This is a genomic window from Chitinophaga caseinilytica (genome assembly GCF_038396765.1).
GTDB lineage: Bacteria > Bacteroidota > Bacteroidia > Chitinophagales > Chitinophagaceae > Chitinophaga > Chitinophaga caseinilytica.
In genome coordinates, this window is the sequence record NZ_CP150096.1 from 398,187 (window position 1) to 455,857 (window position 57,671).

Genomic DNA, 57,671 nt, shown 5'->3' on the forward strand with positions numbered 1-57,671 from the left:
GGAATTCTATATGCCGTTCGACGTAGTGGCGGCCGGCAACGGGATCGTGTACGTTTCCGACCCCGCGGCATGGACGATCCGGAAAGTGACCGCCAACGGCACCACCTCCCTCGTAGGCTGGTTCGAAGCCTGGGGAATGGGCATCGACCGGCGCAACGGGACGCTCTATTACACCGATGCGCGTGGAGACGGCAGCGTGTATAAAGTAGACCCCGCAACCGGCGCTTCCGAGAAAATCATCGGCAGCCTCAGCTACCCTTCAGATGTGGCGGTAGACAGTAAAGGCAACCTGTACGTGGTCGTGAACGGCAGCCACATCATCCGCCAATACAAAGCCGGCAGCTGGGAACCCGGCGTTACCATCGGCATCCCCGGCCAGGCAGGTCTCGTGAACGGCCCCGCCGCTTCCGCGAAATTCGATCTGCCCTGGAGCGTGGCCGTAGACGCGAACGACAACCTCTTCATCGCCGGCAACGGCACCTGGGACGGCAGTTCCACCAACACCAACCAGTGCATCCGCTTCGTGAATACCACTTCGTGGGAAGTGAGCACCTTCACCGGCGGCAGCACGGCAGGTTTCGCGGACGGCACCGGCTCCGCAGCTCTCTTCAGCGCGCCCACCGGCGTTACCGTTGGGGCAGACGGTGCGGTGTACGTGGTAGACAGGAAAAACGACAGGATCAGAAAAGTGATAGCCGAATAATCAATTATGCAAAAAATCATGAAAAATCTGCTGGCGGTATGCATCCTCGCAACCGCCAGCTTTACCGCCGCCGCACAATCGGCCGCGTACAAATGGAACGAATTGCCCGTGAGGGGCCTGCTGATGAGCGCTCCGGCGAAGCAGGACGTAGCCGTGTTCTGTGATTTCGTCCGGAAAGCGTTGCCGAAGGAAGGCGTCAACACGCTGGCCATCCGCATCGAATACGGATACCAGTACAAATCGCACCCGGAAGTGGCGGAAAAGAACGCCCTGTCCGAAAGCGATGTGAAGCAGATCGTGAAAGCCGCCAGGGAAGCGAAGATCAGGCTCATCCCCATCATGAACCTCATGGCCCACCAGTCGGAAGCCACGGAAATGGGGCCGCTCCTGAAAGCCTATCCCCAGTTCGACGAATCGCCCGACTACAACCCGCCCGTTCCCTGGAAAAGCGGCGGCATGTTCGATTTCTACAGCAAAAGCATCTGTCCGCGCCACCCCGATCTGCTGAAAGTGTTCTTCCCGATGATGGACGAGCTCGTGGAAGCATTCGAGGCAGACGCGCTGCACGTGGGGCTCGACGAAGTTTGGATCATCGGCTACGATAAATGTCCGCGTTGCGGCGGGGGCGATAAATCCGAGATTTTCGCCGAATACGTCAACAAGCTGCACGCACATCTGAAAGAGAAAAACGTGGAAATGTGGATGTGGAGCGACCGCCTCATCGACGGTAAAACCACCAACCTGCTCGCCTGGCAGGCCAGCATGAACGATACCCACCGCGCCATCGACCGCATTTCCAAAGACATCGTGATCACCGACTGGAAATATGAAAGCGCCCCTCCCACACCGGGCTACTTCGCGCTGAAAGGGTTCAACGTGCTCGCCAGCCCCTGTTCCAACACGGAAGTTGCGCTCGACCAGCTGAAGCAGGTGCTCCAGATCCGGAAAGACGCCACCCGTGCAGAATGGGCCCTGCCGCTGGGCCAGCGCATGCAGGGCGTTTTCGAGACGATGTGGTTCAATTCCAAAGAGTTCATCGACGCATATTACGAGCGCGGCGAGTACCGTCCGCTGGCGAAAGAGAACGTAAAAGCCTTCAAGGCGCTCTTCAAAGCCGTACGCGAAGCGCAAAAGCAATAACTGTTACCATCCCTGAAAAATCCCTATACCACAAAGCCGCCCATCCGGGCGGCTTTCCTTTTATCCAGCCGTTAAAACCGCACATAACCAGCACCGCAACAACTAGGTAGCACTACCTATAGGCGGGCGTTTCACGCGAACTATATTTGCGGCTGAAAAGAAATTAACCCCAAATGAAAAAGTTGTTATGCGTATTCCTGCCGGCCCTGGTGCTGCTGGCAGCCTGTAAAAAAGATCCGAAGCCGGTGGAGCCGGGAACGGAATTACCGGGAAAAATCCCCTCAGATCCGAAAGCCCGTCCAATTGGCGAACCCATTGGCCCAGGCATAGTCGCCATGGTAACGCCGGCCGGTGCCACCATCACTTCGGCCGACGGTTCGTTCAAACTGCGTATACCCGTTGGCGCGGTGAATGCCAATACCGACATCCTGGTCCAGGAAGTGAAGAACACCGCTCCGGGCGCCGTGGGCAGAAGTTTCGAGCTGCAGCCGCACGGGACTGTTTTTCAGAAACCCGTGACCCTCGAATTTTCGTGGGAAGGCCACGAAAGCTGGGTGAACATTCCCGAAGCGTTGGGCGTTGCGTGGCAGGACGAGAAAAATTTCTGGCGGCTCACCAAAGCGCCGGTCATCGATAAAGTGAAAAAAACCGTTTCCGTGCAGACGACCCATTTCTCCAACTGGGCCCTGCTGCAATGGCTGCAACTGGAGCCGGTGGCCACTACCGTGAAGGCGGGCGGCCAGGCGCAGCTTACGGTGAAATCGTACATCCCGCTTTCCGGCGACGATCTGCTCACGCCGCTGGTGCCTGCCGACGGTCAGGATATTGCATTGGGAGAAGGGAAGCCTTTGCCCGGGAGCTTCATCCGGTCGTGGGCCGTGGGCGGCGTGGGAAAGGTGCAGGGTAACGGCGGACAGGGGACTTATTCCGCACCCGCCACGGTGCAGAAGCCCGAGATCGCAAATGTGACGGCGACGTTGAAAGACCGGAAGCAGCAGCTGATGGTAGTGAGCACGTTGACGGTTATACCGGAAGGCATTTCGTTCAAGGTAGACGGCGGGCCGTGGATCCACTTTCCGGCGCATTCGGGGCCGGACGATGAAGGGTTTGAGATGTCGGGTTTTGGAGACGATGGTTACTTTGCGATCGCCTGGCCGGGAGGCACCGGCAGTAGATCCTGGAACAAGGACAATACGATCGCGCTGGTATATTCGAACACGAAAACCGGGAGGAATTATGAAAGCGTTTTCTATGAAGAAGCCCTCGGGCGCTTCGTTCCCGCCGGCGGATCACTGAACGTTGTGGAACTCGGCGCGAAAGGCGAGTACATCAGCGGCAATTTTACCATGAGCGGCGGCGGTGTGTTTACCGACAACGACCGCGAACCCATCAGCAAGAGTACCATCCAGGGATATTTTTATGTAAGGCATGATCTTTGATTTTATCGGAACATACATTTCATCCGCAACCCCGACGCATCCATTCCCCCCAAAAAATCATCCATACCCCGCACATCCATGCTGTGACCTCAAAACCGCTGCGTTCATCCATCCACCCCGAAAACAGCATCCATTTCAGGCCATGAAAATGGCGGTTCAGCCCCGAAATTCTCCGGTTCGCCCTGCCAAATGCGGCAGGGCGGCCGATTAGCGGTGAAATGAAGTAACAAATCCGCGTTACTGCCCGTTTTACCTGCAATCATCCAGCCCCATCATCCAACTGTTGCCTCAAAATTATTCAACAGCTATCATCCAGCTAACCCCAATAATCCATCTAACCCCAAACGTCCATTCAGACCGCAACCCGGTCTTGCAGCCCCAAACTATTCCGGTCTGCCCTGCCCGCGTGGCAGGGCGGCCGCATTTTTACCCCTATTTCCACCGAAAGAGTAACAAAAAGACGGTGACCGCCGTTTTACCCGAAAACACTGCGATGAGAATTTTCTACATATTCCTATCCGCCATCCTGGTAATGACGGCCTGCAAGAAAGACGGGAACAAGCCCCCGGAAGCCTTCCGCGGGAAATACGCCGGCAGGTTTTATGTGGAAAAAGGCGGCGTCAATTATAACATTTCCAACGTCAGCATCCGGTTCGACGGGTGGGAGTACGAATTCGGGGTTTCGGACGTGGCGAATTACCCCAGCTACAACCAGGGCGGAAAGGGATTTTTCCTCACACCGCCGGATAAAATCACCCTCAACATGTTGCTGCCCACGGCCACCCAGCTCAAACGGGAATACATTTATACCATTAAAGGAGATTCCCTGATTTTCATGAATCCGATCAGCGATACCGAGCGGGAATATTTCCGGCTGAAACGCGTCCCCTGATCCCGCAACTCCTTCAAAACATTGTCAAAAGCTCCGCCCGGCGGGGCTTTGTCTTTTTTTCCCTATTTTTACCGTTAGCCAACTTGTTACAACAATGAGCATATCTAATTTTACCCGAAACCTGATAATTGCAGTGAGTATGACGACAGGACCATCCGCTATGGCACAGGCCCCGGCAGCTACCAACCCGTTTCTGCTGGAATTCAACACGACTTTTAAAGTACCGCCCTTCGCCGAGATCAGGGCAGAACATTTCATGCCCGCGTTCGAAGAAGGCATCCGGCAGCAGCAGCAGCGCATCGGCGCCATCACCATGCAGCGCAGCGTGCCCACTTTCGAAAATACCGTGGCCGCACTGGAAAAAAGCGGGGATCTCCTCCGCAATGTGAGCACCGTATTCTTCAACCTGACCTCCGCCAATACGAATCCCGACCTGGAAGGCATTTCCCGCCAGATCGCCCCGAAAATGGCCCAGAACAGCGACGACATCTATCTCAACCCTGCACTTTTCAACCGCGTGAAAACCGTGTACGAAAAACGCAACGCCCTAAAACTCACACCCGAGCAACATCGCCTGCTCGAAAAAACCTATAAAGCCTTCGTGCGCAGCGGCGCCAATCTCGATGCCGCCAAACAGGCCCGGATGCGCGAGATCAACAAGGAAACCTCGCTGTTGACCGTGAAATTCGGCCAGCACCTGCTCGCGGAAACCAACCAGTTCGAACTGATCGTCGACAACGAAGCCGACCTCGCCGGGCTCCCCACTTCCCTGAAAACCGCCGCCGCCATCAGCGCCAAAGAAGCCGGCAAGGAAGGGAAATGGCGCTTCACCCTCCACAACGCCAGCGTGATGCCGTTCCTGCAATATTCCGCCAACCGCCCCCTCCGCGAAAAAATGTACAAAGCGTACATCAACCGCTGCAACAATAACGACGAGCGCGACAACAAAGAAATCGTTGGTCAGCTGGCCGCACTCCGTGCCGAAAAAGCCGGTATGCTCGGCTACGCATCCCACGCCGATTTCGTGCTCGAAGAAAACATGGCCAAAACGCCCGCCCAGGCTAATGATCTCCTCAACCGCCTCTGGGAAGCCGCCCTGCCCGTAGCCAAAAACGAAGCCGCGGAAATGCAGCAGGTAATGGACCGCGAAGGCAAAGGCGAAAAGCTTGAAGCGTGGGACTGGTCTTACTACGCCGATAAAGTACGCAAGGAAAAATACAACTACGACGCCGAAGAACTGCGCCCGTATTTCCAGCTGGAGAATGTGCGGGAAGGGATTTTCTCCGTGGCCAAAAAGCTCTACGGCATTACGTTCACCCCATTGAAAGACATTCCCGTTTACCAGGAAGACGTAGTGGCGTATGAAGTGAAAGAAGCCAACGGCGACCATATCGGCGTGATCTATATGGACTTCTTCCCCCGCGGCTCCAAGCGCGGCGGCGCCTGGATGACCTCCTACCGCAAACAGGCCACCGAAAACGGGAAGCGCGTGGCACCTGTGGTTTCCATCGTCTGCAACTTCACCAAACCCACCGGCGACCAACCCGCATTGCTCACGCCCGACGAAGTGGAAACCTTCTTCCACGAGTTCGGCCACGCGCTGCACGGATTGTTGTCCAACGTGAAGTACGAAACCCTCAGTGGTACTTCCGTTCCCCGCGATTTCGTAGAGCTGCCTTCGCAGATCATGGAGCACTGGGCGTTTGAGCCGGAAGTGCTGAAGATGTACGCCAAACATTACAAAACCGGCGAACAACTGCCCGCATCCCTCGTGAAGAAAATGGACGACGCTTCCAAATTCAACCAGGGCTTCGTGACGGTAGAATACCTCGCCGCCTCGCTCCTCGACATGCAATACCATACCCTCGCCCCCGGCGCAAAGGTAGACCCCTTGCAATTCGAAAAGCAGCAGATGGACAAGCTGGGTCTCATCCCCCAGATCGCGCCGCGGTACCGCAGCACCTATTTCCAGCATATTTTCGCCGGCGGATATTCTGCAGGATATTACAGCTACATCTGGTCTGAAGTGCTCGACAGCGATGCGTTCGCAGCGTTCAAGGAAACAGGCAACATCTTCGACCCCGCCACCGCCAACTCGTTCCGGAAAAACGTGCTGGAAAAAGGGGGAACGGCCGAACCGATGGACCTTTACAAAGCGTTCAGGATGCGCGCGCCGGAGGTGAAATTCCTCCTCAAAAACCGTGGATTAGAGAAATAATACATACACCTTAAAGGCCGGAGCGGATCTCCAGCCTTTTTTCATGTTGTAACTTATAGTGGCCAAACGTTTACGCATATTGGATTTAACCGCCTTTTCGTTACATTTGCTGATACTAAAAGACAAAAACCCGTCCTGACGATGAAGCAAAAAATTAGCTGCCTTTTGATTGATGATGACAGGGACGATCAGGAAATTTTTAAAATCGCCTTGCAGGATGTGAACGACGAAGTGCATTTCGTGGCTGCAGATGATGGCGTGGAAGGCCTTCAGCTCCTCCAGTCGGGCGAACACGGAACACCATCCTTCATTTTCCTCGACCTGAACATGCCGCGGATGACCGGCAAGGATTGCCTCGCCGCGATCCGCAGCCAGCCGCATTTATCGGGCATCCCGGTCGTGATCTACTCCACTTCTTCCGACCCGAAAGACATCCAGGATACCAAAGCCCTCGGCGCCACGGACTACGTGGTGAAACAATACAGCATCACTTCGCTGAAGGAAATCCTCCGCAGATTTTTCAACTGATTTTATGCCATATCCGCAGCCGTTGCGGTAATTGCCTGTACCTCGGTGCTATCGGGGAATAGCGCAGGCTTTCCTTGGTGCCCAGCGCCAGGAACCCGCCCGCTTCCAGGCTGTCGTCGAACAACTGGAGCGCCTTGTTCTGGAGGTCTTTGTCGAAATAAATAAGCACATTCCTGCAAAGGATCAGCTGGAATTCGTTGAAAGACCGGTCTGTAGCGAGGTTGTGGGGGAAATGACCATCCGGCGGATGAGGTCTTCGCCGAATTTGGCCAGGTCGTATTTAGCGGTATAATATTGACTGAAATCCTGCGTACCGCCCGACTGGATGTAGTTTTCCGAATATTGTTTCATGGACCTGAGCGGGAAGATCCCCTTCCGCAGGTTTTCCAGCACCGCCGGGTTGATATCTGTAGCATATAACAGCGACCGGTGCAGCAATCCCGCTTCGCGCAGCAGGATCGCCATGCTGAACACTTCCTCCCCCGTAGAGCAGCCGGCGTGCCAGATGCGGATCAGCGGCGCATGGGCGATGGCCGGCAATACTTCCTTCCGCAGCAACCGGTAAAACGCCGGATCGCGGAACATCTCCGTCACGTTCACCGTCACTTCCTCCACGAAATGCCGGAAATACGCTTCATCGTCCAGCACGCGGCGGCGGAAATCATCGAGATTCCCGAAGCGGTCGAGCGCAATGAGCCTGCCGAGGCGCCGCCGCAGCGAGGGGCGCGCATAATTGACGAAATTATACCCGTGCGTTTCCAACACATCGTGCAGAAACCCGTCCAGCCATGCATCCTTCATTTCCATCTGCTGCATTCGCTTATTTTATTTTCCGGCATCGTATAGCCATACCCGTAATAAAGACAGCAATTGGTCGATATCGACCGGCTTGCTGATGTAGTCAGACGCGCCCGCCGCGATGCACTTTTCTCGGTCGCCCTTCATGGCCTTGGCCGTAACGGCGATCACGGGCAGGTGGCGCGTAGCGGGATCGGCCTTGATGCGGCGGGTGGATTCGTATCCGTCCATTTCGGGCATCATCATATCCATCAATACGATGTCGACGTCCTTGTTTTTCGACAAAAGTTGCAGGGCCTCGCTGCCGTCTGTCGCGGAAATGACTTTCATGCCGAAGCTTTCCAGCGCGCGGGTGAGCGAAAAGATGTTGCGCACATCATCGTCTGCCAGCAGGATATTTTTTCCGCGGAGCACTTCCGCCAGCCTGCCGAGCCCGTTGCCCGGGCGTTCCGCGTCTTTCTTCTCCCCTTCCACCAGGTGCAGGAAAAGCGACACCTCGTCCATGATCCGCTGGTACGAATTGGCGACTTTCACCACCACCGAATCGGCGTAACTGCGGATTTTCGATTCTTCGTCGCGGCTGAGGTTTTTGCCGGTGAACACGATGATGGGAATATTTTCCAGCCCCGGCTCGCGCTTCACCTGCTCCAGCGTTTCGTACGAACGGGCGTGGGAAACCCCCATATCCAGGATCACGCAGTTCACTTCCTGCTTCTGCAGCGATTCCAGGCTGCCACCAATATCGTTCCGGATTTCGGTGTTGACTTTATAGTTTTCGAGGAAATACGCCAGCGCCTTCGCATGCTGCAGATTTTCTTCCACGATAAGCACTTTGCGCGGGTTTTCGTGGAGCATGAATTCGATCTTCCGGAAGATATCGTCCATCTTGTCGAAGGTCAGCGGTTTATCGATGAAGTCTACCGCGCCTTTCGACAAACTTTTAAACCGCGCCTGGAAGGCAGACATGATGTGGACGGGAATGTGGCGGGTGGCGGAATGGCTCTTCAGTTCCTCCATCACTTCCCAACCGTCTTTGACGGGCAGTTGAATATCGAGGAGGATGCCGGCGGGGAGGAATTGTTCGGCGAGGGATTGCGCCTCGTCGCCGCGGACCGTCACGATGCCCTTGTACCCCTTGCTCCGGGTGAATTCGAGCAGCGACCGCGCAAAATTCAGGTCGTCTTCCACGATGAGGATACATTTTTCTCCGGGCTTGATCGCAGCCCGGTCGTCTTCCACCGTTCCCACGGGAATGGCGTCGCTCACGAACCGCTGGCGGTATACGCTTTTCTCTTTGGCGGGCATCAGTTCGGAGGCAGACAGTTTTTCCACTTTCCCGACGCCGGAAGAAACGGGCAGCAGTACGGTGAACTGGCTGCCATGGCCCGGTTCGCTCACCAGCCTGATCTCGCCGCCCATGAGCCGCGCCAGTTCCCGGCTGATGGAAAGCCCCAGGCCCGTTCCGCCGAAACGCCGGCGCGTGGAGCCGTCTTCCTGCTGGAATGCCTCAAACACCACGTCCTGCTTATCTGCGGCGATGCCGATGCCGGTATCCGCCACGGTGAACGCGATGGTATTGGTATAGTCTGCCGGGCGCCAGGCGCGCAGCGTCACCGTGCCTTCGTCGGTGAATTTGATGGCGTTGCTGAGGAGGTTGCGGAGGATCTGGTCGAGCCGCTGACGGTCTGTCTCGAAAACGCCCTGTACATCATCCGCGATCTCCGTTCCGAAATCCACGCCTTTTTCCCGCGCCAGCGGTTCGAACAGCGCGCGCATGTCTTTCACCACTTCATCCACACCGGCTTCGGTATACACCAAATCCATTTTCCCCGCTTCGATTTTGGACAGGTCGAGGATTTCGTCGATGAGCATGAGCAGGCCTTTCCCGGAGTTCTGGATCACGCGGGCGTATTCGATCTGTTCCGGAGATAGGTTGCGCTCGTTGTTTTCTACCATCAGGCGCGACAGCAGCAAGATGGAATTGAGCGGTGTCCGCAGTTCGTGCGACATATTCGCCAGGAATTCCGATTTATATTTCGTGCTTTGGGCGAGCTCTTCGGCTTTGCGCTGGATTTCGCGGTTGGAGTCTTTCACGAGGCGGTTGGTTTCTTCCAGTAGCCGCGCCCTTTCTTCCAGTTCGGAATTGGCGTCTACCAGTTCTTCCTGCTGCGTGCGAAGCTCTTCTTCCGAGGCCTGCAGTTTTTCCGTCTGCGCTTCCAGTTCGCTGTTGGCGTTTTCCAGTTCGTTGTGCTGCGCCTGCAGTTCTTCGGCCTGGCTCTGCGTTTCTTCCAGCAGTTCCTGGAGGCGCTTGCGGTTGTCGAGGATGTGGATGACGGTGCCGATATTGAGCACGGCCGATTCGAGGAACGATTTTTCCTGGTTACTGAAACTGCGCAGGGACGCCACTTCCAGCACGCCCATTACTTTCCGTTCGTGATACAGCGGCAGGGCGATGACGGATTTGGGCTGGATGGCGCCACAGCTGACCTGCATGCGCAGCAAGCCTTCGGGAACGTCTTCCAGCACGATGGGCTTCCGGCTGAGGGCGCTTTGTCCCGCGAGCCCTTCGCCGAAGCGCAATACTTCTTCCAGGCCTTCGCTTTCCGCGGCATGCCGGCCATAAAGCCGCAGCCGGCCGCCTTCTTCGGCCACGTATACCGCGCCGGTGCTGCCGTTGGTGTAAGGCACCACATAATCCAGCACGCGTTGGGCCAGCTCGTCGAGCTCATATTCTCCGATCATCTGATCGTTAAGCGCCGCCACGCCCGATTGCAGCCATTCGCGGTCTGCCAGGTCGGTAAAGGATTTTTCGAGGGATGCGGCCATGCGGTTCAGGGAAACCGACAACTGGCCGAGGCCGTCGTCTATATCGTCCCTCACGCGGGCCGCATAATCGCCGGCCGATATTTTGGCGGCCACTTCCTGCGTCATGCGGATGCGGCGGGTGATGTCTTCGTCCTTTTTCTCCAGTTCCTTTTGTAAAGCGGTGCGTTGTTTATAGTCGCTGTTGACCTTCAGGAAGGAAACGATGGTGATGATAATGGCCACGATGGAAGCGATCAGCACAAAAACCGGCGTAGTGCCGGCAAATGCGTTCATCCGGCTGGTACGTTGGGACAGGAGGTGCTGTTCGGAAGTTTTCATTTCCGTGACGAGCATCCGCGCCCGGTCCATATGCTCCTTTCCCCGCTCCATGTCGTCTATCGTGATGTCCGTGCCGCGTTTCTTTTTGTCGATATTATTATTGAGCACGGCCAGCCGCTGCCGGATGGCGAGGGTGAGCTCTTCTGCGGAGGCTTGCTGCCTGACGTTGTCGGCCGTCATTTCCTTCGTGAGGCGAATATGCCGCATGATACTGTCTTCCGCGCCCTGGTAGGGCTGCAGGAATTCGCGGTCGCCGGTAATGAGGAAGCCGCGCTGACTGGTTTCCGCGTCTTTCAGATGAGACAGCACATCGTCGAGATGGCGGATCACCTGGTTGGTATGTTCCACCCATTCCGCGCTGGAAATGAGATTGCGGATGCTGATGATGGACGCCGCCGATCCCGTAATGAGGAGGAACAGCGAGAACCCGAACCCGATGATGAGGTTGCGCTGGAAATTGGACTTCATGTATCGCTTGCTTGAGTATGGTTTTCGTGTTGATGTTGATGAACGGGCAGTACCATCGTAAATACCGAGCCTTCGCCTTCGCGGCTGCTGGCCGTTACCAGGCCGCCGTGGGTATCGATGATCTTTTTGACGATGGCCAGCCCGATGCCCGTGCCTTCGAATTCGTTGCGCCCGTGCAACCGCTGGAAGATGACGAATATTTTGTCGAGATACCGCTCGTCGAACCCGATGCCGTTATCCCTGACGGTGATGCGGCAAAACGCCCCTTCGGCGGAAGATGCTCCGTTGACGGACAGCTCCTCCGTCCTTTCGGCGACCACGCTGATGTCCGGCGGAACGCCCTGGCGGGAGAATTTCAGGGCGTTGCTGAGGATGTTCTGGAACACCTGGCGCATCTGCGAAGGGATGGCGAGGAGCAACGGTACGTTTTCCATCCGGATCACGGCGCCTTTTTCGCGGACGAGCAGTTCCATATCGTCGAGGATATCGCGGAGGATAGCGTTGACGTCGGTAGCGCGGAACTGGCCGCCGATGGAGATCTTCGAATATTCCAGCACGTCGGTGATGAGGCTGTTCATGCGCGCGGCGGAGGAAACGATCTTGCTGAGGTAATGTTCGGCTTCGGGCGCTTCCGTCCCGAATTTGCCGCTGATGAGGTTGCTGAACACCTGGATTTTCCGGAGGGGCTCCTTCAGGTCGTGCGAGGCTACGTATGCGAATTGCTGGAGCTCGTGGTTGCTGTATTCCAGGTCGCGATTGGCCTGTTGCAGCGCGCGGGTGCGTTCGTCTACCCGGTTTTCCAGCAGCTGGTTGATCATTTTCTGTTCGTGGATATCGGTGAAGATGCAGACCCACTTCCCGATGGCGCCCTCTTTCCACACCGGCGTCAAACTGAAAAGATGATACCTGAAATCCGTTTCCCCGATGGGCCGGATGCGCACTTCGCAAACCTCCTGCTGGCCAGACGCCATGGCTTTGGCGATGCATTCCGGCAGCGAGGTTTCCCCGTCCGGCGTAGCCGGCAAGGTTTCCAGCGAATCCGCGTACCGGTACCAATACCGGTTGGCGAACTCGATCTGGCCCGAAGGCCCGAGCGTGAAAGCGATCTGCTGGATGGATTCGAGGATGGAACGGAGCTCGTCCAGGCTGTGCGATAACGCCTCCTGCGCTGCTTTCCTTTCCATGACTTCCTGCCGCAACGCTTCCTGGGCTTCGTGCAGTTCACGGGTTTGCTGGTGAAGGCGGTAAAAGGTACTCACTTTGAGGAGGAGGATTTCCGGGTCTACGGGCTTGGTAATATAATCCAGCCCGCCCGACGAATAGCCGCGGGTAATGAACCGCTTTTCCACGCTCACGGCGGAAAGGAAGATAATGGGAATGTCTTTCGACTTGCTGTAGCCCGTGATTGCTTCCGCAACTTCGAACCCGTCCATTTCCGGCATCTGCACATCGAGGATGATGAGAAAATAGGTATTGCGCAGTATTTTCCGCAAGGCTTCCTCGCCCGAGGAGGCCGTATCCACTTTGAAATGATTCAGTTCCAGAAGTTTCTGCAGGGAATAGAGATTCTCAGGCCTGTCGTCTACGATTAATATCATATTTGGCTGAATAAAGCGGCTGAAAAGTATTCAATTTTCAAACAACGGGACTGTGGATTCTTCTCCACACTCAATACATTGATTCACAGCATGATAAATCGAATTTTCCATGGCATGGTTTTTAATGCCGGCATAAAAAAAGGAACAGCGCCTATCACTGCGCTGTTCCTTGTCAACTTGGCCACTCATTGATTCGTATCACTTCTTGATCGTCACGGCAGATCCGTTCCTGATTTCGTCGTTGGCCTTTTCCACAAGCATATCTCCATCGCGGAGGTCTCCGAATATTTCTGTTTTGCCTTCTGCTTCGCGGCCTTTCTTCACGTCCACCCATTCCGATTTATTGCCGTTCACGCGGATGACGAATATTTTTTCGGTGGAGCTGACTACGGCGGTGGTGGGTACTACGAACACACTGTCTGCCGTAGCCAGCGGGATGTGCACTTCGGCTACCATACCGGGCAGGAGGAGTTTATCGTTGTTCTGGACGTCCATTTCCACGCGTTGCGAGCGCAGCCGGGCATCGAGCGCGCCGGCCATGCGGTTGATGATGGCTTCGAATTCGCGGTTGCCGAGGGATTTGATCACGAATTTCACGGCGCTCTTTGTCTTTCAGGTACGGTGTATATGCTTCGGGAACAGATACCACGAGGCGCAGTTTCTTCTGTTCCTGCAGCGTGAACAGCGGCATTTCCGAACCTTTGCCCGAAGGCCCCACATATGCGCCGGCGCTCACGTTACGCGAGCTGATCACGCCGGAAAAGGGCGCCCTGATCTCCAGGTAATTCCGCTGGTCGGCGATTTCGCGATAGGCGGCACGGGCGGCTTCCTTCTGCGCAAAGTCGCTCTGCTGCTTGGCGAAGGCCATGTCCAGGTCGTTCTGCGATACGGTTCCGGGCGTGAGGCTGGTTTGATATAATCTGTCGTAATTGGCTTTGCTGGCGAGGTACACGGCTTCCTGCGAGCGCAGGCGCGATTCGGCGCCAGACAGGGCGCTCCCCAGCTCGGGGGCTTCCATGGTGGCCAGCACCTGGCCCGCCTGTACGGTGGAGCCCACGTCTACATTGAGTTTGCGGACGAAGCTGTTCACCTTCGCGTAGAGGTCTACCTGCTGGAAAGCCTGCAGCTCTCCCGGCGTTCTCAGGGATGCGGAGAAGATCGCTTTCCCGAGCGGAAATGCGGTGACGGCGGTGGCCGTTTCCACTTTCGTGTTTTCCGGTTTGCTCTGCGAAACGCCGCAACCGGCAAGCCAGATGGCCGCTGCGAGGGCAAGGCCCGGCGTTTTATTGATTGTGATCATACAGGGAAGGTATATAGTGTTTACTTTCTTTGTTTTCTGGATTGAGGGAAACGCTTTGCGTGGATGCGGATTTCATCACCCATCCAAACACCAGCGGGAGCATCACGAGCGCCGCCACCGTAGAAGCTACCAGTCCGCCGATCACCGCGCGGCCCAGCGGGCTCACCTGGTCGCCGCCTTCGCCGTGCCCGATGGCCATGGGGATCATGCCCACCACCATCGCGAGGCTCGTCATGAGGATCGGGCGGAGCCGCAGCGCCGCGGCTTCCCTGGCCGATGCCAGCGCGTCGCCGTTATGCTTGCGCAAATGCTCCGCGTTCGTGATCAGCAGCACCGCGTTGGAAATCGATACGCCGACAGACATGATGATGCCCATGTACGATTGCAGGTTCAGCGTACTGCCCGTTATGCGCAGCAGCAGCAGGGAACCCAGGATCACTGCGGGCACCGTGGTCAGCACCACAAAAGATACGCGGAACGACTGGAAATTGGCGGTCAGCATGAGGAAAATCACCACGATCGCCACGAGCAGGCCGCCTTGCAGGCTGCTCAGCGTTTCGGTGAGCGTATTGCTCAGGCCCACGGGCTCCATCGTTAAACCGCGGGGCAGCTCGCCCAGTGAGGCGATGGCGGCTTTTACGTCTTCACTGGCGGTACCGAGGTCGGTATCGTTGAGGTTCGCGGTCACGGAGATCATGGGCATAGCGCCGAGGTTGTCGTTCTCACCGTAAGTGGTTCCCGGGGTGAGGGTGGCCACGTCTCCCAGCACGGGGCGCGATGCGTTTTTCATGAGCGGGATCTCAGCGATCTCGTCGATACTGTTCATTTTGTTTTCCGGCACTACCACCTGCACGCTGTAACTGAGGTTCGTTTTCTCATCCACCCAAACATTCTTTTCCGTTAACCGGCTGGACGACGTGGAAGCGATGAGCGAACGGGTAACGTCTGTCATATCCGCGCCCAGCTGCGCCAGCCGCGTACGGTCTACCTCGATGTTGATAGACGGGTATTTGGTGGATTGCTGCAACTGCACGTCGCGCATGTAATGGATCGCTTTCAGCTTATCGATGATCTTGTTGGCGTATTCTTCGTTCAGCTTTTTATTCCTTCCGGAAATGCGCACCTCCACCGGCGTGGGGGAACCCTGGCTGAGGATTTTATCGGTCAGTTCGATCGGTTCGAAAGACAATGTCATGTCGGGCACTTTTTCCTTCAGCGCGGCACGCAGCTGTTCTTTCAACTCTTCCAGCTCGAAATGCTTGTCCTTGTTCAGGCTCACCTGCAAAACGGCTTCATGCGGCCCGGCCATGAAAAGGTAGATCGGGCTTACGGAGAACAGCGAGGGGTGCTGGCCAATATAAGACGAAGTGATGCTGATATTTTCCTTGCCGATGACGTTTTCGATGGTGTGGATGGCGCGGAGCGTTTTTTCTTCCGTCCTTTCCATCCGCGTCCCCTCTTCCGCGCGCAGCCTGACCTGGAACTGGCCGCCGTTGGTGCGCGGGAGCACGTCGCGCCCGATGCCGCTCAGCAGCCAGAACGCGATACCGCTGATGATGACGAGGTACGCGATCACCACGGGTTTGCGGACGGGCATGAGCCGGTCTATCAGTTTCATAAAACGATTCCGGAATTTCTCGAATCCGCTCACTTTCCCATCGTTATTGAAATCGGCACGTTCCACGAGCACTTTCTTCTGGTCCCAGGTATCGTTTTCGTTGGCGGGAACATGTCCTTTCTTATGCGCTTTCATGATCCAGTTGGCCATTACCGGCACAAAAGTCTGGGAAAGGAAGTAGGAAGTGATCATGGAGAAACCGATCGCGAGCGCCAGCGGGAGGAACAGCGAACCGGGGATGCCTTTCATGGTGAAGGCGGGCGCAAACACGGCGAGGATACAGAACAGGATCAGCAGTTTCGGGAACGCGATTTCCTTACAGGCGTCCCAAATGGCGAGGGCCTTGGGCTTGCCCATGTCGAAGTGCTGGTGGATGTTCTCGATCGTGACCGTGCTTTCATCCACCAATATCCCGATCGCGAGGGCGAGGCCGCTCAGCGTCATGATGTTGATGGTCTGGCCGAAGAGGCTCAAAAACAGTACGCCCGAAATGATCGACACGGGAATGGTGAGGATCACGATGAGCGCGCCGCGAAGGTCTCCCAGGAACAGGACCACCATCAAACCCGTGAGGATCGCACCGATGATGCCTTCCGTCACGAGGCTTTTCACGGCGTTCATCACGTAGGTGCTCTGGTCGAATTCATAACTGAGCGTCACGTCTTCCGGCAACTGCGCCTGCAGCCGCGGAATAGCTTTCTTCAGATTCTGCACCACTTCCCAGGTGGAGGCGTCGGCCGATTTGGCGACGTTCAGGTATACGGACCGGCGGCCGTTCACGAGAGCGTACCCCGCGGCAATGTCTGCCCCGTCCTCTACCGTGGCCACATCGCGGAGGAAGAGCGTCTGCACACCGCCTTTGAACAGCGGCAGGTTCTCGAAATCCTTGATGTTTTTGACGGTCGTATTCGTAGGTGTGATGTAGTTTTTGTCGCCGATGCGCACGTTGCCCGAGGGCGCCACCTGGTTGTTCAACCGGAGCGCTTCCACGAGCTGGTCGGGCGTGAGGTGATGGATGCGCAGCAGCTCGGGGTCGGCCTTGATCACCACGGTTCGGATGTTGCCCCCGAAAGGCGGCGGCGCCACCAGGCCGGGAATGGAGGTGAACGATGCGCGAACGTACACGTTGGCCATATCCATCAGTTCGTTGTTGGTCCGCTTGTCGGAACTGAGCACGAGCTCACCTACCGGCAGCGTAGACGCATCGAACCGGATGATGAACGGCGGCTGCGAGCCGGGCGGGAAAATGGCCTGGGCGCGGTTGGAGAATGCCGACACTTCCGCCGCGGCCTGGCTCATGTTGGTACCTTCGTAGAAGTTGAGCTTCATGAGCGTGAGGCCCTGCACGTTTTTCGTTTCGATGGATTTTACGCCGTTCACGAACAGCAGGATATTCACGTATTGCTTGGCGAAGAAGGCTTCCATCTGGTTGGGCGTGTATCCGCCGAAGGGGTGCGCGATGTAGAGCACCGGCATGTCGAGCTTGGGGAAGATGTCGACTTTCACTTCCCGCACCGCTTTCACGCCGAAGAAAAACAACCCCGCCACCAGTACGAGAATGGTGATCGGTTTGTCTAGCGCGCTTTTGATGAGTCCCATTATCTGCTATGATTAAAATTCGTTGATAAATAATCCGAAATCCCCTGCGGCCGCCGATTTCAGCAGCAGCGCCTGCCAGACGTTGCTGTACGCCACGTCGCGGTCGGTCTCCGCACGGTTGAGGGTATACAGCGCCTGGGTGACGTCTACCAGCGTGCTCAGCCCGTTTTTGTACATCACGGTTTTCTGGAGATAGGCGTCAGACGCGGATTTGATCTGCACGAGGGCCTCGCGGTAAGTATCCAGCGCGTTTTTCATTTTGGTATCCGCGAGCGACAATTGCGCTTTCAGTTGCTGGTCTACCACTTCCATTTCATTTTGCAATGCTTTGGACGTGTACGCCTGTGCGCCGAGTTGCTTGTTCACCCGCAAAATATTGGTCAGGTTCCAGGTGACGCCCAGGCCCAGCAGGTAGTTGGTGCGGGTGGGCTTCACGCCGTCCCAGTAATTATGCGTGAAAGCAGTGTGGTCGGTGATGTATTCCGCCTGGAACCCGGAGCCGCGGGTCTGGATAATGCTGAAAACGCTGAACGCGGGATATTGCAGGGTACGGATGTACTTTTCCTGCTCCTGGCTCAGCTGGATGCGGCTTTGGTAAAATTGAAGGATGGGATGCGCGTCTGTCCGCATGGCCACGGTGTCTGTCACCACCACCGGCAAGCGGGTGAGGATGAAAGAATCGAGGACGAACGGCTGGGGCGCGAGGCCCATGAGCTGCGCGAGCAGGTTGGCCTGTTCCTGCTCCACGTCGCGCGAGCGGGTGAGGGAAATGCGGGCGCTGGCCACTTCGGCATTGGCGAGAGAAGAATCCACCCCGGCTATGAGGCCGTTCTTGGCGCGGCGCGTTACCACGGAGCGGAAAGTATCCGCCCGCTCGAGGTTGCGCTCCCAGGCGGCGCTGAGGCGCTGGGCGGCCAACAGGTTAAGATAGGCGCCGGCCACTTTCACTTCGTGACGGAACTGCTCCTGCTGCCAGTCGCGCTCGTCGCGGTGCGCGAGCTGCTGTGCGGCTTTGATCTTTTCCTTCATCCTGCCGAAAGCGAAAAATTCCCAGTTCATGTTGGCCAGGTAGAGCGCCCCGAAAGCGGCGTTCCAGTTTTGCTCCGGCATGGCCATACCGGAAGAAGCTACGCCCAGACCGCCGAAACCGTACAGCGGACCGTTCTGTCCGTTGATGGTACCATAGTCTTGCTGGGCAGACACGCTGAAGTTGGGCAGATAATCCCGGCGCGCCTGTTCTGCAGAGGCTTTGGAGGCGTTGACGTAGTTGGCTTTCGCCTTGATGGAACCGTAGTTGTTCAGTGCCGTTTGTACAGCATCTTTCAGGGTAAGCACCTGCGCGCGGGCGCTGGTGAAACCGGTGAGAAGGATAACAGACAACAGCAGATGAACAGGATAGCGTGAAGTCATCTGTTTCAAAAATGAGCGATTTTAAAGCATGGCAGCCTTACAGCTGAGTTTTCTCATGCAAAGAGCGCGCATCATTCTGAAGCAATTTTGAAGAAGTGAAAGTGGCAGGAAAATCGATCGAAATTATGTGATGACCGGTTTCAAACCGGTATTCAATGGTAAAGCTGTTCATGTCGCATATTTGCTTGACGATAGACAGGCCGATGCCCACAGAGCTCTGGCACCGCATCCCCTTCCTGAACCGCTGGAACATCTCTTCCGGCGGCCCCTGGGGCTCCAGGCCGGTATTGGCGATCACGAGCCTTTTGGCCGTCAGCTCCACGGAAATATGCCCGCCGGGGTAATTGTGGCGGATGGCGTTGCCAAGGAGGTTGTTCAGCAAAATATCCACCAGGGCCGTATGGAGCTTCACCTCCACTTTTTCCTCGATGCGGTAGTCCATCGTCAGCCCCTTGATGGTCACCAGGTCGCAGAAGGTGTTGACGGTTTCCCGGGCGTACCGGGAAATATCGAGCACCCCGGTGGAGGCGAACTCGTTGTTTTCCAGGCGCGCCAGCAGCACGAGGCTCTTGTTGATCTTCGTGAGCCGGTCTACCGCGTTCTGCATGTCGGAAATGAGAATGGCCTGTTCACCTTCGATGTTGTATTCGGACATGAGCTCCAGCTTGCTGCGGATGATCGCCAGCGGGGTTTGCAGTTCGTGGGAGGCGTTCTCGGAAAATTCTTTCAGGGAAATATAGTCGTCCACCGCCTTGTCGGTCATTTTGCCGACGAACTTGTTCAGTTCGTTGAACTCCTTGGTGCGGGTGGGCTTGAATTCCAGCTTGGTGCGCGATCGCAGGTTGAAATGCTGCAATTTCTTGAGGGTATTGTAAAAGGGCGCCAGCACCAATCTTGAAGCCAGGCGCGCCGTGAGCACGATCAATCCGATCAATATAACCAGCTTCCACAGGATACTGGTCCGCAATCCGGCCAGGATCTGTTCGGAACGCGTCACGTAATCCCCCGAAATGATTTCATAACTCGTGCCGTTGATCATATGCCACGACGCCACGGTGATCTTCCGGTCGTAATCCTCCATATTGGGATCGTGTTTGACGTCTCGGTCGGAAATGAGGAAGAAATCCGCCGGCATGGTGGAATCCGACGGCGCCGCCTTGATCCGGCAGCCCTGCATGAACTCGCCGATGGCCTCTCCCCGCCCCAGCTGCTCCGCCGCACGGATGTTGACATGCTTCAGCCGCTCCACCGCTGCCCGGTCGATCTCCCCCTTGATGCTCTGGTAAGTGATGAAACTGTTGATGGGGATGATCAGCATCGTAACGCCCAGGAACCACAACGTAAATCTGTCTACGATCTTCATGCGCTGTTATTGTCGGGATGTATTGAATTTATACCCCAGCCCGTACACCGTGCCGATGTAATCCGTCCCGTTGGCGGAACTGATCTTCTTGCGGATGTTTTTCACATGCTGGTACACGAAATCGAAGTTGTTCAGGTTGTCGGTATAATCGCCCCAAAGGTGCGCGGCGATCGACTGGCGCGATAGCACCCTGTTCTTGTTGACCATGAAATACATGAGGAGGTCGAATTCCTTGCGGGTCATGTCCAGCAACATACCGTTCACCCAGGCTTCGAACGTATCGATGTTGAGGGTGATCTCGTTGAAGGCGATAATATTGCTGCCGCCCAGTGTTTTCCGCCGGTAAATAGCCCGGAGGCGGGCGTTCAGCTCCGGCATGTGGAAGGGCTTGGTCAGGTAATCGTCTGCCCCTTCTTCCAGCCCGATGATCTTGTCGTCCAGCGAATTTTTGGCGGAAAGGATGAGGATACTGCTTTGCAGCCGCTCCTGGCGCATGAACCGGAGAATTTCCAGGCCGTTGCCGTCGGGCAGCATAATGTCGAGCAATACGCAGTCGTACTGAAAGGAAATGAGCTTGTCCTGCGCATCGCGGATATTGTAGCTCACTTCACAGATATACCCTTCCCGCGCCAGGAAGGCCGAGATGCTGCTTGCCAGCTCCACATTATCTTCTATCAGCAACACTTTCATGATCCGGCAAAATTACGCACAAATTTGAAGCAATTCTGAAGCAGCGAACCCTTTGGGCATTCCGGGTGTTATCACTAAGCTACTAACTGACTGAATTTCAATAGATCACAAAACTGGCACGCGATTCGCAACGTACAGCCCGTTTTAAAATCCTTTCTTATGAAGCCATATGTTTTATTGTTCCCTGCGCTGGCCGGGCTGGCCGCCTGCGCCGGCGGCGGCAGCGAAAAAGCCGAAGCCGAAGCTGCGGACGCGGCCCGGTTGACCGCCATCAGCGAATATGTGTCCAGCATCGACGAAAAAGCCGCATCCAACAAGATGATGGCCGCGCATAACTTCGTGAACGGCGATAATTCCGCCGGCGTCATCGGTTTATATTCCATCAAAGACACGCCCATCCGGCTCTATATCTTCCCGGAAGGCCCTCCGGGCGATTCCAGCATCGAAACCTGGTTTTACCTTGATACCGTTTCGGTAGACGTGAAAATGCTCCGCGAAGTGATCACCACCAAAACGGGCGTCATCGAAAACACGTTCTATTTCGACGTGGACACGCTCGTAGGCTCGGAAAGCCGCAAGGCCAAAGACCTCCCCTCCCTGGAAACCGCCGCCATCACGCCGTACGAATCGCCCTTCGGCAAAACCGATTACCGGTTCAGCCCCGTCGAAGTGAACACCCTGGCGGAAAAAGCCAACGCGGCGCTGCTGATCGACCGGAAAGACCTCAGCCCCAAGGCCAACGAAATGCGCCGCCTCGGCGCTTCGCACTGGGCCGTGGGCAACGAGCCGGGCTGGTTTCTGGCCATCATTCCCAATAAAAAGATCATTTATACCGGCAATTACGGCGAAAACGTCATCGAATTCCCCGCAGCATCCGCCCAGAAAGGCGATAAAGACGCTTCCATCTTCACATCTTCCGCCAACGGCCACACGCTGACCGCCAAATTCGACAACCAGGTGTGCACGGACGATGGCGATAAAAAATCCCCCTTCACCGTAACCCTCACGGTAGACGGGAAAACTTTCCGCGGTTGCGGCCAGTCGCTCTTTTGACATCGTATCACAACTATAAAACAAAAAAAGGACGCCCCATTGCGGAGGCGTCCTTTCTATTTTATTCCGGGTCCGGATTATTTCTGCGCGGTGTTGCTCACCTTCTTCCAGCCTTCCAGACCGGCTTTCAGCCAGTTGGAGTATTCCTGAATGTCGGGCGTGTAGGCCACGGGGAGCGTCAACAGCCTTTCGTCGGGCGTGATGAGCACGTACAGGGGCTGCGACTGGTTAATGAAATTCACCCGTTGGAAGGTGGCGTATTTATCGCCGATAGTCACGATCTTTTTGGACCAGCCTTCGTCGGATTTGAAGAGGAACTGATCGTTTTCGCCGAGTTTCTTGCGATCGTCGGTGTAGAGCGAAATGAGGATGTAGTTGTCTTTGATGAGGGAATGTACCTCGGGATCGGTCCACACGTTTTCCTCCATGTTACGGCAGTTCACGCAGGCCCAGCCGGTGAAATCGAGCAGCACGGGCTTGTTCTTTTCTTTGGCGAGCGCGAGCCCTTTTTCGTATTCATTGATGATATCGGGTTCCACGGCGCCTTTTTCAGTAGCGGTGCTATGGCCGTACCAGCTGTAAGACATCGGGGGCGCAAAGCCGCTCATGAGGCGGATGCGGGCGTATTTCGTGTTGGTGATGCCGGGGATCAGGTAGAGCGTGAACGCACCGAAAAGGATACCGAAGAAGATGCGCACTTTGCCCAGTTTTTTAACGGGACTGTCGTGCGGGAACTTGATCAGACCGAACAGGTAAGCCGTGGTGAGACCGAAGATGATGATCCAGATGAGGAAGAACGTTTCGCGGTGGAGGATGCCCCAGTGCGTAACGAGGTCTGCGTTAGACAGGAACTTGATGGCGAGGGCTACTTCCACGAAGCCGAGCACTACTTTCACCGAGGTGAGCCAGCCGCCGGATTTGGGCAGCGAGTTCAGCCAGTTGGGGAAGAGGGCGAACAGGGCGAAGGGTAACGCCAGGGCGATGCCGAAACCGGCCATGCCCGCGGTGAGCATCCATGCGCCGTTAGCGCCACCGGCTGCGGAGCCGGCGCCTGCGAGCAGGGAGCCCATGATGGGGCCGGTGCAGGAGAAGGAAACCACCACCAGGGTGAGGGCCATGAAGAAGATACCCACGAGGCTGTTCTTGTTGGCTTTGGAATCCGCTTTGGAAGCGAGGCCGCTGGGCAGGGTGATCTCGAACAATCCGAAGAAGGAAAGCGCGAATACCACGAATACCACGAAGAAGGCCAGGTTGAGCCACACGTTGGTGGAAATATTGTTGAAGATGGCGGAGTCGGCTTTGCCGGCGATGTGGAAGGGCAGGCTGAACAGTACGTAGATCAGGAAGATGAAGAACCCGTACATGGTAGCGTTGAAGATGCCCGACTTGCGGTCTTGCGCCGATTTGGTGAAGAACGAAACCGTGAGCGGGATCATGGGGAACACGCAGGGTGTTACCAGGGCCACGAGGCCGCCGAGGAAGCCGAGCACGAAAATGAGCCAAACGCTGGATTCGCCTTCGTTACCGATGCCGCCCACTTTCATGATGGGGTTGGCGAGGTCGATGGTGGGGCGTTTGAGGCCGGCGGCGGCTTCTTCGTTCACTTTGAGGCCGCCTGCTCCGCCGGCCAGGTTGCCGGAGGCGTCTGCGGTGAAGGTGAACGGTACCTCTTCCGGGAGGATTTCTTCTCCTTTGAGGATGAAGTAGTTCACGGTGCCGCGGAGGTCTTTCACGGAGTCGGTGTTATACTTGACGGTGGCGGTGATTTCCGCTGCGTTCTCGAAGTATTTGATCTCCATGTTATCGAGCATGGGCTCCTTGGCCTTGAGGGGCGCGGAAGCGTCTGCCAGGGCCTGGATTTTGACGCGCGTGTCGCTCAGGCTGTCGAAAACGATGCGGGAGTTGGGCTCGTCGTCGCCCATGGAGGCGGCCATGAGTTTCCAACCCGGTTCTATTAAGGCTTTGAATTTCAGGATATATTCTCCGGGCGCCTTTTTTTCGGCGGTGAATTCCCAGGCGGATGTATGAACTGGAGCGTTTTCCGTTTCCTGTGCTTTGGTGGAGAAGCCGATAAGCAGCAGGAGCGCGGAGATCATCGAAATGATATACTTCATATGTACGATAGACTTAACAGGTTGTATGAAAGCAAAATGCAAAAACGAGTTCCTTCGAATGAAAGAACTCGTTGTTATGATCAATGAGATGAGACAGGATTATTTGCCTCCCACGTTCACGGCGAATTCCACTTCTGTAGGGGGAAGGCACTGGTGATCGTCGCATACCATGAATTCAACGGAGCCTTTCACTTTGGTGACAGCTTTACCTTTTACGGTAACTTTCTGTACGAAGGTCACGGTGTTTTCGTAGTATTTCAGCTCGGAGTTGAAGTTCTTGTCGAATGCTTTGTGCATTTTACCCACTTCGGTCAGTTTGCCCTGCGCGGTGGCGAGGGGGTTCTTCGCGAATTTGAAGCTGGTGGGCACGGGGCCTTCGCCGGCTTCCTGTGCGTAGAGGTGCCAGCCGCGGTCGATAGTGGCTTTGGCGTGCACTTCATACGTGGTGGCGTTCACTTTTTTGGAAGTAAATTCCCACTTCACGGGGTTCATGTCCTGCGCAAAGGCCAATACCGGCAGCGCGAAGAGCATCATGGCTACGAGCAACTTTTTCATACTTCTTTCTTTAATTGGTTGGTTGTTTTGATTGGTATAGACCAGGCGCTTTGGGCCTAGTTATTATTTATCAGGCTTTGGAAAATCAGCTGGCCGTCGCGGTTGCCCAGTATTTCGCTGGTGGCGCGCTCGGGGTGCGGCATCATTCCGAAAACGTTTCTTTCCTTGTTGCAAATTCCAGCAATGTTTCGGATGGCGCCGTTCGGGTTAGCAGAATCAACAATGTTGCCAAACTCGTCGCAGTACCGGAAAATCACCTGGTTATTCGCGAAAAGGCCTTCCAGAGTGGCTTCGTCTGCATAGTAACGACCCTCGCCATGCGCAACAGGGATCATCAGCGGGCGACCCGTCACCTCTTTAGTCAAAGAAGCTTGCGTGTTTTCGCTTTTGATGAATACGTTCTTGCAAACGAACTGCTGGTTTTCGTTTTTCAGCAATGCGCCCGGGAGCAGGCCCGCTTCGCACAGGATCTGGAAGCCGTTGCATACGCCGATCACACGACCGCCTTTGTTGGCAAACTCCACCACGCTCTGCATCATGGGGCTGAACTTGGCGATGGCCCCGCAACGCAGGTAATCACCGTAAGAAAAACCGCCCGGCAGCAAAATGCAGTCTTCCGTGCCGAACATGCTCAAGTCCTTGTCTTTGTGCCAAAGGCTGATCACTTCCTGGTTCAAATCGTTGCGCAGCGCATCGATCATGTCTTGGTCACAGTTAGAACCGGGAAACGTAACAACTCCGAATTTCATTTATTTATTTGTTTGAATATTTCTACTGGAAAGAACAAAATTACTGACCATTGGGGAATTTACAATCACCATTCATCAGATTTATGATTACACTAACAACCGCCCACATCCCGTCAATGGCTAAAATATTGCATTACAATAACATATGACAGCACTAATATGTGTACTGCATTGGCTACCGTATTGTTAGTGATCGACCAGAACACGTTCGCCGCAAACAACGCAACCGGCATCACCGCCAGCACCCAGTACGTTGCCGAAAAATGGCCGCTGAACAGGGGCAGCAACGTTGCCACCAGCGCGTAAATCACCACCGTAGCCCAGATCTTCCGGCCCTGTATGAGCATTTTTTTGAATGTGCGCTGCAGCATCAGCCAGCCGGTCACGAAAAACAGTGCCGTCCCGATCAGCGCCCCCCAAACCTTATAATCCGTAATGATCGGCAGGTTTGCCCGGATATTGACCAGGTCGGGGATCATGTCCCAACGGTCCGTCAAAAACAGCCAGGTGCCCAGCAGGTAAAACGGACAAATGATACCCAACAGCCCGATGATCCACTCCGCCAGCCTGAACGCCCGCATGATCAGCAGGCTCAGGAACAGCAAAGCCACGAACAACACCGAAGGGAAGTAAAACAGCCCGCAAACGCCCAGCGCGAAACCGATGTTGAAAGACACGTCGCGCGCGGAATTCCGCATATACAGGTCGGTTATGCTGGAAAATATCCACAGCATCACCGTATTGACGATCAAGGCAGGAGAAAACACGTTCCAGCTCTGCAACAGCGACGTCAGCAGGAGATAGCACATCGCCGTCAGGTAAGTATCCTTCGCGAAAAGCCGGTGGTTGTTCACGATGCGCGTCAGCAGCAGCGACTGCACAAAAAGCAGCATCAGCGCCAGGAACGTGAAAAACATCGGGCTCGGCCCCACCCATCCTTCCAGCCATCCCACCAGCCATTTATAAGCCAGTCCCTCCGACCCGTCTGCCAGATAAAGCGACGGGTGCAGCAGGTAGTAAAACTTGATGAACAGCATGTACAGGAACAGCAGCAAGACCGTCAGCGGGTTGCCGGATCTGAAAAACTTAATCACGATGCAAAGGTGGGGTTAAAAGTCAATTTTTGCAAAGCAAATATAATTCCTGTAAATACAGGGAATGAGCACCGTCCGCCCACTAATTTGTTTGCCATAGCGGGGCATCCAGGTAAACCCTTTGTCCAGGTTCCGGAGCGTGGGCTTGCGGCTCAGCTTGCCGTCGGGCCCGATCGTATTTTCGGTGAGCACGTACTGCCGGCGTTCCAGCTCGTTGAACAGGAACCGCAGCTCGCTGCCCACGTTCACGAGCATATAGCTCAGGTAAAGGTCCGCCCCGTCGTCGAACTGGCTTTTGTGCACAAAGTTGCTGAACGTGAGGTCTCCCTTATCGTCGAACGCCATGATGGCGATATTGTCGTAATGGTAGCGCGTGCCCTGCCCATCGTTCCAGTAATACGGATTGTAATAGGACGGGCTGTAGGGCGAGTAATAATAGGGATAATATCCGCCGTAGCCGCCGTACATATAGTTCCAGCGGTTCCAGGGCTGGCTGCGCGACGAGGTGTAGTAAGACTCCGCAGTCAGCATGAACCCGCCGTTGGCCGTGTTTACGATCTTGCGGATGAAATAATCGTTGAAAGCCGCGTTGGTGGAGGCATCGCCCTTCGCCTGCTGCTTGAGCTCGGGGGAAAAGATCGTCGTTTTCTCGAAAATCCGCTGGTTGCTGGCGTAGTCGAGGCGGAGGAGGTACATCCCTTCTACGTTCCCCCGTTTCTGTTTGTAATAGAACGCCGTCACGAGGGCCTGCCTGTCTTTATTGTCCAGCTTCATTTTCACTTCGTCCAGCAACAATTCCTTCTTCTCGAACGGGTACGTCTCAAAAGCGTCTGTGGTGGCGCGTTTCACGATCACGCTCCCGTTCACGATATAATCCCGGCCCGCGCCCCGCTCCAGCTTGGTGAAGAAGAGATCGCCTTCGTTATTGAGATTGAAGTTGTTGAGGAACTGCTTCTTGCCTTCCATGGGGAGGCTCACCCGGCTGTTGTTGACGAGGTTGAAGGCGCTGTCGTACAGGAAAGTATAGAAAACGTTATTGTCTTCCTTGTCCTGGTTGATTTTATAAATGAGGATACGCCCTTTGTCTTCAGACGTTTCCACGGAATAGATCTTGTTTTCCTTGGAGTAGAAGCCGATGCGGGTGGAGTCTACCATCACCGGCGCTTCCATGAACTGCCCTTTCCCGTTGACGCGGCCCACGAAGCTGTACACGGCGTCTTTCCGCTGGAACTGGTAGATCATGTACGAAAAATCGGGGTAAGACACGAAGTCGACGCTGATGAGTTTCTTGGGAAGGAAGTCGAGCTTCACGCGGTCGAGCAGCTGCATGCCGTTGTCGTACACGGAGATATGGTATTCTCCGCGGTCTGCCTTATATACAAGGATGTTTCCGGAAACCCTGCCTACGATCTCGAATTCGGTGGTTTTGTAATCGTCCCTTTCCGGTTCGGAATAGGTGACTTTCTGGGCCATGGCAAGGGAAGCGCAGAGCATCAGCGCAAGAAATGGAAGGATATGACGGAAGCGCATGGGCATGAGTTTAAGGTAATCTACAGGATAAACGCCTGACGCAGCGGTTTTAGCATAGATCCGCTTCAAACCTACATGAAAAATATCTTATTGCCAAGTGCTGGGAAGCACCGGGATTTATTGCGTAAATTTACGGAGGATCAACTGGCATTTACAATGATGGACACGGTTTTGATAACAGGCGGCTCCGGCCTGGTAGGCAGGGCGTTAACGGATTTTCTCCTTGAGCGGGGGTATCGCGTGATCGTCTATACGCGGAAGATGCGCCCTTCCCCTCACCCGAACCTCCGTTTCGCGCTGTGGGACCCATCCCGCCAAACGCTGGATGCGGCCGCCCTGCAGGAAGCCGACCAGATCGTCCATCTCGCCGGGGCCAACGTGGCCGACAAGCGGTGGACCGAATCCCGCAAGCAGGAGATCCTCGACAGCCGCGTGCAGAGCGCGCAGCTTTTGTTCGACCAGCTATCGCGTATTCCCAACAAAGTCAGGACTTTCGTGAGCGCCTCCGCCACGGGGTACTACGGCGAATTCCAGGGCAATAACTTCCTCGAAACCGATCCTCCCGCCACCGATTACCTCGGCAAAACCTGCGTGGCCTGGGAAAACGCCGTGCAGCAAATGTCGACCCTCGGCAAAAAGGTCATCATCCTCCGCACGGGCATCGTTTTGTCCAACCACGGCGGCGCGCTGAAGGAATTTATCAAGCCCGTGCGCCTCGGTTTCGCCACGGTCATGGGCAGCGGCCAGCAGTTCATTTCCTGGATCCATCTGCAGGATCTCGTCCGCCTATACCACAACGCCCTGTCCAACGATCAGCTGACGGGCATCTACAACGCCGTTTCCCCCTTCCCTATCACCAACCAGGAGCTGGTTACCCAGCTGGCACGGGCGGTAAAGGGCAAGAGCTTCGTAACGGTGCACGTGCCCGCATTCGCGCTGAAACTGGCGATGGGCGAAATGAGCGTGGAGGTCCTCAAAAGCGTGAAAGCTTCTTCGGCGAAAATCCAGTCTACCGGCTTCCAGTTTTCCTACCCCCGCATCCCCGACGCGCTGGCGCAACTGGTTACCTCCGGCGATTAAATTCCCAGGGCCGTGCGCAGGGCACGGGCTTTCAGGAGGCATTCCTCCCACTCTTTTTCCGGGTTGCTGTAAAATGTAATGGCAGAACCTGTCTGGAAGGAGATGTAATGTTTTTCGGCATTGTACAGAATGCTGCGTATCACCACATTAAAATCGAAATCGCCCTCGGGCGTAATGTAGCCGACGGCTCCTGAAAACAGGCCCCGCCGTGTTTGCTCGTATTGCTCGATGAGCTGCATCACCTTCACTTTCGGCGCGCCGGTCATGGAGCCCATGGGAAAGGCGTTGCGGATGGCGTCGGTGAAATGGAACGCGGGGTCGAGGGTGGCGGTTACGGTGGAGATCATGTGGTGGACCTGCGGGAAGCTGTAGATCCCGAAAAGCTCAGACACCTGTACGCTGCCGCGGACGGCCGTGCGGGAAAGGTCGTTGCGGACGAGGTCTACCACCATCACGTTTTCCGACTGTTCTTTGGGGCTGTTGCGGAGTTGTTGGATGAGGGCTTCGTCTTCTTCCGGGCTGGCGGCGCGGCGCACGGTGCCTTTGATGGGCTGCGAGGTGAGCTGGTCGCCTTCCTTGCGGAGGAAGCGTTCCGGGCTGGAGCAGGCCAGGTAGCGGAGGCCGCGGCGGTAATAGGCGGCGAAGGGGGCTGGACTGAGGCCGTTGAGGCGGAGGAAAATGGCCGCCGGGTCCTGGATTTTGGCGTGGGCGTATTGTTCCCGGCAGAAATTGACTTCGTAGCAATCGCCTTTGAGGATATGGTCCTGGAGGGCGCGGACGGCCTCGAGGTAATCGGCGCGCTGGAGGCGGGCCTGGGAAATGATGGGAACGGGCGGTGCGGGAACGATGCGCGGTTGGCTGCGGAGATCGGCATGGATGGCGCGGGCGTCGGCTTCGGAGAGGTTTTCCCCGGCAATTTCGAGGAAATCTACGGTGAGGCGGAGCACGTAGCGGGGCCGGAAGAACGAAAGGTCGGGGAAACCGATGCCGTCAGGGTTGTGGCTTTCGAGCTTTTCGGTCTCGTTTTTAAGGTCGTAGGCGAAGTGGCCGAAGAGCCAGCCGGGCTTTTCGTCGTGGAAGCGGCGCAGCTTTTCGAACGCGCTGCCGGCGGGGGATTCCAGTGTTTCCACGGCATCTGCGGCCAGGATGGCTTCTGCGCGGGAGCCGGCCAGGCGGTAATTGTTGTTGTCCAAAAAACAACAAATGTTGAACCGGTTGCCCCAGCTCAACATTTGCTGTTTAATTGCGCTTATATCTTTAACAGGAAAACTGTATGATAGCACGTTTGTCAATTAGAAATCATCATCGTCGTCGTCGAAGCGATCGTTGAACAGGTCCATGTCCTTGAATTCATCGTCGATGCCGAGGTCGTCGTCATCATCGGCGCTTTTCTTGGACGGGCGGCCGCGTTTGTTTTTCGGCTTCGGCATATCGAATTCTTCGAAGTCGGGATCGTAGTCTTCGTCTTCACCTTTTTCCCATGCGTCATCGTCGTCGTCGGCGTCATCGTCATCCGAATCATCATCCTCATCGTCGTCATCTTTCTTACGGGTGGCGGCTTTGGCGGGTTTGCGCCCTTTTTTGGGAGCATCGTCGTCATCGTCGTCGTCGTCATCATCGTCATCGTCTTCCTTCTTCGATTTTGCCGCAAGCTTATCTGATTTTTTAGATGCAGCAGACTTACGGGGAGATTCCTCATCATCCTCATCTTCATCCTCGTCTACTTCTTTCTTCGGCTTGGCGCTCGCTTTCTTTTCAGAGGCTTTGTCAGTCTTAGGCGAAGTAGTCTTTTTAGTCTCTTTCTCTTTATCAGATTTTGATTTCATAATGGTACGTTACAATTAGATTCTAAGGGTAAAGTTTTAACAGTTTTTTTTATTCGCCAAATTTTTTTTGACTGTTTTTTTTGTAATTTTTTGTCTTTACTTTTCGAGTATCTGATCCCTACCCGGCCCATTGGAAACGTACTTCACAGGCACTTTCAGGTAGTCTTCCACAAAAGATAAGAATTTTTTCATTTCCAAAGGTAAAGCGTCGTATCGTTCGCTTTTAGCAGTAGGTTCCGACCAGCCGGGGAAGTTTTCCAGGACGGGCTGGATGGGAGCGCCACAGATGTTGAACGGCATTTCGCGGGTGGTCTGACCGTCAATGGAATACGCGGTGCAGGCGCTCACGGTGTCGAACTCGTCGAGCACGTCGCTTTTGGTCATTACCAGCTGGGTAACGCCGCTGAGCATGCAGGTATAATCGAGTGCAACCAGGTCGATCCAGCCGCAACGGCGGGGGCGGCCGGTGGTGGCGCCGAATTCGTGGCCGGCCTGGCGGAGGCGTTCGCCGGTTTCGTCTTCCAGCTCGGTGGGGAACGGGCCGCTGCCCACGCGGGTGCAATAGGCTTTGGTGACCCCGATCACCTCAGCTACCCATTTCGGGGCGATGCCGAGGCCGGTGCATACGCCGGCGGAGATGGTATTGGAGGAAGTCACGAAGGGGTAGGTACCGAAGTCCACATCGAGCATGCTGCCCTGGGCGCCTTCGGCGAGCACTTTCTTCCCGGCTTTCAGGTTGCCGTTCAGCCAGTATTCCCCGTTCACGATGTTCATTTTCGAGAGGAATTCCACCGCTTCCCAGAATTCGTTCTCCCATTCGGCGATATCTTCATCGAAATTATAATTGGCGAGCAATTGCAGATGCTTGGCTTTCAGCTTTTCGTACTGCTGGCGGAAGTCGCTCCGCAGCACATCGCCCACGCGGAGGCCGTTGCGGCCTGTTTTGTCCATATAAGCCGGCCCGATCCCTTTCAGGGTAGAACCGATCTTTTCCTGGCCTTTCGACAGCTCGGAAGCTTTGTCGAGCGCGCGGTGGGTAGGCACGATGATATGCGTTTTTTCCGCAATGAACAGGTTTTGGGACAGATCAATGCCCATTTCCGCCACTTTCTGGCATTCTTTACGGAAAGTCACCGGGTCGAGCACCACCCCGTTACCGATCAGGTTCAGGGTATTGCCGTGAAATACGCCGGAGGGGATGGTATGCAACACCACTTTCTGGCCATTGACATACAGCGTATGGCCCGCGTTCGGGCCGCCCTGGAAGCGTGCGATGATATCATATTTACCGGCAAAGTAATCTACGATCTTGCCTTTGCCTTCATCGCCCCATTGCAGCCCCAGCAGAACATCTACCATTGTTGAAAAGTTAATTATTGTTTAAAGAAGTGGCAAAAATAAGGCGATTGTGTGAAAATCGGGAGGAAATAAAAATATTCTAATCTTCCAGCCTTTGAATGCTCTGGATACCATCCAGCCCCTTGAGGCGGTTCACCAGCTCCTCCAGTTCGTCCTTATCATGTACGAAAACCTTGATCAGGCCTTCGAACAGCCCTTCCTTCGACTCGATCGTCAGCCCCGCGATATTGATCTTCAGCTCGCCGGAGATAATATTGGTGATCTTGTGGATCACGCCCACATCGTCCATCCCCACGATCTTGAGGCCCGTCAGGAACGAGATTTCCCGGTTTTTCACCCATTTCGTCTTTACCACCCGGTGACCGTAATTGGCCAGCAGCTGGGCGGCGTTCGGGCAATTCGTCCGGTGGATCTTCAGCCCTTCGCTCGCCGTCACGAAGCCGAAAACATCGTCGCCCGGGATGGGGCGGCAGCAATTGGCCAGTTTATAGGCGATCTTGTCGGAGCTTTCCCCGAAAATGATCAGTTCCGCGTCTTTTTTGGACGATTCCTTCGATTTGTGATGCTCCTCGGCCGGCGCGGGCTCGGCGGGCTTCACGGGCTTGGGCGGCTCCAGCTTGTCGCCCAGCACATTGAACTGCTTCAGTTCCCGCAGGTCGATGTTTTTGACGGCCACCTGGTAGTAGAGGTCCAGGGGCGACGGCTGTTTATAGAATTGCACCAGTTCGTTGATATTGTATTGACTGGCGCTCACTTTCATATGGTCGAGCTTGCGGTGGAGGATGTCTTTCCCATCCATGGCCACTTTCCGTTTTTCTTCCTTCAGCGCGTCCTTGATCTTGCTTTTGGCTTTGGCCGTGAGCACGATATTGAGCCAGTCTTCCGAGGGCTTTTGCTTGTTGGACGTGATGATTTCCACCTGGTCGCCGCTGCGGAGCTTATGGCTGAGGGGTACCAGTTTGTAGTTCACCTTGGCCCCGATGCACTTGTTGCCCACGGCGGAGTGGATGGAATACGCGAAATCGAGGGCGGTGGAGCCTACGGGCAGTATTTTGAGGTCGCCTTTCGGTGTGTAAACGTAGATTTCCTCGGTGAAGAGGTTGGATTTGAAATCGGCGAGGAAGTCGAGCGTATTGGTGTCAGGGCTGTTGAGGATTTCCCGGATCTGGCTGAACCACTGTTCGAATTTCGATTCCTGGACGTTGGAATTGCCTTCCTTGTAGCGCCAGTGGGCGGCCAGGCCTTTTTCGGCATAGTCGTTCATGCGCTTGGAGCGTATCTGCACTTCCACCCACTTCCCGTTGGGGCCCATTACCGTTACGTGCAGGGCTTCGTAGCCGTTTCCTTTCGGGTTGGAAAGCCAGTCGCGCGTGCGTTCGGGGCTGGGGTGGTAGAAGTCGGTGATGATGGAGTAGACTTTCCAGCAGTCGGCTTTTTCCTTTTCCACGGCGGAGTCGAGGATGATGCGGATGGCGAAGAGGTCGTATACTTCTTCGAACTGGACGCCTTTGGTTTTGATCTTGTTCCAAATGGAGTGGATGGATTTTGGGCGGCCGTATATTTCGAAGTTGAAGCCTTCTTCCTGGAGCACTTCCTTGATCGGCTTGATGAATTCGTTGATATACCGGGTTCGTTCGCGCTTTGTTTCCTTGAGGCGCTTGGCGATTTCGCGGTAATGGTCCTGCTCGGTGTACTTCATGGCGAGGTCTTCGAGCTCGGACTTGATATTGTACAGGCCGAGGCGGTGGGCCAGGGGTGCGTAGATGAAGACCGTTTCCGAGGCGATTTTGAGCTGTTTTTCGCGGCTCATGGAATCGAGGGTGCGCATATTGTGGAGGCGGTCTGCCAGCTTGATGAGGATGACGCGGGGGTCATCTGCGAGGGTGAGGAGGATTTTCTTGAAATTCTCCGCCTGCATGGTGCTGGTGTTGGAATCGATGACGGTGGATATTTTGGTGAGCCCGTCCACGATATGGGCGATTTCGCTGCCGAATTCGCGTTCCACGTCTTCGAGGGTCACCTCGGTGTCTTCCACGGTGTCGTGCAAAAGCGCGCAGATGGCGGAGCGAACGCCGAGGCCTATTTCCTCGACGGTGATCTGGGAAACCGCGAGGGGGTGAAGGATGTAGGGCTCACCGGATTTGCGGCGCATATCTTTATGGGCGTCTGCCGCCATTTCGAAAGCGGTGCGCACGAGCTCCCGGTCGCCTTTTTTGAGGCGGGGCTTCAGGGCGCGTAAAAGGGCGCGATAATGGCGGACGATCTCCTTTTTCTCCTGCTCTTCGTCGAGGTTGTATTTTTGTACGGTCACTGTATCCATGCTGAGATCAAAAATACAAAAAGGACGCCATAAGGTGATATCCTGCCATTGCGTCAGCCGCGCGTTTTTCTAGATTTTTATTCGTCGCAATAAGTTGATTATCAATACAATTATAGCCTTCAGTATCCATAATTTTTATAATTCCTAAAAAAGAATACCTTTGCATGCCTTGAAAAAGCGGATGTGGTGAAATTGGTAGACACGCCAGACTTAGGATCTGGTGCCGCGAGGCATGTAGGTTCGAGTCCTATCATCCGCACGAAATTTGTCGGGAGCCAGGTATTAAGCCTGGCTTTTTTTATGAGGTGATGCGGCAGAAATTTGATTTCGACACGCCAGACTTAGGATCTGGTGCCGCGAGGCATGTAGGTTCGAGTCCTATCATCCGCACGAAATTTGTCGGGAGCCAGGTATTAAGCCTGGCTTTTTTTATGTCCAATTCGCCCCCCGACAAAGTCTTTTCCTCCCTTCCCCGATTGCCGCCCATTCCTGTAATTTTGATACAGGATGCGAACATGCACCTCACCACCACGGCATCCTGCAACGATCCTCCTTTTTATCCCGCATTCGTTACCGCTAAAAACACTTCTATACATGAAAAACGTAACAACAACTGTAGGAAACCGGGCAGTAGTAAGCCCCGAAGAATGGACTGCCTCCCGCATCGCATTGCTGAAAGCGGAAAAAGAGCTCACTCATCGCAGCGACGAAGTGGCCAGGATGCGCCAGCAGCTACCCTGCGTGGAGATCCACAAAAATTATGTGTTCGATACCGACAACGGGAAACTGTCGCTGGAAGCGCTGTTCGACAGCCGTTCCCAGCTGCTGGTGTATCACTTTATGTTTGGGCCGGATTACGCGGCCGGATGCGCCAGCTGTTCATCCATCGCCGACAGCTTCAACGGCATCACCGAACACCTGAAAAGCCACGATGTGATGCTGTGGGCCATTTCCAGGGCGCCGCTCACAAAGCTGCAGGCGTTCAAATCGCGCATGGGATGGAGTTTTCCATGGGCATCGTCTTTCGAAAGCGATTTCAATTACGACTTCGGCGTATCCTACACCGCCGAGCAAATGGAAGCCGGTGCCTATCATAATTACAAAAAAGAAGATCCCATCATCCATGCCCGGTACAAATCAGACGGCTCCAGCGATGTAGCCATGCTGTCGGGCACCGATCTTTTTACCTACGTTAAAGAGCGGCCGGGGATGAGCGCGTTCATCCGTGAGGGCGACCGCATCTTTCACACCTACTCCGCCTTCGAGCGCGGTGTGGATATTTTGTGGAACATGTACCAGTGGCTGGACAGGGCACCCCTTGGCCGGAATGAAAACAGCTTTTGGCTGAAACATCACGACCAATACAACAACGAACAAAACGGCTCCGGGAAAAGCTGCTGTCACTAAATCATAAAAAATGTTCGAAGCGATCTTTGCCGGGTTGGGCATCGGTATGGCCGGAAGCCTGCACTGCGTCGGCATGTGCGGGCCACTGGCCTTATCGCTGCCCGTAAGCGGAAGAACGGAGATTGCAAGGGTACTTGCCGTGCTTTTGTATAATCTCGGGCGCATCGCCACCTATTTTACAATGGGCCTTGCGCTTGGCTGGGCCAGCCACCGGATGGCTTTTGCCGGTTATCAGCAAATAGCGTCCGTAGCGATGGGAGCACTTATATTGGCGCTGTTGCTGTTGAAAAAATTCCTGCCTGGTAGACGATGGACCGGATATTTGAGAAACGGGGTAAGGAAATGGTTACGATATTTCCTCGTGCGGAGGAACAGCGCAGGAACGTTCTTCGTGATCGGGCTGCTGAATGGCGCGCTGCCCTGCGGAACAGTGTACATAGCCATTGCTGCGGCACTTACCACCGGGAGCGCGTTTCACTCCGGGTTGTTGATGATCGCGTTCGGATTCGGCACCCTCCCGCTGATGGCACTGCTGATGCTCTGCGGCCATCATCTCAGCCTGTCCTGGAAAAACCGCTTTAGAAAGGCGGCGCCGTTATTTATCGCAGGTGTTGCGGTACTGATGGTTTTGCGTGGCCTTAACCTGGGGCTCCCCTTCGTTAGCCAAGCCTTTTCGGGATCGGGGAGCGCCATTTCATCAAATGCCATCCCACGAAATAATTCAGTTCGCATCATTCATGAACAGTAATTCCGCCGCTTCCCGGTTGTATTTGTTTTTGTACGCCAGCGGCGAGATGCCGGTAATTTTCCGGAACACCTCGCGGAAAGCTTTTGCATCCGAATAGCCAACTTCGTACATGATTTCGTTTACGGTTTTGGGGGTGGATTCCAGCGCTTTCTTCGCGGATTCTATTTTCAGGCGCTGCAGGTATTCGGCAGGCGTGTTGCCGGTGGCTTTGATGAACCGCCGGTCGAAGGTCCTCCTGCCAAACGCCAGCTCTTTCGACAATTCATCCACCGAAATTTTCCTGTCATAGTTATGTTCCATATACTCCTGTGCCTTGCGGATCATATCATCCCCATGTTTTTTCTGCCCGGAAAAAATCGCAAAATCGGACTGCGTCTGCCGGTCGATCTCTACTTGCAGCACCTTTGAGCAATAAACCGCCGTTTGCCGGTCGTAGTACTTCCCGATGAGGTAAATAAGCAGGTTTAAAAATGAATAGCCGCCGCCATTGGTATAAATCCCTTCTTCGTCCGTTATCAGTTTTTCAATCTTGAGCTGCACTTCCGGGAATAGCTGGTGAAAGCTTTCCGCCGATTTCCAGTGTACGGAACAGCTTTTACCGTTCAGCAGGTCGGTAGCCGCCAGCATATATGCACCGGTACACATGCAGGCGATTTCAGCGCCTTTCTTGTATTGCCCGCGCAGCCATGCCGACACCTTTTCGTCCACGAAATTCTTCTCCAGAAATTCCCCGCCCAACGCTGGAATAATAATCAGGTCCGTTTTCCGGATGGTCGAAATACTCGCCTGCGGCTGGATCATCAGCATGCCATTCACGAGCTCCGAGCGTTTCGACAGCCCCACCAGCTCCATTTTGAACACCGGTTTCCTCCCGAGCGTACCGTAGTATTTATTCGCCTCCGTAAAAGCATGATACGTTCCTGCAATGCACGCTACCGTGTTGGGCCCTGAGCGATCGTCCGGCACGAGGATACTGAGATGCTTCATGGCTTTTTTTCAAAGTTAGCCAAAAACAGGATATCCAGATCAGCCCGCAACTACCTATTTTTGGACACACTGAATTATTATAGGAAAGCCGGTATCCGTTCTTGCCGGCGGCTTTCTTTTTTAGCATTTCGTTAAGGGTCAATTAGCATTTCATTAGGATTTGGATGGATACTTTCGGTAAAATTCTATCCCAATGCATCCCCATCGCTTCACCCTTTCATTGATTTTGCTATTGATTGGCTTCTCGGCTTCCGCAAATGATTCTGCTTATGTAGACATCCGCTTCACCAGCCCGTTAAGCACCGATAAATTCACCATCACCCTGCACGACGGCATTAACGAACACAAATTAAAAATACCCGGACAATTGACCTGGAAAGGGGAATTGTTCAGTCCGTACGGTTTTATTCAGATAGATTATAAAAACAGTGACACCTCCAACATTTTCAAGCGGATATTTTTCCCGAAAGGCCGGGCTACCGTAGTGTTGACATCCGAACCGGATCCCGGAAAATATTTTTCCGTCGATGAAAAACGTTCGGAGAATATTGTGATGTACGAGGCGTTAGGAGGTGCCGCGATGGATGCTTTCGTCAAACCCAGTTTCGATATCTTTATTTCCTTCTACCACAAAAACAAACACCGGCTCGGGGCAGACACTTCGCTGGTAAACCGGGCTTTTGCGCTGGGAGATTCCGCGGGTCTAGCGGAAATTGCTTTTATCCGGCAGCACCCACAGCTCTACGTCTCGTATTGGACGTTCCTCACACGCATCTACAAATCGAGACTGCTGAGCAACGCTGAAATCAAGGAATTCTACGACAACAAAATTCCCGCATCTTTCAAAAACACGAAATCCGGTATTTACCTCGCCAATCAAATCCAGACGAAAATCAATATTTCCACCCATCAACTTTTTCCGGATTTTAATTCAAAAGACCTCAACGGCCAGCCCGTCGTTTCCTCCGCGCTCCGCGGCAACCTTGTGCTGGTACAATTCTGGGCATCCTGGTGCAAACCGTGTATCGAGGAAATGCCCGAACTGAAAAAGATCAACGAAAAGTACAACGGATCACCTTTCAAACTCATTTCCTTCAGCGTCGACAAAGATTCGCTGGCTTGCCGCAAAGCCATCGAAAAACATGCGATGAACTGGACGCAGGTGTTTGGAGATGTTAAGCTGTACAACGAGATGTCCTATTATCCCATACCACAACTTTACCTGATCGACAAAAACGGCCACACGATCTACAACAACACGATCACCCGGGATCCGGACTTTCAGCTGCTGCACAAAATATTATCGGAACAATTAGGGAAATAAACCCCGCGGCCCACAAGCATCCCATCAACACAGCCAGCACTGTTCATCCGGAAAGGAAAAAGCCTGTACAACAACGTACAGGCTTCTTTTTTTCTCATGAGCATAATTGTGGGGAAATTTCATCTGTCCCGCTATTCTTTCAACTTCATCCTGACGATGACCGGGTTGCTGGTGCGGTCGCTTTTCTTGAAATAGTTTTCCAGCACCGGCGGGAACTTTGCCTGTCGGGCTTTTGCCGCGTCCAGCGATTGAAACAGCTGGAGGGAAGAAATGTGGCTGTACAGCTGTTTCTGGAATATGGCCGCTCCGCCGCTTTTCGCCCCTTCGCTGAACAGCGGCAGGTACCATGATGCTTCGTCGGGCGTAACCCTGTCGAGGGTAGACAGTTTGCCGGACGCCGTATCGTACACAAAATTGTATTGATATTTGTTCATTGCAGACTGCGAGGCAATGGCATACACCGGCACCACCAGCTTGAAAAACAACTTGTTTCCCAGGAAAAACAGGTTCTCTACATTCAGGATCAGTTCCTGGCGAGAGTCGATCGATTTGCGGATGCTATCGAGCACCCTCGGATCTTTTGTTCTGAGGATATCGGCGGAGAGCATTCTGCTTCCCGGGAAAACGATCTGCGCAATTTTCACAGCACTGTCGGCCGACACCCGGTAAAGCCCGAAGTCTAGCGGCGTAGATACAAGCGCGGTGCCGTTCTCAATTACTTTGGGCATGGGAATGTAGCCGTGGATCCGGGCAGTAGCCAGACTGATATCCTCCCGAACGGGCAACAATTGTTTGTACAGCGCGTCTTTACGATAAACGCTCAGGAAATGACAGGGCCCGTTTCCGGGATCGGATGCCGTACAGCCAACGCTCTGCAGAAAAAAGTCGGCAGACAGCGGCGTGAGCAATTTGAGCCCGGTGGCATTCCTTTCCAGCTGAAATTCCTGTTTTCTCTCCGGCAACGGCACGCCCGACAACGTATAGTACATAAAAATAACGGACCGCATGTTGCTTGCAAATTTCATCACTATCACCAGGTTGTTCACTTTATCGTGATGAAGGTTGCCGTATTCATTCAGTTTCCTGATAAACTTTCCTTTGGTGGAAAAAACGAGGATAGACCGGGTATCGCGGTCGCCGATAACGAAACCACTGTCGGTAGGCAGCAATTGATGCACATCTCCGAAAATACTTTCCTTCGTTGTTTCCAGCGGGATGTATTCCACTTCACTGAAGTATTCGGATACCATGCCACCATAAGCCTGATCCGGATCTATCCGGTATTTCGGAACGGTTTGCCCCAGTGCCAGCGTGGCGGGCAGCGCTGCCGCGAAGAGGGTGAACCATAGCCTGGGGAGTTTGTACATCTGCGGCCGAGCAAAAAGTTTCATCGTTCAGGTTTTACAGGAATTTGTATTGACCGGTCAGGAAATCGTCTATCAGTTCCGGGTATCCGCTATTAGGGATAAAGATCCTCCTGATCCTGAGATTTCCGTCCACATAAAATAAATAAGAATAGGTGGGCGAGTCTGCATCTATCGACAAACGGCCCTTTTCGTAAAAATAAACATCGAAATCCACTTTTGCGCCTTTTCTCCAAACCAGGTAGGATTCAACGTTGGAAAAATCGACGAGTGCCAGGATACGTGTTTCCGGATGCTCTTTCTTAAACGCCTTCATTTTCTCCACCGTCATATCGGAGCACATGCCGCAGCCGATTTCGGTATACCGGAGGATGAGGGTGCTGCCGCCGGTTCGCATCGCAGCAGCGAGGTTCGTGTATACCGCCGCGTCGTTTTCGTTCATCACTTTGCAGGCTGCGAAGCTGGTGTCTTCCAGCCTGAAACCGGTGTATTTATTGGCGAATGCGATGTTTCCCTCCAGGTACTTAACGATGGTATTGAGATTGGCGATACTGTCTACACTGCTTTGCAGGGAGCGCTCCAGTCGTTTCTTTTGGCTGTTGCTTTTGTACAGCGTAAAGTAGGAGATGCCGCCGAGCGCAATGATAACGACGAAATAATATATTGGCTTCATTTGAATTTCACTTTGATAAGGTAAAAGCCTGCAAGATCCAGCCGGCCGAGTTTTTCCTGGAACGGGCTGCCGGGATCGAGCCCTTTTTTGAGCTGGTAACCCGTGGCGAGGGCGAGGAATTCGTCTGTTTTATGATCGTATCCCATAAACGGCGGCAATACACCCTGCAGCGATTTCCCGTCGGTCATGACTTTGGCGGAAACGGTATCTTTCAGGGTATTTTTGGAAATGATGCTCATGAATCCGTCGCGCTTATTCCCTGCGAACGACATGGATCCGAAGATGATGTACCGGCTGTTCTCCAGATAAGTGCCGTAAGGAAATACGAAACCGCTGAACATTGAAGTATGCATATCCTGGGGCGTTCTCACATGCGAATCAAATTTATCGAGGTGCTCGGTGATGATGGAATCTCCCTGCGCTGAAGTCATACTTCCCTCCGCATACCGGATATCATAAAGCCTGGCCATTCCGTTTGCATCGATATGATAAATGCTGGGATCGTAATGCTTCGTAAAACGGAGGCTGTCGCTATGGCGAAAAAAACTGTTGTTGTAGGTGAGTACCAGGATGTTCCGGAACGGTTTTGAATAGGGAAGAAAAGTCTGGTCGACATCCAGATCGCTGGTGAGGGTATTGAGCAGGGTTGCAGACGGATTTCCAAGGTTGTAGTTGGCAAAAGCCGCATAATTATCTGAATTGGGAATACGCGCCAGGTGGGAAAAGTGCAGCAATTTCTTTCCTTTCCTGATTTCTTTCAATTGCAAATCGTTGTCGTAGATATTGATGCGGCATTGGGCAAAATCATAAACGATCATGCCCTTGTCGTCTACATAGGAATCTGTAAAGTTGATCCCGTCTTCTTCCCTGATCCCGTTTTTGGCGACAACCTTCCCGAAAGTACCGTCTTTATTGAAAAAAAGCGCCTGTTTGCTGCTCGGCGTAAGATTAAAAAGGATATATCCCTTGTCGCCGAAAGCATAGAGCTGAAAGGGAGTGGTAACAGGATAATCTGCGCCTTCGATCAACGGAATTACAGCAACGGTATCGATGAGGCCGGCAATATCGGCCGTGTCCTTCTTGGCATGGTTATCGACAAAGATCTGCCTGGGCGAAACGTTGGTTTCCTTATTGTTTTTACAGGAATAAACGGAGGCAACGAGCAAGAGCAACGTTGCCGGAATAGAAGCTTTGATTCTCATACTTAATTCTGTGGCAATCACGTGTTGTCATCAATTCATTACATGAAATCACCCGGGGCGGATGGAATTCCGCTTCCGGGTGACGGTTGCATTAATCGTGCGTTTTAGTGGCAGGGTAGCAATGGTGCCTGGTGACAGTCACCATATCGCAATCAACAGCCTGACAGGCAAGTTTCCCCGTCCAAACGCCGTTAAAATCGCATCTCACCGCATCGATGCCGGTGTAACCGCATTTAAATACGATGGCAGTAAGACAGTCTTCCGTTCCGCCACCACCGCTTTCGTCTGCTTCAGTAAATGAAAGCAGCAACGAAGAAGCACCTACGCAGGTAATAGCTAATAAAAAGGGATAAATAAGTTTTTTCATGTAACAATGTTTTGTAAATCAGTTTTTTAATTATCTGGTCTTTCTATACCACGATCGTTTACCTGGGGGTCATTTCAGAAATAATCAAATTCCCCTCCTTCCTGCATTTATAGTCAGCCATAGCGTCATTCATACAGCCAAAGCTGGTGCAAGCGATCTTTCCGCCAAATACACCGTTGTACTGGCAAGCCGTCCGCGTTCCGAGCGGCATACCATTATATTCGCCACAGGAAAGGTTCATGGAGGTGTAACAATCTTGTGTACCGACACCGCCGCCGGTTTCATCGCCGTCAACGAACGACATAAACGGGACCGCACCCAATACGGCGGCCACAAAGAGGAACGACAATCGTTTCATCTTGATACTTTTTTTGAGTTATGAAATAAATGATTACGACTTGCTTGGGTTGTTGCTCCCGTTTTTGTCCATCAGTTCGGTCAACAACTTTTCCAACAGGGCGCTTTGTTTCCTGGCGTTTTTCATGAGGGATACAAGGCAATAAATAACTACGATATTAAGTGGCAAAGCCAATACGACAGCCAGGATCACCGTCCAGATGTAAGAGAAGTTATTCAATTCCATAGTATAGTTTTTTATTGATTTTTGTTGGGTAATGCCAAGTCATGCAGTTATGAAGTTATGCCCGGTCAAAGTCCGATATTGTCATTGAAAAATTAGTTGTTGAATTTTTCATGGACCAGATCACGGGCGGCCCGCCTGATGCGGAGCGCTGCTGCGGAAGGAATTTTCACGGGTGTTTGCAGTATCTCTCCGGCGATGCGTTGCGCTGCTGCCGTATCGCCCGTTTGCAGATACAGGCGCATCAGTTCGCCTTTGGGTGAAAGCCTCCCCGGCAGATAGTATCCCAGCCAGCGCCAATTTTTCTCCGCGCAAGCGTAGTCGCCGGTTTCTTCGCACGCATTCGCCATCGCTTCCACAACGTTCCTGCTGATGAAGGTTTTCCGGGCTTCGTTTAATAGTGGCAACGCATCGCCATGCCGGTCATCCGCAGCCAGTTGTATGGCGTAAGCGGCGAGGAATTTCCCATTATGCTTCAGCACGGGATACCACTGTGCATATTCACTTTGGGCAGGCGCTTTTCCAGATACCTGCAACATGCGCCATTGCGCAGCAGCACGATAAGCCGGCCACCAACGGACCATCATTACGCAAACCACCAGCGCCCCCACGGCCGTCAGCCATCCCCCACTTGCCTTTTTACCCGCAACAAAAACCCTTTCCAGGAAGGCCGGCCACGGCCGTTCATCGAGCCGGAAAGCAACTATGCAACAAAACACCAGCAACAGCAGAATTGCATTCACATGCAGCACATATGTCGTAAATCCACAGGAAAGTATCACGAAAACCGTCAGTTTTATGGCCGTCATCAAATGCGGATATTGCAACGATCTGGCCCGGAACACCAAGATCATTATTATAACGAGACAGGCGCCTCCCAGCGCCCCCGTTTCCAGCCACCACTGCAGCCACTCATTAAAAAGGAGGAAACTTTCGCCGGCGCTTTGCCGGTAAGCCTCCGGCGCATCAGGGCGTTCCCTGAAAAAATCGGACTGCCACTGCGGATAATACCAACTGAATCTCCCCAGTCCCGTTCCCGTCCAGAAGTGATCGGAAACATGCCCCCAGGCAACCTCCGTTTTCATGACACGCCCTATCGCACTGGCTTTCTTCATCCCAAAAAGAAAATAACCAACCGCTGCGGACAACACGATCCCCATCACCACTACCGCCAGTTTTCCCGGAACGGGTATTCGTTTCCAGCTGTTTGCCAGTTTCCGCTTCCAAACCAGGAACACCGCTGCCGCCAGCAACGCGCCCGCAGCGATCAGCGCAGTTCTGCTGCCAGATACGATCACCCCGAAAATAACTGCCGCGGAAATAGCCAGAAACAATACAAAACCCGCTTTCCGGACCCAGGCAGGCCAGGTCTCCCCACCTTTCAGCCCGAGGAACGTAAAGGGCATCATCGTCACCATCAGGCAATTGAATATTCCCGAATTCCGCACGGTTCCCTGCAAAGCTTCCATCGCCGGAATTTGCTGTACCCGGGACGCGTGCAATTGCATATATCCAATATAGATCTGCACCACCATCACACCAGCCACTCCCGCCGCCATCCATTTCGATATACGCGCGATGCCACTTGCCGGCAACAGCAGCCCGCAACTGCATAGCATAACAACAACCGCCACCCAACTAAAATGCTCATTGCCGAAATGATAGCTCCCGCTACACAAAAACAGCAATCCCAACCCGCAGATCGCCACCGTACAACAAATGCGCGGTAAAACCGGAAGTTCAATCCCTGATACAACACCTCCTGTCAGCAACACAGCCATTAGCGGCATCATCACCAGGAGTGCATATTGTCCGTTCATTTCCATCTCATAGTTAAAAGAATACGGATAACAGAAAATGGAATACGCCAACAAACCGAAAATTCCGGCAATAGTCAGCCACTCCCGCCATGCGAAAGGCGGCATGCAGGATATCAACCGGCGAAAGTTCCGCATCAACTTATTTTTAACATAATAAATTTATCTCCCGAATTTCCGCGGATAATAAGCCACGGTAAGCATGAAATACTGTTGCAGGATATTGCTGTAAGTGAATACCTGTGCATTGCCCGACACTATGTTCGACCAACCTTTATTCTGCCGCAGGATGTCGAGCGCCGAGATCTTCGCCTCGCCTTGCCTTCCTTTCAGAAAACGGCAGCCAAGGCTCGCATTCCAGATCACAAAATTGTCGGGATTCAACTGGTTGACGCGGTTGCGGTTGAAAATCAGGTTCGTGTTCCAATGGATGTTTACCGGCAACTGCAGCGCCCCGGAAAACATGGTAGACTGGTTCCTGCTTTTCAGTTCGCTTTGCCCAAATCCTTTCTGAATGCTGTTAAACATCATGCGGCTATGTTCTGCTTTCAATATCAGGAGGTCTTTATGCCGGAAACTGATATTCACCGACGCCTGGTGACTGGTATTGTCGCTTACGTTCAGCTTGCTGTCGATATACTGGGGATACCGCCCCTTGTTCATCCCATATCGTCCGCCCGCTTCGAAAGTGCCGGATCTGGTCTGATACGCCTTCCTGATTTCCGCGCTGCCGCTGGCACACCGCTGTCCGTCGATATTAACGGCATACCGGGTGCTGACGCCCGAGGCGTTGTAGAGCAAGCTGTCGGAAAAGTAATTATCCGTTTGCCCCGCGGCCAGGTTCACCCGCGCATTCCACGGATTCTTCGGCTTTCTCGAAGTGTAACTGTACCCGGCGGTCAATTCCCTGACATATTGCGGCCGGAGTTCCGGATTACCTTTCAGGACCTGCCAGAGATCGGCGCTATCGGTCAGCGGCGCCATCCTGCCGATTTCCGGATAGTTTGCCTGGGTGGAAAAAGCAAGGCTGTAGCTGGTTTCATGCAGTCCATATTGATGGTTGGTATGCGTGAACGATGCCTGCGGGAGGAAACGGGAATAATGATAGGATATGTTCTGGATAGGCTGATCCGCGTTGCTTTGCAGACCGTAATATTGTTGTTGCAGGTTTACGTGGATGGATGTGGTTTTGTTGTAGCGGTTAGAAAGATCCTTGCCGAAACTTCTCGACAGGTTGAGGGCCGGTGTGAAATTGCTGGTGTTTTCATGCCGGGTGTTCGTCAGAAACGGGTTCACCTGGAATTTGCCATCGGCCGACCGCTTGTCCAGGATACGGTCGAAGGCGCTTTTGCTCCCCAGATTGTAATTGGCAGAAATTCCTATTCCGATCCCCGCCAGGCCCGCGCGGTGGAAAATAAGGCGTTTAAGCCCGGGATAGCTGGCTCTTAGTACGTGGCTGCTGTTTCGCCCGTCTTGCCTTTCATACAGCCTGTCGTATTTTCTGTTAAGCAAGGGGTCGGTGGCGGAAGTAAATTCCGATTTCGTGGCGGCGTTCCCGGATTGCTCTTCGGCGCTAAATAGATATCCGAGCGTAAACGCACGCGAAACCCTTCCCTGCCGCGTATTATCCGCTATCATGATGTTTGCGCGGTTCTGAAAATCGAAGCCTGCGGTGATGCGCGACACTTCCATATTCCGCTCCGTTTGCGACACGCTGTTGCCGAGCAGGCCCACATCGGTTTGCCGCCGTTCCGATTCATCATTGTAAACCTGGTGCGTGTTCCGGCCTGAATAAGTTGCATTTACGTTCCATTCCTGCAATTCGGTACTTTTATGGTAAGCGGCATTTGCGTTACGGGAAGTACTGTTCTCCTTGGCCTGTGATCGGGTGGTGGCGGTCAGCAACGCATCGCTTTTCAGGTAGGTGTTTTCCACAGACCGGCTTTGGATATTCCTTCGCTGATCGTCGTAGAAGAAATCTCCTTTGAGCCGGTTTATTTTTAATGGTTTGAAATCCGGTTCCATATCATATTGCAGCCTGGCGCCCGCGGCGATGGCATTGTTACTTCCGCGCATCCGGAAATCGCTCTGGTATTGCGTCCCCACCCCTTCGCCCTGGAATGTGCTGCTCTTCAGTAACATTTCCGTTCCGGTGGCGATCTTGTTGATATTGTTGGCCGCTCCCACGAGGCTCAACTGGAGCTTTTCCGTGTATCCGCTGAGCATGCCATCGGCAGTATATCTTTCCCCGGTACCGTATCCGCCGCCCACCTTTCCGAAATACCCGACACGCTTATCCGGCTTCAGGCGGATGTTGGCTGAAAGTGTGGAATCCAGCGGGTTGCTGAGGTTGTGCTGCCGGTAGACCTGAATTTTATCGAGCGCGTTTTTGGGCAGGTTTTGCGTGGCAATGGCAGGATCCTGGCTTCCCATGAACGGCTTTCCCTCTACCAGCACCTGTTGTATTTTTTTACCGTTGTAGGTGATGTCTCCGTCTCCCCACACCGTGAACCCCGGCAGTTTCCTGATGAGGTCTTCCGCCGTGGCGCTGCTATCCAGCCGGAACGCGTCAGCATTGAATTCCAGCGTATCGCCGTTCATCCTGACGGGAGCAATGGCCATTACCGTCACCTCCTTCAGCATCCCTTTATTTTGATGCAGGAATATGGTCCCGAAATCGAACTGCATGCTTTCCCCGATCCTGAACGGCACTACGAAAGGCGTGTATCCAAGATGGGAAACCACCAACCGGAGGGCCACGTTGCCGGGAAGTGCCGGCAACACAAATTCGCCAAACCGGTCGGGTAGCGTGAATTTCACGAGCGAGGAATCGGATTGCCTGTACACCGCAATCGTGGCCGTGGGCAGCATATAATTATATACCGAGTCTTTCACCTTTCCGGTTATCTTTCCCGCCGGCGCCTGCTGGGCAAAAGCCAACACCGCCATATGCAGAAACGCTGCCACCAAAGCGAATAGCCGGCTTCCGGTTTTGAACCCCTTCTTCATCCGCCGGCACTTTCTTCTTCAAATGATGTAAACCCTGCACTGAAACAACCTTTCACCCTGAAGTAGTAGCTCTTGCGCTTCCGGCAGTAATCGACCGGCGCGCCCAGTTGTTTCATCAGGTCGATGTACCGGAGCACCTGCCGCTCACCGATCTTCAGTTTCAATGCGAGTTCTTTCGGTGTGCCGGTATCGGATTTATTGATACAATGGCTGATTTTCTGCAAATAGTGTATGACTTTAATGACATGCATAAGCACAATTTTGACCTTCGGGGTATAGCGGCCGATCGAAGGCATTAAACATTGGGTATAACAGGCTTAAATGTGCAGACAGCCGCCCGGGTCAGGCGGCTTATGCATTTGAGGTTGGCGGCAGGTTTATGATAGTTCCCTGCCGCCTGTTTTATTTTCCATTCTCGAAAAGCGTCCAGTCGATATTGAAGAGCGTGCCCTGGCCGGGGTTGCTGAATACGAACCAGAGGTCCTGGCGCCCGGGATTTGCTTTCACCGGGGCCGTCAGTTCCACCCACTCGCCTTTGTCGCCCGCGGGTACTTTCAGCGTAGCGGCCACCGGCCCGTCTTTGGCGCCCATCCTCAATTCCAGCGTTCCGCCGGCGCCTTGCAGCTGTACCCGGAACCGTGCGCGCGAAATGCCGCCGAGGTCGATGTTTTTGAAGACGAAGGAACTACCGTCGTTCGCAACGCCATAGCTGAGCAGTTGACTGATCCAGTTCACGAAGCGGATTTGCTGGTCTGTATCGCGCTCTTCCGCTTCCAGCTTCGGATGGCGGAGCATGATGAATTGCTGGCCCGTGAGCGCCTCAATGCCGTTGGCACCCTTATCCGTATAGCGCGCCGTGAGCAGGTAGACGCCGGAGGCGGATTTACCGATGTGCTCTTTCAGCGCAATGGCGCCTTCCGCCGGCAACGATGCACCGGAAGACCGCAGCGACAGGATGTAATCCACGATCACTTTGGCTTCTTCCACCGCCATTCCCGGATGCGCGCTCATGGGGCGGTTGCCCCACACGCCGCTGCCTCCGCGGATCACTTTGTCTGCCAGCAAAGCGGTGTTCTTTTCATTGCGCTCGTATTTGGCGGCAACGTCCATGAGACTGGGGCCGACAGACACCGTGTTTTCGGTATGGCAAGCCTTACAATCCAGCGAATAGAACAGCTCTTTCCCTTTCGGCGTGGGCATTGCGCCCCCTTGCGTGAGCGCGCCGGCCATGTCGCGGCCGTACGGGATGTAGTTGAACCCAACCGCCACTTTTTCCGCTGCGATGGTGCCGTCTTCCGGATCGGTGACGGTCACTTTGTAGGGGAATTGCATGTTGTCCCAATAGAACGAGCTGTTGGCGGTGGTGGTGATCTGCACGTCTGGCGGTGTGTTGCCGGCTTTGATGTAGATGGATGCGGTATCGAAGGCTTTGTGATCGTCGGTAACGGTCAGCAGCACTTTATACACGCCGGGTTTGGCGAAGGTGTGAGCCACGGCGGAATCGCTGTAGTCCTTTCCATCCACGTTCCAGCTGTAATGCAATTGATCCTGCCTGTCGGGATCGGAAGACCCATCGGCAGAAAGCTTCACCGTCATGGGAGCGGGGCCCGTGAGATGGTCTGCGCTGATCCCCGCTACCGGCCGGCGGTTGCCCGCGGCGTAGGTGATGCGGACGAGGCGCGCGTCCATGTTCCGGGAAAACCAGTTGGTACCGTATTCGATCATGTAAATGGCGCCATCGTCGGCAAATCGCAGGTCGATGGGCGCTGCCGGCGCCAGGTGATCGAGGAAAGGCTCCATGCGGAGGTAATTATGGTTTTCGTCGAACGTAACGGCCATGATCCACCGGCGTACCCAATCGTAAATGAGGAGTTTGCCGTCGTAGTAATCAGACAGTTTGTATTCCGCGTTTTTGAATTGATCGGCATAGTAAACCGGGCCTGCCATCACGCTCTGCCCGCCTTTGCCCACGAGGGGGAATTTGGTGGAAGGGCCGTCTCCGAACCAGATCATGGCGCCTTGCGCGGGCGGCAGTTCTTTCACGCCTTTGTTGTTGGGCGAACTGTTGATGGGTTTGGCCGGGTCCAGTTTGGGGCCTTCGGTTTTGGTGGCGAAGTCCCATTTCGGGAGGGCTTCGTTTTCGCCGAGGAAGTACGGCCATCCGAAGAATCCGGGTTTCCGGGCCTGGTTTACTTCGTCGTAGCTGATGGTGCCTTCGCTGCCGGGCACTTTCGTATCCGGCCCCACGTCTCCCCAATACACATACTGGTTCTTACGGTCTACCGTGAACCGGAAGGGGTTCCGGCAGCCCATGACATAAATTTCCGGCCGGCCCTTGGAGCCGTCTTTCGGGAACAGGTTGCCATCGGGGATTTCGTAAGTGCCGTCGGCTTTGGGGCGGATGCGGAGGATCTTTCCGCGGAGGTCTGCCGAGGAGGCAGACGTGGCCTGATCGTCGGCGAGCTCGCGCCCGGGGCGCTCGTCCACCGGCGTATATCCTTCCGTTTCTTCGGCGTTGGTATTGTCGCCGGTGGAGAGATAGAGCAATTTATCCGGCCCGAATTCGATGTATCCCGCAGAGTGGCAGCAATGCTTCCGCTGGGTGGGGATTTCGAGGAGGGTTTTCTCCGTTTCGTGCAACAGGCGCTGGTCGCGCATTTCCATGCGGGTGAGCCGGCTCACGGGTGCGTCCCCTCCTACTGCGTAATAGAAATATACCCAGTGGTTCTTATCGAATTCGGGATCGAGGGCCACGCCGAGCAATCCGTCTTCCAGCCCGCTGTACACATTGAACTGCGCGAGGGTGATCACATCTTTTTCGCGTGCGCGATACAGGCGAACGGCGCCTTTCCGCTCGGCGAACATCACGTCGTTGCCGGGGAGCACGGCCAGTTGCAGGGGTTCATCGAGCCCCTGCGCCAGCATCGTATAGGTGTACCGGTTATTTTCCGGGATGGCAGGTGTGCTGCAGGCGGCATAATCCAGGCCGCTGGCTTCGTCTCCCGCTTTCGTCAGGATGCGTTCCGCTTCTTCGGGAGCGCCCATAAATACCTGGTCGTTGTCTGCCAATGCATCCAGCCAGGGCCATCCTTTCATTTTGAAAGAGGAATCCTTCATCACCGCCCAGGTTCCGCCTGCTTCCAGGTATCGCTGGAGCGCGTTGATCTGACGGTGGTCGAGACTGTCGGGGTACGACCAGTTGCTGACGATGGTCCTGAAATGTTGCAGGGAGTCGGGATGCAGGTAGGATTTGTTTCCTTCCACCAGTTCCCATCCATTGGCTTCGGCCGATGCCTTTACGGCAGCGATCATGGTTTCCGTGCTGCCTGCTGATGGCAGCAACAGTACCTTGTTTCCGGGTGATTTACGCGAGCAGGCGGCTAATGCCAGCATGCACCCGAACATCCATAGTTTTTTCATCAATCGTGTAGTTTTTCTACCGGGATCGTACGTCGGTATCTTTTTGTCTCGTGGAAATAATCTCAGCAAGCCGCTTAAATAGTCCGGTGACGGTAGGGTCCGTTTGCAGGCTCATCTCGTACCATCCTCCTCCGCCTTCGTAATAGGCGACGGGTAAATTACGCCAAGCGCCGGCTTTTTCAAACTCATTTATATAATCGGTGTATTTTTTCTGATAGCCGGCATCGGTGATGAGCCTGTTGTCGAATTCCATTTCGAGCGCCATGCTGTGCTGCTGCGCGTACCGGATGGCACCGGTGAGGATGCTGTAGGGCGAATTCAGGTCGAAGAAGTAGTTGGGTTGCTGATAGGCGATATCGAAGCCCATGCTCTGCCAGCTGCCTGCACCGTCGGCTCCATAATACGGGATCCAGTAAAAGCGCTTGTTGCGCTCATGGATTTTGGCGGAAACGGAGGGCAGGATTTCGGCCGCCCCGGTATTGTGTTCCGCCACCCAATAGAATCCCATCAGCTCCAGGTGTTGCAGGTTGGCGGCATTCCACATGGTCATGGCCGTATCGATGAACCACTGGCAGGCGGCCACGCGGTCTGCCGCCACGGCGAAATTCAGCTGCCGTCCGTTCAGTTCTCCCCAATTGGCCGTAGACCGGATGGGCTCGGGAAGCGTGAGCACTACCTTACGTTTGCGCTCGGGGGTTTTGCCCTGGGCAGACAGGCTGTCGAGCATTCCGTTTAACGCCTTAATTGCTTTCCCGTCTTCGAAATTCCGCTGCAGGAGCCAGAGCCACTGCGCCTTTCCGGCGGGCTGCTGGCCGTATCCTTCGGCGTATTCGTATCCCAGGTTGTCTTTGAACTCGATGAACAGGAACCCGTCGAACAGCCATTCGAACCCGGTGGTGGGGGTGCGGAACACGAAAGGCTTGAGGTGGGTGCTCGTCCACGGAAGGCGGTGAGTGCCGCCCTGGTAGATGAGTGCGAGGTCGGAAATGTAGTATGGAGGCAGCTTTTCAGGGGGTTTGGGTTTTCCCATTTCGGTCGGGGCCGTTGCCGTTGTGGCCTGCATACTTTTCTGGCAGGAGGTGGAGGCAATGCCTGCCCCCACCATCCAAAGTGCCATTAAACTACTCAATGCTGATTTGATCATAATTCAAGTTATTGAGGAATTTTGTACAAAATAATTTCCTGTGCGCGGAAGAACTGCGCGTCCCACACTTCCCAGTTCATGACGAAACCGAGCGATACGGGGTTGATGCCGTCAGACGTAAACCGGATGCTGGCACGCGTCTGGTCCACGAAACTCTTATAAGCCAGTGCGGTATTCATGGCGTTGTAATCGGGCAATGCATTGCCGGTAGCTGCTGCGAGGTAGCGGGGCTCATTGCCGCGGGTGCCGAGCCACCATTCGCCGTTCCCCAGGTGCAGCGCCAGTTCATAGGTCCCGGCGGGCAGGGTCACGGTTTGCCAGGCCTTTCCGTTCTTGATGGCCGTTTCACCTTCCCATTTCTCAAATCCGAAAGTAGCGGCGCCGTTCAGGTTGTCGAACCCGCCAAATCCGCCACCACGGGTTTTAGCCGAAGCAGACACGTTCCAATGCGCAGGAATCCCCCATCGCGAGCCGTCCCAGGTCCCGATAGCAAAGGGCAGACGGTAATTTTTCAGGTATTTCGACGTCACCCATTCGCGTTTCAGTACCGTCGTAACCGATGCTGCATAAAAGGTATCGATGGCCAGGGGCTCGGGCTTGAAGAGCGTCTGGTAAGTGAATGCCGATCCTGGTTTATAATCCTCCAGCACCACGTCTGCCGTGGCACCTTTCACGTATCGATTCCCTTTCGAACCGTCGTTCTTCGTCCAGGTGATGTTGACGCCGATACAGGTTTCTTCCGGGGCGCCCCATTTCAGGTTCGCATGACCGCTTTCAGCGAGGTATGCATCATCCAGCGGACGGTTGAGCAGCGTATTGGTATAGTTCTGCCCGTATGTTTTCCCCGAAATGTAAACCGGAACGGAACGCTCACCGAACGAGTTGGTGGTGATGACCGTAAAGTTATAGGGACCTTCCGGGAGTGGTGAAAACTCATGTGCAATGGAGTCCGGTTTGTTTGTACGTGCGACCGGTACAGTTACTGAGTCTGCATCCCCCCATTTGACGATCACTTTGTTGACGTTGGGGTCGGCGATCAGCAGCCAGCTGAGCACGAGCCGGTCCTTACCGGGAAAGAGTTTCAACGAATCCACCTTACCCGCATATTTCCTGATTTTCCCGGTCGTAAATTCCTTGTAGTCGTCGATCTTCGAGCAACCGGCCCATGCCAGCGCTGCGGCAAGGGCAAATATCGAAAGCGTTAATTTTTTCATGTGCAATTTTTGAAAGGGTGGATTACATCGGTTGGCCGAACAGGGTGATCTCCGAGAAGCTCAGGTCGCCCGTTCCCATCCAGTTTTCCAGGCAGCGGACACGGATATACCTTACTGCGGGTGCATCAACCGGGAAATCTTTCTGGTCGCCCAGCAACCAGGCCGTTGCGTCCGCATCGTTAAATACTTCATCCGGCAGCCCTGAAGGCTTCTTCTGTTCATAATCCACCAGCTTCGTCCAACTATCCCAGCTGCCGTCGGGCGTCGGGTTGTTCGATCCCCAGATCTCGTATTTCTTCATGCCGCGGTTGCTGTACCGGTAGTAGTGGTTGATACGGAAGCGGCTCAGCTTGCTCTGCACGCCCATGTCAAACGTGATCCATGTCGGATCGAGGCCTTTGGTGTTCGTGGAAATGTTCTGCCAGTTATTGCCATTGCCATCGTAAGGCGACGCCCAGACGGACGACCATTTTCCATCGAACGCGAATTCCACGGCCACGTTCCATTCAATTACCAGTATGGGGTCGTTGGGCATTTTATAGGTGCGGAATTTCGATTTGTCGAGTGTTTTTTCGAAAAGTGGCGTAATGGTGGCAAACGTTGTATCTGAACGGTTGCCCCAGCGGTCTTCCAGGTACATACCGAAAACGGTTTCCTCGTCTTTCAGCCCCCTGAAGGTTGCGTTGCCCTCTTCCTGATCGAGCGTAGCGGCGTTGAGCTGCGCGATGCGCCCCAGCGAGTCGGGCCCGATGAGTATCGCCTGGAGCGATTGATTATCGGGATTGAGGTAGGTAACCCCCACTCCACCGAAAGCGGCAAACATATTCAGCGACTTGAACACCTTGAGATAGGGGGCTCGGTGGGCTTGAACTTCTTCACTACGGGCTCGGAGCGTACTTCCGCACCGTTTACGGAGAAGATGCGTACTTCGTGTTCGCTTTCATCACCCAGGCCTTCCACGCGGAGCTGGTTGGTGTAGAACGATGATTTGTAGGTGCGGAGCCTTCCGTCGGGCGTTTTGATTTCGGCTACGATGTAGGAAAGGTTTTGGCTTTTGGGCAGTGTGTAGCTAATGGTGGCGCCGCCTGGCTCCGGCTTGATGTCTACGTTGGAAACCTGGCCGGGAGGGTTCGCATCGGCCAGCATGGGAGAAAGCGGTTTCTCTTCCTTGCAGGAGAACAGTAAAGTTCCCAGCATTATGATGATCGGAAATTTCTTCATGATGGATCGCATTTGGCGTTAGGGAATTTACCAGCCCGGATTTTGGAGCAGGTTGGTGTTAATGATGAGGTTGTGCTGTTTGATGGGCCACAGGTAATCACGCGGCGCCACAAACCGCTGGTTGAACACTTGCTTCTTCCGGTAATAATCAGCCGCGTTCTTCTGCAAAATATCCCATCCTTCTACCGGCTGGTTCATGTATTCGACGGCCAGTTTCCACCGGCGAAGGTCCCAGAGGCGATGACCTTCGAATGCCATCTCGATGAGCCTTTCCTGGCGGATGATATCCCGCAGGCCTTCTTTGGTCGTGAATTTGGTGGGCCGGTTCGAGAAATTGCTCCACGATTCCTCTACGCCTTTCAGCCCGGCCCTTTCGCGCACTTTGTCTACGTATTCGATGGCGCGGGCGCTCTGACCGGATTCGTTGAGCGCTTCGGCATACAAGAGAAAAAGGTCGGCGAGTCGCATTTCCGGCCATGCCCAGGTTTCGGTTGTTACTGCCTGATCGGTCTGGTTGAATTTATAGTTGATGAACTTCTTCACGAAATAACCCGTCACGCTGTAAAACTCTTCACTGGCCTTGCCTTGCGGCTGCCCGTATTTTGCCTGGATGTTGGACGATTTTTCGTCGGTCTTGTTCCCCTCCAGGAAATATCTGCCACCATCGAAGCCGAGGTTTGCATAGAACCTTTCCTCGCGATCGAAATGGAGGCTGGCCGTTGTATACCCTTCCTGTACGTGGAACCGTTCTTCATGCTTGGCCACGCGAAGATCGAAACGGCCCTGGTAGTTCCAGGTTTTGTCTTCTGAAATAGGAACACCATTTTTGGTGTAGAAGTTTTCCGCCATTTTCAGCGTGGGCGACATATACCCGCCAATGTAGTTGTCACGGCTAGACATGAGGTACTTCGGCGCGTTGTGCGTTTGCAGCACACTGGTCTGGCCAGCCCTGCCTGTCAGTGCCCAGATGGCTTCCTGGTTTTCGCGGGCGTTAAGGGCGCCGGCGGCACTCAGCTGGTAACGGGTGGCGTCGGTGATAGTTACGAAGGGCGAATTGAATTCGTACAGGTGAATGCTCGCAGCAGCGCATTCCGCAACGGCTTCCTCCGCCGCTTTGGCGGCCAGCGCCCAGCGGTTGGCGTCGTATGTTGGATTGAAGAGCTGAGTACCTTTTTTGTCTTTCAGGCTGCTGAAATCCGTGTTGCCGTTGAAGAGCGGGCTGGCCCAAGCGGTCAGCACGCGTGCCTTCAGCATCATGGCTGCCGGCCTGGTGATGCGCCCCAGTTCGTTGACCCTGTTCGTTACTTCGGTGGGCAGCATGGGGATGGCCTTGTCGAGCGTGTTGACGAGGTATTGCGCCACCTCGTCTACCGGCTGGCGGAACACTTTTACTTCTTCCGGCGTTGCGCTCACGGGGATGTTTACGTCCACGATCGGGATGGGCCCGTAGTTTTTAAAAAGGCAGTAATGATAGTACGCCTTCAGGAAGGTGACTTCCCCGATCCAGCGCTTCTGGTCTTCGGGGCTCAGGTAGGGAATACGGCGGGTCGAGCCGTTTTCGTACATATTCTCGAGGAAGATGTTGCACTCGCGAATAGCCTTCCAGAGCGGTTCCGCGTGGTTTTCGCCGTCCCAGAAATTCACCCAGGGGTTGCCGGCGGTTTGCTCGCCGAGCGCAATCTTCCAGGGCGACTGATAGGAGTATTGGCCGTACCGGTACGTCCACATATCATCCGCGCCTATGTACAGGATATTACTGACGGGGTCTACTGATGGCAGGAAGGAGTAGCAGGTACGGAGGTATTTTTCCGCTTCCGTTTTATTGGAGAAGGCATCGTCGAGCGTAGCTACGTTGTCGGGCACCACGTCCAGGAAGCCTTTCTGGCAGGAGGCGGTTCCCAGTGCGGTGGCCAGTACAGTGCCATATATGATGAATCTGAAGTTCCGTTTCATGATAATTTCGTTCTTATGTCAGGAAATTAAAATCCGAGGTTGATGCCGACGTTGATCACGCGCTGCACAGGATAGTTGAAGGCATTGTTGTTTCCATTTGTCTGCGCGCCGCCCATTTCCGGGTCCCACAACTTGAAGCTGCTGAAAGAAAGCAGGTTGAGTCCGTTCACGTACAGGCGGAGGGCGTTGACGCGCATCCGCTTCAGCAAGTGGTCGGGCAGCTCATAACCCAGCTCCACCGTTTTGAGGCGAAGGAAGGCGCCGTTACGCATCCACCATGTAGAGGTAAACAGGTTATTGGAAAAGGCCGTGGCATGAACGCGGGGCCAGAAAGCGTAAGGGTCCTGGTTTGTTTCCGACCAGTGATCGTCTGCGATCACTTTCAACAACCCGCGCTGAGAACTCGATCCTTCAAGAAACGGAGCTATCCCGCCCGCGTCGATGTAAGTGGAAGAGCGCGCCGATCCCTGGAAGAAGGTACTGATGTCGAATGATTTGTATTTATACGTAAAACCGAAGCCGTAGTTGATCTCCGGGCGAATGGGGTGCCCGATCGGCACCTGGTCGCGATCCGTGATCATACCGTCTCCGTCGATATCCACGTACTTGATATCGCCACCGGCGAGCTCACGGATACCAAACTGGGAAGGCGA

General features: G+C 54.4%; 47 protein-coding genes and 1 tRNA gene (2 of these 48 cut by a window edge). 12 read left to right on the plus strand and 36 right to left on the minus strand.

The genetic code is table 11. The features are described 5' to 3' along the window. The 6 genes from WJU22_RS01620 to WJU22_RS01645 all read left to right on the plus strand — a co-directional run. Positions 1–703: the 3' portion of an IPT/TIG domain-containing protein gene (locus WJU22_RS01620; protein ID WP_341841555.1), read on the plus strand. The gene continues 584 nt to the left of window position 1, outside the view; 703 of the gene's 1,287 nt are visible here — the last part of the coding sequence; its start codon lies beyond the left edge, outside the window; the stop codon is at positions 701–703. An 18-nt stretch (positions 704–721) separates the two neighbouring features. Next, positions 722–1,843: a family 20 glycosylhydrolase gene (locus tag WJU22_RS01625; RefSeq protein ID WP_341841556.1), complete on the plus strand. Its 1,122-nt coding sequence runs from the start codon at positions 722–724 to the stop codon at positions 1,841–1,843. Positions 1,844–2,016: 173 nt separating this feature from the next. Further along, complete coding sequence (locus WJU22_RS01630; RefSeq protein WP_341841557.1) at positions 2,017–3,282, plus strand: hypothetical protein; 1,266 nt, start codon at positions 2,017–2,019, stop codon at positions 3,280–3,282. Positions 3,283–3,775: 493 nt separating this feature from the next. Beyond that, a complete protein-coding gene (locus WJU22_RS01635) occupies positions 3,776–4,174 on the plus strand; it encodes a hypothetical protein (protein WP_341841558.1) in 399 nt (132 codons plus the stop codon). A gap of 139 nt (positions 4,175–4,313) precedes the next feature. Further along, positions 4,314–6,392: a M3 family metallopeptidase gene (locus WJU22_RS01640; RefSeq protein WP_341841559.1), complete on the plus strand. Its 2,079-nt coding sequence runs from the start codon at positions 4,314–4,316 to the stop codon at positions 6,390–6,392. Between the two features lie 141 nt (positions 6,393–6,533). Then, complete coding sequence (locus WJU22_RS01645) at positions 6,534–6,920, plus strand: response regulator (protein WP_341841560.1); 387 nt, start codon at positions 6,534–6,536, stop codon at positions 6,918–6,920. Here the strand turns inward: WJU22_RS01645 and WJU22_RS01650 are convergent. The 10 genes from WJU22_RS01650 to WJU22_RS01695 form a co-directional block, all read right to left on the minus strand. After that, positions 6,913–7,089 (minus strand): hypothetical protein, encoded by a 177-nt coding sequence (locus WJU22_RS01650; RefSeq protein WP_341841561.1) that lies wholly within the window; start codon positions 7,087–7,089, stop codon positions 6,913–6,915. The two genes, WJU22_RS01645 and WJU22_RS01650, sit on opposite strands and share 8 nt — an antisense overlap. 14 nt (positions 7,090–7,103) lie before the next feature. Continuing rightward, on the minus strand, positions 7,104–7,736 hold the full coding sequence (locus WJU22_RS01655; RefSeq protein ID WP_341841562.1) for a CheR family methyltransferase: 633 nt from the start codon (positions 7,734–7,736) through the stop codon (positions 7,104–7,106). Positions 7,737–7,745: 9 nt separating this feature from the next. Beyond that, positions 7,746–11,330 carry a response regulator gene (locus WJU22_RS01660; protein ID WP_341841563.1) on the minus strand — a complete coding sequence of 1,195 codons (3,585 nt, stop codon included), beginning with the start codon at positions 11,328–11,330 and terminating at the stop codon, positions 7,746–7,748. Continuing rightward, on the minus strand, positions 11,327–12,928 hold the full coding sequence (locus WJU22_RS01665; protein WP_341841564.1) for a response regulator: 1,602 nt from the start codon (positions 12,926–12,928) through the stop codon (positions 11,327–11,329). Before WJU22_RS01665 ends, WJU22_RS01660 begins: the two co-directional genes overlap by 4 nt. A 198-nt stretch (positions 12,929–13,126) precedes the next feature. After that, a complete protein-coding gene (locus WJU22_RS01670; RefSeq protein ID WP_341841565.1) occupies positions 13,127–13,516 on the minus strand; it encodes a hypothetical protein in 390 nt (129 codons plus the stop codon). Continuing rightward, on the minus strand, positions 13,401–14,228 hold the full coding sequence (locus tag WJU22_RS01675) for an efflux RND transporter periplasmic adaptor subunit (RefSeq protein ID WP_341841566.1): 828 nt from the start codon (positions 14,226–14,228) through the stop codon (positions 13,401–13,403). The genes WJU22_RS01670 and WJU22_RS01675 overlap by 116 nt, the downstream gene beginning before the upstream one ends. Next, positions 14,212–17,445, minus strand: coding sequence for an efflux RND transporter permease subunit (locus WJU22_RS01680; RefSeq protein ID WP_341841567.1), 3,234 nt, complete (start codon positions 17,443–17,445; stop codon positions 14,212–14,214). The genes WJU22_RS01675 and WJU22_RS01680 overlap by 17 nt, the downstream gene beginning before the upstream one ends. 12 nt (positions 17,446–17,457) lie before the next feature. Next, on the minus strand, positions 17,458–18,855 hold the full coding sequence (locus WJU22_RS01685; protein WP_341843750.1) for a TolC family protein: 1,398 nt from the start codon (positions 18,853–18,855) through the stop codon (positions 17,458–17,460). Positions 18,856–18,892: 37 nt separating this feature from the next. Continuing rightward, positions 18,893–20,218 carry a HAMP domain-containing sensor histidine kinase gene (locus tag WJU22_RS01690; protein ID WP_341841568.1) on the minus strand — a complete coding sequence of 442 codons (1,326 nt, stop codon included), beginning with the start codon at positions 20,216–20,218 and terminating at the stop codon, positions 18,893–18,895. Between the two features lie 6 nt (positions 20,219–20,224). Beyond that, positions 20,225–20,908: a response regulator transcription factor gene (locus WJU22_RS01695; RefSeq protein ID WP_341841569.1), complete on the minus strand. Its 684-nt coding sequence runs from the start codon at positions 20,906–20,908 to the stop codon at positions 20,225–20,227. A 159-nt stretch (positions 20,909–21,067) separates the two neighbouring features. Between WJU22_RS01695 and WJU22_RS01700 the strand changes: the two genes are divergently transcribed. After that, the gene (locus WJU22_RS01700; RefSeq protein WP_341841570.1) at positions 21,068–21,961 is read left to right on the plus strand and encodes a hypothetical protein; all 894 of its coding nucleotides are present in this window, start codon (positions 21,068–21,070) and stop codon (positions 21,959–21,961) included. Positions 21,962–22,038: 77 nt separating this feature from the next. Here WJU22_RS01700 and WJU22_RS01705 read toward each other — a convergent pair whose 3' ends face one another. The 5 genes from WJU22_RS01705 to WJU22_RS01725 form a co-directional block, all read right to left on the minus strand. Further along, the gene (locus WJU22_RS01705) at positions 22,039–24,075 is read right to left on the minus strand and encodes a protein-disulfide reductase DsbD family protein (RefSeq protein ID WP_341841571.1); all 2,037 of its coding nucleotides are present in this window, start codon (positions 24,073–24,075) and stop codon (positions 22,039–22,041) included. A 99-nt stretch (positions 24,076–24,174) separates the two neighbouring features. Then, entirely contained in the window at positions 24,175–24,630 is a 456-nt protein-coding gene (locus WJU22_RS01710; RefSeq protein ID WP_126244174.1) for a protein-disulfide reductase DsbD domain-containing protein, read from the minus strand. A 56-nt stretch (positions 24,631–24,686) separates the two neighbouring features. Then, complete coding sequence (purQ, locus tag WJU22_RS01715) at positions 24,687–25,331, minus strand: phosphoribosylformylglycinamidine synthase I (RefSeq protein ID WP_341841572.1); 645 nt, start codon at positions 25,329–25,331, stop codon at positions 24,687–24,689. A 161-nt stretch (positions 25,332–25,492) separates the two neighbouring features. After that, positions 25,493–26,473, minus strand: a complete 981-nt coding sequence (locus tag WJU22_RS01720) for a hypothetical protein (protein ID WP_341841573.1) — start codon at positions 26,471–26,473, stop codon at positions 25,493–25,495. Between the two features lie 15 nt (positions 26,474–26,488). Next, positions 26,489–28,003 carry a hypothetical protein gene (locus tag WJU22_RS01725; RefSeq protein ID WP_341841574.1) on the minus strand — a complete coding sequence of 505 codons (1,515 nt, stop codon included), beginning with the start codon at positions 28,001–28,003 and terminating at the stop codon, positions 26,489–26,491. A gap of 156 nt (positions 28,004–28,159) precedes the next feature. On the opposite strand from WJU22_RS01725, the gene WJU22_RS01730 reads away from it, so the two are divergent. Next, positions 28,160–29,083, plus strand: a complete 924-nt coding sequence (locus WJU22_RS01730; protein WP_341841575.1) for a TIGR01777 family oxidoreductase — start codon at positions 28,160–28,162, stop codon at positions 29,081–29,083. Here WJU22_RS01730 and WJU22_RS01735 read toward each other — a convergent pair. The 4 genes from WJU22_RS01735 to WJU22_RS01750 all read right to left on the minus strand — a co-directional run bounded on the left by WJU22_RS01735 (position 29,080) and on the right by WJU22_RS01750 (position 34,588). Then, positions 29,080–30,276, minus strand: coding sequence for an anthranilate synthase component I family protein (locus WJU22_RS01735; RefSeq protein WP_341841576.1), 1,197 nt, complete (start codon positions 30,274–30,276; stop codon positions 29,080–29,082). The two genes, WJU22_RS01730 and WJU22_RS01735, sit on opposite strands and share 4 nt — an antisense overlap. A gap of 99 nt (positions 30,277–30,375) precedes the next feature. Beyond that, on the minus strand, positions 30,376–30,909 hold the full coding sequence (locus tag WJU22_RS01740; RefSeq protein ID WP_341841577.1) for a hypothetical protein: 534 nt from the start codon (positions 30,907–30,909) through the stop codon (positions 30,376–30,378). A gap of 96 nt (positions 30,910–31,005) precedes the next feature. Beyond that, positions 31,006–32,268 (minus strand): adenylosuccinate synthase, encoded by a 1,263-nt coding sequence (locus WJU22_RS01745; protein WP_341841578.1) that lies wholly within the window; start codon positions 32,266–32,268, stop codon positions 31,006–31,008. 79 nt (positions 32,269–32,347) lie between these two features. Then, a complete protein-coding gene (locus WJU22_RS01750) occupies positions 32,348–34,588 on the minus strand; it encodes a RelA/SpoT family protein (protein WP_341841579.1) in 2,241 nt (746 codons plus the stop codon). Between the two features lie 177 nt (positions 34,589–34,765). Between WJU22_RS01750 and WJU22_RS01755 the strand changes: the two genes are divergently transcribed. From WJU22_RS01755 to WJU22_RS01765, 3 genes are all read left to right on the plus strand, one after another. Continuing rightward, positions 34,766–34,847: transfer RNA gene (locus tag WJU22_RS01755), tRNA-Leu, on the plus strand. A gap of 335 nt (positions 34,848–35,182) precedes the next feature. Then, positions 35,183–35,995, plus strand: a complete 813-nt coding sequence (locus WJU22_RS01760) for a DUF899 domain-containing protein (protein ID WP_341841580.1) — start codon at positions 35,183–35,185, stop codon at positions 35,993–35,995. A 10-nt stretch (positions 35,996–36,005) separates the two neighbouring features. Continuing rightward, positions 36,006–36,743: a sulfite exporter TauE/SafE family protein gene (locus WJU22_RS01765; protein ID WP_341841581.1), complete on the plus strand. Its 738-nt coding sequence runs from the start codon at positions 36,006–36,008 to the stop codon at positions 36,741–36,743. On the opposite strand, the gene WJU22_RS01770 is transcribed toward WJU22_RS01765, so the two are convergent. Continuing rightward, on the minus strand, positions 36,717–37,730 hold the full coding sequence (locus WJU22_RS01770; RefSeq protein ID WP_341841582.1) for a GlxA family transcriptional regulator: 1,014 nt from the start codon (positions 37,728–37,730) through the stop codon (positions 36,717–36,719). The genes WJU22_RS01765 and WJU22_RS01770 overlap by 27 nt on opposite strands. Positions 37,731–37,923: 193 nt before the next feature. On the opposite strand from WJU22_RS01770, the gene WJU22_RS01775 reads away from it, so the two are divergent. Then, entirely contained in the window at positions 37,924–39,054 is a 1,131-nt protein-coding gene (locus WJU22_RS01775; protein ID WP_341841583.1) for a TlpA disulfide reductase family protein, read from the plus strand. A 131-nt stretch (positions 39,055–39,185) separates the two neighbouring features. Here WJU22_RS01775 and WJU22_RS01780 read toward each other — a convergent pair whose 3' ends face one another. From WJU22_RS01780 to WJU22_RS01855, 16 genes are all read right to left on the minus strand, one after another. Beyond that, a complete protein-coding gene (locus WJU22_RS01780) occupies positions 39,186–40,445 on the minus strand; it encodes a 6-bladed beta-propeller (protein ID WP_341841584.1) in 1,260 nt (419 codons plus the stop codon). A gap of 10 nt (positions 40,446–40,455) precedes the next feature. Then, the gene (locus WJU22_RS01785) at positions 40,456–41,091 is read right to left on the minus strand and encodes a hypothetical protein (RefSeq protein ID WP_341841585.1); all 636 of its coding nucleotides are present in this window, start codon (positions 41,089–41,091) and stop codon (positions 40,456–40,458) included. After that, a complete protein-coding gene (locus WJU22_RS01790; protein ID WP_341841586.1) occupies positions 41,088–42,293 on the minus strand; it encodes a 6-bladed beta-propeller in 1,206 nt (401 codons plus the stop codon). The genes WJU22_RS01785 and WJU22_RS01790 overlap by 4 nt, the downstream gene beginning before the upstream one ends. 91 nt (positions 42,294–42,384) lie before the next feature. Next, positions 42,385–42,660 (minus strand): hypothetical protein, encoded by a 276-nt coding sequence (locus WJU22_RS01795; protein WP_341841587.1) that lies wholly within the window; start codon positions 42,658–42,660, stop codon positions 42,385–42,387. 58 nt (positions 42,661–42,718) lie between these two features. Beyond that, positions 42,719–43,018 (minus strand): hypothetical protein, encoded by a 300-nt coding sequence (locus WJU22_RS01800; RefSeq protein WP_341841588.1) that lies wholly within the window; start codon positions 43,016–43,018, stop codon positions 42,719–42,721. A gap of 33 nt (positions 43,019–43,051) precedes the next feature. Beyond that, positions 43,052–43,243: a hypothetical protein gene (locus tag WJU22_RS01805; protein ID WP_341841589.1), complete on the minus strand. Its 192-nt coding sequence runs from the start codon at positions 43,241–43,243 to the stop codon at positions 43,052–43,054. A gap of 92 nt (positions 43,244–43,335) precedes the next feature. After that, positions 43,336–44,874: an O-antigen ligase family protein gene (locus tag WJU22_RS01810; RefSeq protein WP_341841590.1), complete on the minus strand. Its 1,539-nt coding sequence runs from the start codon at positions 44,872–44,874 to the stop codon at positions 43,336–43,338. 345 nt (positions 44,875–45,219) lie between these two features. After that, positions 45,220–48,066 (minus strand): outer membrane beta-barrel protein, encoded by a 2,847-nt coding sequence (locus WJU22_RS01815; protein WP_341841591.1) that lies wholly within the window; start codon positions 48,064–48,066, stop codon positions 45,220–45,222. After that, positions 48,063–48,317 (minus strand): hypothetical protein, encoded by a 255-nt coding sequence (locus WJU22_RS01820; RefSeq protein WP_341841592.1) that lies wholly within the window; start codon positions 48,315–48,317, stop codon positions 48,063–48,065. The genes WJU22_RS01815 and WJU22_RS01820 overlap by 4 nt, the downstream gene beginning before the upstream one ends. 151 nt (positions 48,318–48,468) lie before the next feature. After that, entirely contained in the window at positions 48,469–51,486 is a 3,018-nt protein-coding gene (locus tag WJU22_RS01825; RefSeq protein ID WP_341841593.1) for a PQQ-dependent sugar dehydrogenase, read from the minus strand. A gap of 16 nt (positions 51,487–51,502) precedes the next feature. Then, on the minus strand, positions 51,503–52,630 hold the full coding sequence (locus WJU22_RS01830; protein ID WP_341841594.1) for a DUF4855 domain-containing protein: 1,128 nt from the start codon (positions 52,628–52,630) through the stop codon (positions 51,503–51,505). Between the two features lie 8 nt (positions 52,631–52,638). After that, complete coding sequence (locus WJU22_RS01835; RefSeq protein WP_341841595.1) at positions 52,639–53,844, minus strand: DUF4998 domain-containing protein; 1,206 nt, start codon at positions 53,842–53,844, stop codon at positions 52,639–52,641. 22 nt (positions 53,845–53,866) lie between these two features. Further along, a complete protein-coding gene (locus WJU22_RS01840; RefSeq protein WP_341841596.1) occupies positions 53,867–54,667 on the minus strand; it encodes a DUF5000 domain-containing lipoprotein in 801 nt (266 codons plus the stop codon). Between the two features lie 2 nt (positions 54,668–54,669). Continuing rightward, positions 54,670–55,065: a DUF4959 domain-containing protein gene (locus WJU22_RS01845; RefSeq protein ID WP_341841597.1), complete on the minus strand. Its 396-nt coding sequence runs from the start codon at positions 55,063–55,065 to the stop codon at positions 54,670–54,672. 27 nt (positions 55,066–55,092) lie between these two features. After that, complete coding sequence (locus tag WJU22_RS01850; protein ID WP_341841598.1) at positions 55,093–57,018, minus strand: RagB/SusD family nutrient uptake outer membrane protein; 1,926 nt, start codon at positions 57,016–57,018, stop codon at positions 55,093–55,095. A 26-nt stretch (positions 57,019–57,044) separates the two neighbouring features. After that, positions 57,045–57,671: the 3' portion of a TonB-dependent receptor gene (locus tag WJU22_RS01855; protein ID WP_341841599.1), read on the minus strand. The gene runs 2,637 nt beyond the window's last position; only the last 627 of its 3,264 coding nucleotides appear in the window; its start codon lies off the right edge, out of view; it ends in the stop codon at positions 57,045–57,047.

What these genes read in the sequence shown, in the direction of transcription:
- WJU22_RS01625 (WP_341841556.1), top strand. Translation starts at nt 722, where the DNA reads ATGAAAAATCTGCTGGCGGTATGCATCCTCGCAACCGCCAGCTTTACC.
- WJU22_RS01630 (WP_341841557.1), top strand. Translation starts at nt 2,017, where the DNA reads ATGAAAAAGTTGTTATGCGTATTCCTGCCGGCCCTGGTGCTGCTGGCA.
- WJU22_RS01635 (WP_341841558.1), top strand. Translation starts at nt 3,776, where the DNA reads ATGAGAATTTTCTACATATTCCTATCCGCCATCCTGGTAATGACGGCC.
- WJU22_RS01640 (WP_341841559.1), top strand. Translation starts at nt 4,314, where the DNA reads ATGACGACAGGACCATCCGCTATGGCACAGGCCCCGGCAGCTACCAAC.
- WJU22_RS01645 (WP_341841560.1), top strand. Translation starts at nt 6,534, where the DNA reads ATGAAGCAAAAAATTAGCTGCCTTTTGATTGATGATGACAGGGACGAT.
- WJU22_RS01655 (WP_341841562.1), bottom strand. Translation starts at nt 7,736, where the DNA reads ATGCAGCAGATGGAAATGAAGGATGCATGGCTGGACGGGTTTCTGCAC.
- WJU22_RS01660 (WP_341841563.1), bottom strand. Translation starts at nt 11,330, where the DNA reads ATGAAGTCCAATTTCCAGCGCAACCTCATCATCGGGTTCGGGTTCTCG.
- WJU22_RS01665 (WP_341841564.1), bottom strand. Translation starts at nt 12,928, where the DNA reads ATGATATTAATCGTAGACGACAGGCCTGAGAATCTCTATTCCCTGCAG.
- WJU22_RS01675 (WP_341841566.1), bottom strand. Translation starts at nt 14,228, where the DNA reads ATGATCACAATCAATAAAACGCCGGGCCTTGCCCTCGCAGCGGCCATC.
- WJU22_RS01680 (WP_341841567.1), bottom strand. Translation starts at nt 17,445, where the DNA reads ATGGGACTCATCAAAAGCGCGCTAGACAAACCGATCACCATTCTCGTA.
- WJU22_RS01685 (WP_341843750.1), bottom strand. Translation starts at nt 18,855, where the DNA reads ATGACTTCACGCTATCCTGTTCATCTGCTGTTGTCTGTTATCCTTCTC.
- WJU22_RS01690 (WP_341841568.1), bottom strand. Translation starts at nt 20,218, where the DNA reads ATGAAGATCGTAGACAGATTTACGTTGTGGTTCCTGGGCGTTACGATG.
- WJU22_RS01695 (WP_341841569.1), bottom strand. Translation starts at nt 20,908, where the DNA reads ATGAAAGTGTTGCTGATAGAAGATAATGTGGAGCTGGCAAGCAGCATC.
- WJU22_RS01700 (WP_341841570.1), top strand. Translation starts at nt 21,068, where the DNA reads ATGAAGCCATATGTTTTATTGTTCCCTGCGCTGGCCGGGCTGGCCGCC.
- WJU22_RS01705 (WP_341841571.1), bottom strand. Translation starts at nt 24,075, where the DNA reads ATGAAGTATATCATTTCGATGATCTCCGCGCTCCTGCTGCTTATCGGC.
- WJU22_RS01710 (WP_126244174.1), bottom strand. Translation starts at nt 24,630, where the DNA reads ATGAAAAAGTTGCTCGTAGCCATGATGCTCTTCGCGCTGCCGGTATTG.
- purQ (WP_341841572.1), bottom strand. Translation starts at nt 25,331, where the DNA reads ATGATCGATGCGCTGCGCAACGATTTGAACCAGGAAGTGATCAGCCTT.
- WJU22_RS01725 (WP_341841574.1), bottom strand. Translation starts at nt 28,003, where the DNA reads ATGCGCTTCCGTCATATCCTTCCATTTCTTGCGCTGATGCTCTGCGCT.
- WJU22_RS01730 (WP_341841575.1), top strand. Translation starts at nt 28,160, where the DNA reads ATGATGGACACGGTTTTGATAACAGGCGGCTCCGGCCTGGTAGGCAGG.
- WJU22_RS01740 (WP_341841577.1), bottom strand. Translation starts at nt 30,909, where the DNA reads ATGAAATCAAAATCTGATAAAGAGAAAGAGACTAAAAAGACTACTTCG.
- WJU22_RS01745 (WP_341841578.1), bottom strand. Translation starts at nt 32,268, where the DNA reads ATGGTAGATGTTCTGCTGGGGCTGCAATGGGGCGATGAAGGCAAAGGC.
- WJU22_RS01750 (WP_341841579.1), bottom strand. Translation starts at nt 34,588, where the DNA reads ATGGATACAGTGACCGTACAAAAATACAACCTCGACGAAGAGCAGGAG.
- WJU22_RS01760 (WP_341841580.1), top strand. Translation starts at nt 35,183, where the DNA reads ATGAAAAACGTAACAACAACTGTAGGAAACCGGGCAGTAGTAAGCCCC.
- WJU22_RS01765 (WP_341841581.1), top strand. Translation starts at nt 36,006, where the DNA reads ATGTTCGAAGCGATCTTTGCCGGGTTGGGCATCGGTATGGCCGGAAGC.
- WJU22_RS01770 (WP_341841582.1), bottom strand. Translation starts at nt 37,730, where the DNA reads ATGAAGCATCTCAGTATCCTCGTGCCGGACGATCGCTCAGGGCCCAAC.
- WJU22_RS01775 (WP_341841583.1), top strand. Translation starts at nt 37,924, where the DNA reads ATGCATCCCCATCGCTTCACCCTTTCATTGATTTTGCTATTGATTGGC.
- WJU22_RS01780 (WP_341841584.1), bottom strand. Translation starts at nt 40,445, where the DNA reads ATGAAACTTTTTGCTCGGCCGCAGATGTACAAACTCCCCAGGCTATGG.
- WJU22_RS01785 (WP_341841585.1), bottom strand. Translation starts at nt 41,091, where the DNA reads ATGAAGCCAATATATTATTTCGTCGTTATCATTGCGCTCGGCGGCATC.
- WJU22_RS01790 (WP_341841586.1), bottom strand. Translation starts at nt 42,293, where the DNA reads ATGAGAATCAAAGCTTCTATTCCGGCAACGTTGCTCTTGCTCGTTGCC.
- WJU22_RS01795 (WP_341841587.1), bottom strand. Translation starts at nt 42,660, where the DNA reads ATGAAAAAACTTATTTATCCCTTTTTATTAGCTATTACCTGCGTAGGT.
- WJU22_RS01800 (WP_341841588.1), bottom strand. Translation starts at nt 43,018, where the DNA reads ATGAAACGATTGTCGTTCCTCTTTGTGGCCGCCGTATTGGGTGCGGTC.
- WJU22_RS01805 (WP_341841589.1), bottom strand. Translation starts at nt 43,243, where the DNA reads ATGGAATTGAATAACTTCTCTTACATCTGGACGGTGATCCTGGCTGTC.
- WJU22_RS01815 (WP_341841591.1), bottom strand. Translation starts at nt 48,066, where the DNA reads ATGAAGAAGGGGTTCAAAACCGGAAGCCGGCTATTCGCTTTGGTGGCA.
- WJU22_RS01820 (WP_341841592.1), bottom strand. Translation starts at nt 48,317, where the DNA reads ATGCATGTCATTAAAGTCATACACTATTTGCAGAAAATCAGCCATTGT.
- WJU22_RS01825 (WP_341841593.1), bottom strand. Translation starts at nt 51,486, where the DNA reads ATGAAAAAACTATGGATGTTCGGGTGCATGCTGGCATTAGCCGCCTGC.
- WJU22_RS01830 (WP_341841594.1), bottom strand. Translation starts at nt 52,630, where the DNA reads ATGATCAAATCAGCATTGAGTAGTTTAATGGCACTTTGGATGGTGGGG.
- WJU22_RS01835 (WP_341841595.1), bottom strand. Translation starts at nt 53,844, where the DNA reads ATGAAAAAATTAACGCTTTCGATATTTGCCCTTGCCGCAGCGCTGGCA.
- WJU22_RS01840 (WP_341841596.1), bottom strand. Translation starts at nt 54,667, where the DNA reads ATGTTTGCCGCTTTCGGTGGAGTGGGGGTTACCTACCTCAATCCCGAT.
- WJU22_RS01845 (WP_341841597.1), bottom strand. Translation starts at nt 55,065, where the DNA reads ATGAAGAAATTTCCGATCATCATAATGCTGGGAACTTTACTGTTCTCC.
- WJU22_RS01850 (WP_341841598.1), bottom strand. Translation starts at nt 57,018, where the DNA reads ATGAAACGGAACTTCAGATTCATCATATATGGCACTGTACTGGCCACC.